This window comes from Rhodopila globiformis, assembly GCF_002937115.1.
In the GTDB taxonomy this organism is placed as follows: domain Bacteria; phylum Pseudomonadota; class Alphaproteobacteria; order Acetobacterales; family Acetobacteraceae; genus Rhodopila; species Rhodopila globiformis.
Genome location: NZ_NHRY01000036.1, coordinates 1 through 45242, shown reverse-complemented (window position 1 = coordinate 45242; position 45242 = coordinate 1). Strand labels below are relative to the sequence as shown.

The 45242-nt window shown below is 67.5% G+C and carries 36 protein-coding genes, 1 tRNA gene and 1 pseudogene; 22 read left to right on the top strand and 16 right to left on the bottom strand.

What is annotated here, in order from left to right; genetic code table 11:
- From CCS01_RS01840 to CCS01_RS01820, 5 genes are all read left to right on the top strand, one after another.
- Positions 1-176: transposase (locus CCS01_RS01840; protein WP_146101497.1), on the top strand; the 176-nt coding region annotated here is incomplete at its 5' end.
- Between the two features lie 409 nt (positions 177-585).
- On the top strand, positions 586-1602 hold the full coding sequence (locus tag CCS01_RS01835; protein WP_158258188.1) for an alpha/beta fold hydrolase: 1017 nt from the start codon (positions 586-588) through the stop codon (positions 1600-1602).
- 540 nt (positions 1603-2142) lie between these two features.
- The gene (locus tag CCS01_RS01830) at positions 2143-3285 is read left to right on the top strand and encodes an LLM class flavin-dependent oxidoreductase (RefSeq protein ID WP_158258187.1); all 1143 of its coding nucleotides are present in this window, start codon (positions 2143-2145) and stop codon (positions 3283-3285) included.
- 59 nt (positions 3286-3344) lie between these two features.
- Positions 3345-4082: a CoA transferase subunit A gene (locus tag CCS01_RS01825; protein WP_104517125.1), complete on the top strand. Its 738-nt coding sequence runs from the start codon at positions 3345-3347 to the stop codon at positions 4080-4082.
- Positions 4079-4750: a 3-oxoacid CoA-transferase subunit B gene (locus tag CCS01_RS01820; protein WP_104517124.1), complete on the top strand. Its 672-nt coding sequence runs from the start codon at positions 4079-4081 to the stop codon at positions 4748-4750. Before CCS01_RS01825 ends, CCS01_RS01820 begins: the two co-directional genes overlap by 4 nt.
- A 166-nt stretch (positions 4751-4916) precedes the next feature.
- Here the strand turns inward: CCS01_RS01820 and CCS01_RS01815 are convergent, their stop codons facing one another.
- Complete coding sequence (locus CCS01_RS01815; RefSeq protein WP_104517123.1) at positions 4917-6269, bottom strand: ABC transporter substrate-binding protein; 1353 nt, start codon at positions 6267-6269, stop codon at positions 4917-4919.
- Between the two features lie 160 nt (positions 6270-6429).
- Here CCS01_RS01815 and glpD point away from each other — a divergent pair, with 160 nt between their 5' ends.
- The 4 genes from glpD to CCS01_RS01795 all read left to right on the top strand — a co-directional run bounded on the left by glpD (position 6430) and on the right by CCS01_RS01795 (position 11805).
- The gene (gene glpD / locus CCS01_RS01810) at positions 6430-7944 is read left to right on the top strand and encodes a glycerol-3-phosphate dehydrogenase (protein WP_104517122.1); all 1515 of its coding nucleotides are present in this window, start codon (positions 6430-6432) and stop codon (positions 7942-7944) included.
- 32 nt (positions 7945-7976) lie between these two features.
- Complete coding sequence (gene glpK / locus CCS01_RS01805) at positions 7977-9491, top strand: glycerol kinase GlpK (RefSeq protein ID WP_104517121.1); 1515 nt, start codon at positions 7977-7979, stop codon at positions 9489-9491.
- Positions 9492-10072: 581 nt separating this feature from the next.
- Positions 10073-10828 (top strand): PEP-CTERM sorting domain-containing protein, encoded by a 756-nt coding sequence (locus CCS01_RS01800; RefSeq protein ID WP_104517120.1) that lies wholly within the window; start codon positions 10073-10075, stop codon positions 10826-10828.
- Between the two features lie 227 nt (positions 10829-11055).
- The gene (locus tag CCS01_RS01795; protein ID WP_104517119.1) at positions 11056-11805 is read left to right on the top strand and encodes a PEP-CTERM sorting domain-containing protein; all 750 of its coding nucleotides are present in this window, start codon (positions 11056-11058) and stop codon (positions 11803-11805) included.
- A 193-nt stretch (positions 11806-11998) separates the two neighbouring features.
- Here CCS01_RS01795 and cysN read toward each other — a convergent pair whose 3' ends face one another.
- From cysN to CCS01_RS01780, 3 genes are read right to left on the bottom strand one after another with little or no spacing between them, the layout of a single operon-like run.
- The gene (gene cysN, locus CCS01_RS01790; protein ID WP_104517118.1) at positions 11999-13555 is read right to left on the bottom strand and encodes a sulfate adenylyltransferase subunit CysN; all 1557 of its coding nucleotides are present in this window, start codon (positions 13553-13555) and stop codon (positions 11999-12001) included.
- On the bottom strand, positions 13555-14457 hold the full coding sequence (gene cysD, locus CCS01_RS01785; RefSeq protein ID WP_104517117.1) for a sulfate adenylyltransferase subunit CysD: 903 nt from the start codon (positions 14455-14457) through the stop codon (positions 13555-13557). Before cysD ends, cysN begins: the two co-directional genes overlap by 1 nt.
- A complete protein-coding gene (locus CCS01_RS01780) occupies positions 14454-15257 on the bottom strand; it encodes a phosphoadenylyl-sulfate reductase (protein ID WP_204848102.1) in 804 nt (267 codons plus the stop codon). Before CCS01_RS01780 ends, cysD begins: the two co-directional genes overlap by 4 nt.
- A gap of 421 nt (positions 15258-15678) precedes the next feature.
- Between CCS01_RS01780 and ndk the strand changes: the two genes are divergently transcribed.
- Both ndk and CCS01_RS01770 read left to right on the top strand, forming a co-directional pair.
- The gene (gene ndk / locus CCS01_RS01775; protein ID WP_104517115.1) at positions 15679-16101 is read left to right on the top strand and encodes a nucleoside-diphosphate kinase; all 423 of its coding nucleotides are present in this window, start codon (positions 15679-15681) and stop codon (positions 16099-16101) included.
- Positions 16098-16484: a DoxX family protein gene (locus tag CCS01_RS01770; RefSeq protein WP_104517114.1), complete on the top strand. Its 387-nt coding sequence runs from the start codon at positions 16098-16100 to the stop codon at positions 16482-16484. The genes ndk and CCS01_RS01770 overlap by 4 nt, the downstream gene beginning before the upstream one ends.
- Positions 16485-16932: 448 nt before the next feature.
- On the opposite strand, the gene CCS01_RS01765 is transcribed toward CCS01_RS01770, so the two are convergent.
- Positions 16933-18726, bottom strand: coding sequence for an alpha/beta hydrolase domain-containing protein (locus tag CCS01_RS01765; RefSeq protein WP_104517113.1), 1794 nt, complete (start codon positions 18724-18726; stop codon positions 16933-16935).
- 523 nt (positions 18727-19249) lie between these two features.
- Between CCS01_RS01765 and CCS01_RS01760 the strand changes: the two genes are divergently transcribed.
- Positions 19250-22627 carry an AAA family ATPase gene (locus CCS01_RS01760; protein ID WP_104517112.1) on the top strand — a complete coding sequence of 1126 codons (3378 nt, stop codon included), beginning with the start codon at positions 19250-19252 and terminating at the stop codon, positions 22625-22627.
- Positions 22628-22734: 107 nt separating this feature from the next.
- Here CCS01_RS01760 and CCS01_RS01755 read toward each other — a convergent pair whose 3' ends face one another.
- The 6 genes from CCS01_RS01755 to CCS01_RS01730 all read right to left on the bottom strand — a co-directional run bounded on the left by CCS01_RS01755 (position 22735) and on the right by CCS01_RS01730 (position 29116).
- Positions 22735-23727 carry a branched-chain amino acid ABC transporter permease gene (locus CCS01_RS01755; protein ID WP_104517111.1) on the bottom strand — a complete coding sequence of 331 codons (993 nt, stop codon included), beginning with the start codon at positions 23725-23727 and terminating at the stop codon, positions 22735-22737.
- Positions 23728-23737: 10 nt separating this feature from the next.
- A complete protein-coding gene (locus CCS01_RS01750) occupies positions 23738-24604 on the bottom strand; it encodes a branched-chain amino acid ABC transporter permease (RefSeq protein WP_104517110.1) in 867 nt (288 codons plus the stop codon).
- Positions 24605-24610: 6 nt separating this feature from the next.
- Positions 24611-25312 (bottom strand): ABC transporter ATP-binding protein, encoded by a 702-nt coding sequence (locus CCS01_RS01745; protein ID WP_104517109.1) that lies wholly within the window; start codon positions 25310-25312, stop codon positions 24611-24613.
- A complete protein-coding gene (locus CCS01_RS01740) occupies positions 25313-26032 on the bottom strand; it encodes an ABC transporter ATP-binding protein (RefSeq protein ID WP_104517108.1) in 720 nt (239 codons plus the stop codon).
- 4 nt (positions 26033-26036) lie between these two features.
- Positions 26037-27317 carry an ABC transporter substrate-binding protein gene (locus CCS01_RS01735; protein WP_104517107.1) on the bottom strand — a complete coding sequence of 427 codons (1281 nt, stop codon included), beginning with the start codon at positions 27315-27317 and terminating at the stop codon, positions 26037-26039.
- A 593-nt stretch (positions 27318-27910) separates the two neighbouring features.
- Positions 27911-29116: an acyl-CoA dehydrogenase family protein gene (locus CCS01_RS01730; RefSeq protein ID WP_104517106.1), complete on the bottom strand. Its 1206-nt coding sequence runs from the start codon at positions 29114-29116 to the stop codon at positions 27911-27913.
- Positions 29117-29545: 429 nt separating this feature from the next.
- Here CCS01_RS01730 and tpiA point away from each other — a divergent pair, with 429 nt between their 5' ends.
- From tpiA to CCS01_RS01710, 4 genes are all read left to right on the top strand, one after another.
- Complete coding sequence (gene tpiA, locus CCS01_RS01725) at positions 29546-30283, top strand: triose-phosphate isomerase (RefSeq protein ID WP_104517105.1); 738 nt, start codon at positions 29546-29548, stop codon at positions 30281-30283.
- Between the two features lie 67 nt (positions 30284-30350).
- Positions 30351-30689: a preprotein translocase subunit SecG gene (gene secG, locus CCS01_RS01720; RefSeq protein WP_104517104.1), complete on the top strand. Its 339-nt coding sequence runs from the start codon at positions 30351-30353 to the stop codon at positions 30687-30689.
- A 217-nt stretch (positions 30690-30906) separates the two neighbouring features.
- Positions 30907-32538 (top strand): CTP synthase, encoded by a 1632-nt coding sequence (locus CCS01_RS01715; RefSeq protein ID WP_104517103.1) that lies wholly within the window; start codon positions 30907-30909, stop codon positions 32536-32538.
- Between the two features lie 134 nt (positions 32539-32672).
- Entirely contained in the window at positions 32673-33011 is a 339-nt protein-coding gene (locus CCS01_RS01710; protein WP_104517102.1) for a hypothetical protein, read from the top strand.
- A 78-nt stretch (positions 33012-33089) separates the two neighbouring features.
- On the opposite strand, the gene CCS01_RS01705 is transcribed toward CCS01_RS01710, so the two are convergent.
- A complete protein-coding gene (locus CCS01_RS01705; RefSeq protein ID WP_104517101.1) occupies positions 33090-34298 on the bottom strand; it encodes a CAP domain-containing protein in 1209 nt (402 codons plus the stop codon).
- Between the two features lie 798 nt (positions 34299-35096).
- On the opposite strand from CCS01_RS01705, the gene CCS01_RS01700 reads away from it, so the two are divergent.
- From CCS01_RS01700 to CCS01_RS01685, 3 genes are all read left to right on the top strand, one after another.
- Entirely contained in the window at positions 35097-39101 is a 4005-nt protein-coding gene (locus CCS01_RS01700; RefSeq protein WP_158258186.1) for a PAS domain S-box protein, read from the top strand.
- A gap of 134 nt (positions 39102-39235) precedes the next feature.
- The gene (locus tag CCS01_RS01695) at positions 39236-39688 is read left to right on the top strand and encodes a DUF29 domain-containing protein (protein ID WP_104517099.1); all 453 of its coding nucleotides are present in this window, start codon (positions 39236-39238) and stop codon (positions 39686-39688) included.
- An 86-nt stretch (positions 39689-39774) separates the two neighbouring features.
- Positions 39775-40443: a DUF29 domain-containing protein gene (locus CCS01_RS01685; protein WP_193540094.1), complete on the top strand. Its 669-nt coding sequence runs from the start codon at positions 39775-39777 to the stop codon at positions 40441-40443.
- 51 nt (positions 40444-40494) lie between these two features.
- On the opposite strand, the gene CCS01_RS01680 is transcribed toward CCS01_RS01685, so the two are convergent.
- Positions 40495-42255, bottom strand: coding sequence for a chloride channel protein (locus tag CCS01_RS01680; protein ID WP_104517096.1), 1761 nt, complete (start codon positions 42253-42255; stop codon positions 40495-40497).
- A 154-nt stretch (positions 42256-42409) separates the two neighbouring features.
- Between CCS01_RS01680 and CCS01_RS01675 the strand changes: the two genes are divergently transcribed.
- Positions 42410-42823 carry a MarR family winged helix-turn-helix transcriptional regulator gene (locus CCS01_RS01675; RefSeq protein WP_104517095.1) on the top strand — a complete coding sequence of 138 codons (414 nt, stop codon included), beginning with the start codon at positions 42410-42412 and terminating at the stop codon, positions 42821-42823.
- Positions 42824-43007: 184 nt separating this feature from the next.
- Positions 43008-43082: transfer RNA gene (locus CCS01_RS01670), tRNA-Met, on the top strand.
- Positions 43083-43184: 102 nt separating this feature from the next.
- Here CCS01_RS01670 and CCS01_RS01665 read toward each other — a convergent pair.
- From CCS01_RS01665 to CCS01_RS33450, 3 genes are all read right to left on the bottom strand, one after another.
- On the bottom strand, positions 43185-43391 hold the full coding sequence (locus CCS01_RS01665; RefSeq protein ID WP_104517094.1) for a DUF2795 domain-containing protein: 207 nt from the start codon (positions 43389-43391) through the stop codon (positions 43185-43187).
- Between the two features lie 183 nt (positions 43392-43574).
- A complete protein-coding gene (locus tag CCS01_RS01660) occupies positions 43575-44402 on the bottom strand; it encodes an FkbM family methyltransferase (RefSeq protein ID WP_104517093.1) in 828 nt (275 codons plus the stop codon).
- Between the two features lie 346 nt (positions 44403-44748).
- Positions 44749-44895: a hypothetical protein gene (locus CCS01_RS33450; protein WP_158258185.1), complete on the bottom strand. Its 147-nt coding sequence runs from the start codon at positions 44893-44895 to the stop codon at positions 44749-44751.
- 251 nt (positions 44896-45146) lie between these two features.
- On the opposite strand from CCS01_RS33450, the pseudogene CCS01_RS34935 reads away from it, so the two are divergent.
- Positions 45147-45242: pseudogene (locus CCS01_RS34935) on the top strand (IS5/IS1182 family transposase); the annotation flags it as partial.

Below are 45242 nucleotides of genomic sequence, written 5' to 3'. Positions count from 1 at the left end.
CCAATCGCCGCTCGCCGCGGACCTACGACCGCGACCTCTACAAGGCGCGCCATCTGATCGAAAATTTCTTCGCCAGGCTCAAGCAGTTCCGTGCCATCGCAACCCGCTATGACAAGACTGCCCGCAACTTCCTCGCCGCGGTCCACCTCGCCGCCGCCGTCGTTTGGCTTAATTGACGACACGCCCTAATGGGCATTCTCCCGGTTCGCCCAGAATGGCGCTGGCATGCAGAACCCGCCGAAGTGGATGGCTTGTTCACGCTCGGGTCCTCAGTTAGCGGCTATGCGGCGGCTTCGGGCGAAGCGCCAGGGCCGCATCCGGTTGGCTCGCAAAGCCAGGCTGGCGGTGCCGATGGCGGGGATTGCGGAGACGGCTGGCAGGAACGGTAGCGGTGCACGCTGTGTTCCGGCCTGCACCTGCTGCATCGGCCGCGGCGCGACAAGGCATTGACCCGCCGGCACTGCAACAGCGGAAATGCCGGACCGGACAGCTCGCTTGCTGCGCCGGGCGGCCGGGTGCGACAATGCGGATGTGGCCAACGACGCACGATCCACGCCTGCGCGATGCCACCAGGGAGGAACAACAATGAGCGAAACACAGCCGAAGTCGTACCGCGATCTCTACGGCGGGAAGTGGGAGCAGTTGCGCACCCGGAAGGACGACACCCTTTATGGGCGCACGCTGCTGCGGCCCGAGGATTTCAGGCACCAGACGGTCACCACGCACGATCCGCGCGGCTATGAGGTGAAGATCCACTACGTGCGCGAGGGCAGCGGCGAGCCCCTCTTCCTGTTCCACGGCTGGCCGGGCTTCTGGTACGACTACTGGATGAACATCAAGGAACTGGCGAAGCAGTTCGACGTCATTGCGGTCGATCTGCGCGGCTACGGCGACACCGACAAGCCGGGCTACGACCCGAAGACCAACCGCATCATGCTCGACCCTGTGCAGCATTACGATCTCGACACCACGGTCGACGATGCGATGCGCCTGGCGAAGGCGCTCGGGATCGAGCAGGCTTACTGGGTCGGGCACGACTGGAGCTCGCTGGTGATGCACAAGTTCGTCCGGCGCTATCCGGAGATGGTGAAGAAGCTCGTGCTGGTGAATCCGTTCCTGCCGGGCGCCGAGACCCGCTACCTGAGCCCGGCGTTTCACGAGCATTCCTACTACGCCTCGTTCCACGGCACGCCGCTGGCGGTTGAGCTGGTCGAGTCCAGCCGGGAAGCGACGAAGATCTACTTCCGCTGGTTCTTCCAGTGGTGGTCCGCCAACAAGAACCTGTGGACCCCGGAGGAGATCGAGATCCTGACCGACAACTTCGTCAAGCCCGGCAACGTCGAAGGCGGGTTCCACTGGTATCGGGCGAACCTGAGCCCGGTGGCCAAGGGTTGGGAGCCGCGCGACTATACCCCGACGCACATCCCCACCCTGGTGCTGTGGGGCGAGGGCGACACCTGCGTCGTGATCAACTGGTCGGACCTCGCGCCGCAGTTCTACCTCGACATGAAGTACATGCCGGTGCGCAATGCGGGCCATTTCCTCATGCGCGAGGCCCCCGACCTGTTCAACCGGGAAGTCGCGGCGTTCCTGCGGACCTGACGCACGCGCGGCGCCAGTGGAGGCGCGACGCACAAGGGTGCCGCGTTGCAGTGTCGCAATGGAGCAGGAAACGGCCGAGGGTGGGCCGGGCCGCGGCGCCGTGGCGTGAGCCTCGCATCGGGCGTGGGGTGTGGTGCCGACCGGGAGAGGGGGCGGGGTTGCCTCCCCAATCAAGCGGACACGGAGTTCCACGGGGTTTGCACGGAGTTTCACAGAGTTGTCCGGGGCGCCCGCGACATGGTCGCCCCTCTGTGGCAACGTCGGATGATTTCATGCGCGTCGCGCGAAGCGCAATATTCACTTCCTCCATGCAACTCCGTGCAAACACCGTGGAACTCCGTGTTCGCTTGATTGCTGCCGGTGAAACCGGCACCGGCCGTAACAGGATGAGGCACGACTGCAGCGGACCACTTCCGAAATCTGTGTATCCCGCGGGCCTTCGCCCGGCACGACGGGACGGACATGGCCGTGCCGCCAATTGACGCCTACGCTTTGGTACGTTCTCCTACCTTCAAGTATAGTCCCGGGAGGAGGACCGCCATGAAAGTTGGTGTCGCACTCAACATGCTGTCGCAGACCGGACGCCCCGATGCCGCGGTCGTCGCCGAGCACATGGCGCTGGGCGACCTGGCCGAACCGCTGGGCTTCGACTCGCTGTTCGCGCTGGAACATCACTTCACCGGCTACGCGATGTCGCCCTCGCCCTGCCAGTTGCTGTCCTACTATGCCGGGCGGACGCAGCGGATCACCCTCGGCACCGCGGTGATCGTTCTACCCTGGCACGACCCGATCCGCGTGGCCGAGGAAATCGCGCTGCTGGACGTCATCTCCGGCGGGCGCACGGTATTCGGCTTCGGCCGCGGCGCCGCCAGCGTCGAATACGAAGGCTTCCGCATCGACCAGGGCGAGGCGCGGCCGCGCTTCATCGAGGCGGCGAAGATCATCCGCATGGCACTGAGCCAGGACAGCTTCAGCTTCGACGGCGACTACTACCGGATTCCACGCACCTCGATCCGGCCGCGGCCCATATCGCATCCGGAACGGCGCTTCTTCGGCTCCGCCGTCAGCCCGGAATCGGTCGAGGTCATGGCGCAGCTTGGTCTTTCCATGCTGGTAATCATGCAGAACGAGTGGCCCAAAGCCGCTGCCGACGTCCACCGCTTCAACGCCCTCGCCGCCGCGCAGGGCTACCAGCCGCGGCCGCCGATGATCCTGACCAACGTTTCTGTCGCGGAAAGCCGGGCCGAGGCGCAGGAACGGGCGATCGAATACCTCGGCAGGAAGTGGGATTCGATCGACGCCCACTATCATTTCTCCGACGGACACCTGAACGCGGTGAAAGGTTACGAGTCGTACGAAAAGGTTGGCTCCACGTATGCCAAATTGCATGATCCGGCGAAGCGCGCAAAGGCGACGGATTTCTACGTCAGCATCCAGCTTGCCGGCACGCCCGACGACTGCATCCAGAAGCTGGAGGAACTGCAGGCGCTGACCGGGCTCGACCACCTGATCACGGAATTTTCCTTCGGCGGCCTGCCGCATCACGAGGCCGAAACGAACATGCGGCTGTTCGCCGGCACGGTGATGCCGGTGCTGCAGCACGACGCCCGCTTCGCCCGGCCGCCTGCCGTGCTGAGAACCGCCGGCGGCACGCAGCGGGACAACGTGTTCGCGCCGGCCTGACGACCTTGACACCGCGCCCCGCCTGAACCTTGATCGACCCGACACAAGGCGGGGAAGCGATGCAGACCAACAAGCTGCGCGGCAGTTTCCAGGACGCGGTGGCCGACATTCCGGACGGCAGCACCATCGCCTTCGGCGGCTTCGCCATGCCGGGGACGCCGTTCAACCTGATCCGGGCGCTGCTGCGGCAGGGCGCGAAGCGGCTTACTTTGGTTGCCAACACAACCGGCGGCGCGCGGCAGCCGCGCATGCCGGACATCGGCATGCTGGTGGAGAACGGCCAGGTCGCCAAGGTGATCTGCGCCTTCACCGCCGCGACGCGGCCGACCGACGTGCTGCCGTTCACGAAACATTACGAAGCCGGCGACGTCGCGGCCGAGCTGGTGCCGCAGGGAACGCTGGCGGAACGGCTGCGTGCCGCCGGCGCCGGCATCCCGGCGTTCTACACGCCCACCGGCGTCGGCACCGAACTCGCCGAGGGACGGGAAACCCGGATGATCAACGGCCGCGAGTACCTGCTGGAATACGCGTTGCCGCTGGACTACGCCTTCATCCGCGCCCGCACCGCCGATGCCGCGGGCAACCTGCGCTACCACCGCTCGCAGCGCAATTTCAATCCGGTGATGGCCACCGCCGCGCGCATCACCATCGCCGAGATCGACGAGCCGGTGCTGCCCCCGGGCGGCATCGATCCGGACGATGTCCATACACCCGGTATCTACGTGCACCGGCTGGTGCAGGTGCCGCCGGAGCCCGACGGACTCTGGCCCGCAAGACGGCAGGAGAAGCGGCGATGAGCGGCGCGAAGGGACTGACCCGGCAGCAGATGGCGGACCGGGTGGCGCGGGAATTCCAGGACGGCTGGATCGTCAACCTGGGTGTCGGCATCCCGACCATGTGCTCCAACACCGACATCGGCGGCCGCGACATCACCTATCATTCCGAGAACGGCGTCATCGGCTACGGCGGCATCGCCCCCGAGGGGCAGGAGGACATGAACCTGGTGAACGCCGGCGGCCAGAACGTGACGCTGAAGCCGGGCGCGGCGGTGGTGCATCACGCCGACAGCTTCGGCGTCATCCGCGGCGGCCGCATCGATGCGACGGTGATGGGCGCCTACCAGGTCTCGATGACCGGAGATTTCGCCAACTGGAAGCTGAAGGGGCAGAAGGGCGGCGGCATCGGCGGCGCCATGGACCTCGCGGCGTGCGCCAAGCGGGTGTTCATCATCCTGGAGCACGTCACCCGCGACGGCCTGCCGCGCCTGGTCACCGAATGCGACCTGCCGGTGACGGCGCGCGCGGTGGTGACGCTGGCGATGACGAATTACGGCCTGTTCGAGCCGACGGGCAGCGGCTTCCGTCTGCGCGAGATCGCCCCGGGCCTGACGGTGGCGGAGATCCGCGCCCGCACGGGCGGCACGTTGGTCGTCGCCGACGGACTGAATGAGATCGCCACCACCTGACAACGAGCGGACGGGCAGTTCCACCGGGCTTCCTGCGGGCAGCGGCCTGCCCGGCTCGTTGATGATTTCATACGGTTCGGGCGAAGCGTGGTCCGTGCCCTCACCTATGAAAATGCGGACCCACAGGCGCCAATGGGCAGGGCGAAGCCAGGTCGTCGCCCCATCGTCAGGGCCGGGTGTAGCCCTCGATCTCATCCGCCGCCCAGTCGGTGACCTGCTTGATGCTCTGGCCCTCGCGCAGCCGCGCCAGCATCTGGTTGTGCACCCCGCGGCTGTAAATCTGCACCGCAATGTCCGGCGGCGCTTCCGAGGCGGTCAGCGACGGCTTCTGCCCGCTGGACGGGCGCAGCGGGTAGTTGAACACCGTGCCCTTCGGCGGTCCGACTTCCTCCCAGATCTTGAAGTCGGTCAGCTTCGCATAGGGGGGCAGGTCGAAGCCGTCGCAGGCGTTGTCGCGCGCCTCGACCTTGTCGCGCTGCATCAGGTATTCCAGCAGTTCCTTGGCGGCGCTCTGGTTCTTGCTGAAATTGTAGATGCCCCAGAAGAAGCTCAGCGTCGGCACGAAGCGGCCCTTGGGACCCGCCGGCGCCGGAAAGGTCCAGCAATCGGCGGCGATCGCCGGCGCGTCCCGCTTCGCCACCGCCCAGGCCGACGGCGGGTTGAAGATCAGCGCCGTCTTGCCGGAAATCAGCGCCCGGTTGTTGGAGGCGTCGTCATAGCTGACCGCATCCGCCGGGTAGAACTTCACCAGCCGCTGGGCGAATTCCAGCACCTGGCGCATGGCATCCGAGTCGAGCTGCATCTTGCTCTCGGCATTGATCAGCGTCGCGCCATAGGCGGCGAACAGCGCGCCGTGCATGTCGGTGGCGTCGGTGTTCAGGCCGCCCGCGCCCAGGCCGCAGGCGAAGGTCATGTTGTCCTTCGCGGCCAGCTCGGCATATTTCAGCAGTTCCTCCCAGGTCCAGGCGTCCTGCAGCGCATTCTTCTCCGCGTGCGGCGGATACATCGCCTGCAGGTCCAGGCCGTGCTTCTTGAACCAGCTGATGCGGGCGCAGGGCGGCTTGGTCTGGGTGCCGCTGCTGGTGGGCACCGCGACCCAGTTGCCGTTCAACTTCCCCAGGTAGGTGACGATGCTGTTCGGCGTGCCGTTGGCGGCCGTCAGGCGCTGCATCACGTCGTCCACCGGCTGCAGGCTGTCACCGAAATTCTGCACGTCCCAGGACGCGAACGTCATCACGTCGTGGCCGGCCTTCGCCTGGGTCTCGGCGGCGGCCGTCAGCTGCAGCTTGCCGCCGTTGCTGGTGATGAAGTCGAGCGTGACGTCCACCTTGTTCTTCTCCGCCCAGGCGTTCACCTGCTGCCGCATCACGTTGTTGGCGCCCGGGACCCAGTGGTCCCAGAAGCCGACGAGCAGCTTGCCGGCGGCGGCGGCCGTGCGGATGTGCACCAGCGGCAGCGCCGCGGCGGCGGCTCCCAGCGTGGCGGCGCGGCGGCGGGTCAGGATCGGCGGTTTCGACATGGGCGGCTCCCTGGTTCGGTTCCCTCTGCGGCCAAATGGCCTTGTTCGCTTGGTTCACCCTTATGGACGGGCGTGGCCCCATTTTACGGCAGGTTGGGCGGCCCGGCGACCCCCCGGACCTTGATTTGCCTGCGCGCGGCAGGCGGGCCACCGTAACGGCATGGACCCGTTCGACCTGGCGATCATCGGTGGCGGCATCAACGGCAGCGGCATCGCCCGCGACGCCGCCGGGCGCGGCTGGCGCGTCTTCCTGTGCGACCGCGGCGACCTGGGCGGCGGCACGTCCTCGGCCTCGACCAAGCTGATCCACGGCGGGCTGCGCTACCTGGAGCACCACGAGTTCCGCCTGGTGCGCGCGGCGCTGACCGAGCGGGAGGTGCTGTGGCGCATCGCCCCGCACATCATCCGGCCGCTGCGCTTCGTGCTGCCGCATCACCAGCAGTTGCGTCCCGCGTGGCTGCTGCGGCTGGGCCTGTTCCTGTACGACCACCTGGGCGGCCGCGACCGCCTGCCGCCGACCCGGACGCTGCGGCTGGCGGACGACCCCGCCGGGGCGGCGCTGAAGCCGGCGTTCACCCGCGGCTTCGCCTATTCCGACTGCTGGGTGGACGATTCCCGCCTGGTGGTGCTGAACGCCCGCGACGCGGCCGATCGCGGGGCGACGGTGGCGCCGTGCAGCGAATGCGTGTCGGCAGACCGTGCGGATGGACTGTGGCATCTCACGCTGCGCGATGCGGAAACCGGCCGGACCTGGACAGTCCGCGCCCGCGCCCTGGTCAACGCCGCCGGCCCCTGGGTGGCCGAGGTCGCCGCCTCGGTCATCCGCGCCGCGGTGCCTGCCGTCCGCCTCGTCCAGGGCAGCCACATCGTCGTGCCCCGGCTGTACGGGCACGACTCCGCTTACATCTTCCAGAACGCCGACGGCCGCGTCCTCTTCCTCATCCCCTGCGAGCGCGACTTCACCCTGATCGGCACGACCGACCGGGACTACTGCGGCGACCCGTCCGAGGCGCGCATCAGCGCGGCCGAGATCGACTACCTGTGCCGCTCGGCCAGCGGCTACCTGCGCCGGCCGGTGACGCCGGACGCGGTGGTGTGGTCCTACGCCGGGGTGCGGCCACTGGCCGACGACGGGTCCCCGGCGCCGGCGCAGGCGACGCGGGACTACGTGCTGCACCTGGACGGGGCGCCGCCGCTGCTGTCGGTGCTGGGCGGCAAGATCACCACCTATCGCCGCCTCGCCGAGGCCGCGCTGTCGCTGCTGCGGCCGCATCTGCCGGCGGCGTCCGGCGAGGCGGCGGGCTGGACCGGGCGCGCGCCGCTGCCGGGCGGCGACTTCCCGGTGGACGGGTTCGAGGCGCTGCTCGCCGCCACCGCCGCGCGGTTTCCGTTCGTGCCGCCAACGACGCTACGGCGCCTGCTGCGCGCCTATGGCACCAGGACTGTTCAACTGGTCGGTACCGCGACATGTTACGCCGACATGGGCCCCGTTCACGGCGCCGATTTGACCGAGGCGGAACTGCGCTACCTGATGCAGGTGGAGTGGGCCCGCACCGCGGCGGACGTCGTCTGGCGGCGCAGCAAGCTGGGCCTGCGCCTGACGGACGCCGAGGTTGCCGGCATCGACGCGGCGATGCGGCGTATGGCCCGGGACGGCGTGGCGGCCGCCGTCTGATGCGGGCCGCCTGAGCAGGGGAAACGAGAACCATGGCGCGGCATACGCTCGTCATTGATCAGGGCACGACGTCGACCCGCAGCATCGTCTTCGACGGCGCGGTCTCGCCCGTCGCCACGGCGCAGCAGGAGTTCCCGCAGATCTATCCGCGGCCGGGCTGGGTGGAGCACGATCCCGAGGCGATCTGGGACAGCGTCGTCGCCACCGACCGCGAGGCGCTGGCGCAGGCCGGGCTGGCGGCGCGCGACATCGCCGCTCTGGGCATCGCCAACCAGCGGGAGACGGTGGTGATCTGGGACCGCCGCACCGGGCGGGCGATCCACAATGCCATCGTCTGGCAGGACCGCCGCACCGCGGGGGCGTGCGAGCGGCTGGAACAGCTTGGCTACGGCGGGCTGATCGCGGCGCGCACCGGGCTGCTGATCGACCCGTATTTCTCCGCCACCAAGATCGCCTGGCTGCTGGAGACCGTCGATGGCGCGCGCGCCGCGGCCGAGGCCGGGCACCTGGCGTTCGGCACGATCGACAGCTACCTGCTGTGGCGGCTGACCGAGGGCGCGGTGCATGCCACCGACGCCACCAATGCCTCCCGCACGCTGCTGTTCGACATCCGTCGCGGCGCCTGGGACGAGGAGTTGCTGGCGCTGTTCGGCATCCCCGCCGCGCTGCTGCCCGAGGTGCGCGACACCGCCGGGATGTTCGGCGACACCGCGGCGGGGCTGTTCGGCGGGCCGATCGGCATCCGCGGCATCGCCGGCGACCAGCAGGCGGCGCTGGTGGGGCAGGCCTGCTTCCGGCCCGGCATGGTGAAGTCGACCTACGGCACCGGATGCTTCGCGCTGCTGAACACCGGCCGCCAGGCGATCGCCAGCCGGCATCGGCTGGTGACGACGATCGCCTACCAGTTGGACGGGGCGCGCACCTATGCGCTGGAGGGCTCGATCTTCGTCGCCGGCGCGGCGGTGCAGTGGCTGCGCGACGGGTTGGGCCTGATCGCCTCGGCCGCGGAAGCCGGCGCGCTGGCGGCGGAGTCCGATCCCGGCCAGCCGGTCTATATGGTGCCGGCGTTCGTCGGCCTGGGCGCGCCGCACTGGGACAGCGCGGCGCGGGCGCTGCTGACCGGCCTGACCCGCGGCACCACGCGCAAGGAACTGGCCCGTGCCGCGTTGGAGTGCGCCGCCTACCAGACCCGCGACCTGCTGGACGCCATGCAGGCCGACACCGGCTCCGGCTGGGCGGGGGCACCGACCGTGGTGCGGGTCGATGGCGGCATGAGCGCGAGCGACTGGACCATGCAGTTCCTGGCGGACATCCTGGCCGCGCCGGTTGATCGTCCGGCCTGCCTGGAGACGACGGCGCTGGGCGCGGCGTACCTGGCGGGGATGGCGGCGGGGGTTTATCCGGACCCGGAGACGTTCGCCGCGGCCTGGACGGCGGAACGGCGGTTCGCGCCGTCGATGCGGGCGGCGGAGCGGGCGGAAAAGTATCGCGGCTGGCAGGATGCGGTGGCGCGGACGCTGCTGCGGCCGGGCGGCGCGGGAGGCTGATGGGGCGCGGCCTGTGGCGGGTCGTCGCGGCGGCGACCTGCCCGGCGTCGGAACACAGGTTCGCGAGACGCCTGTTTGTTGCTTATAACAAATAATTGCTTATTCACTTTGCCGTGCGGGGACATGCGTCTGGTATCGCTGGGGGTGCGGGCATTGATCGAAGCGGCATTGGTTACCGCTGCTGTATTTCATGAGTAACAAGACCGTGAAGCTCGTCGTCTTACATAAGTCTATTATCGAATTTTTCTGCCTTAGGTTGGCATGCAATCCAGGATTGCCATTTTAGCGTGTAAAAAAAGCGTGAATGCAATCTGGAGCGGGCCGGCAACAGTTCCTCAAGCCTATATGTTGCTATATCAGATCTATTGCGGCTACATCACATAATAGTCATGTAGCGGTTACTATAATGTCAACGGAATATGATTGCGACCGCGCGCTATTAATATTGATACAATCCGAGTGATTTTATATGAGTCACCAGCGCCGCGGTCTGGATGGCATGCGAAAATTTGGTCCGCGTGATCTAAAGTGTGTCTAGGTCTCAAAATTGCCACCCCTCGGTCCTAAGGAAGGCCCATAGCATGATGCAAGAAACACGACCTGCCTCAGCCGCCGCGCTGACCGCGCGAACTGAAGCGCCACAAAACCAGAAGACCACGATCCGGAAAATCGCCCTGGCCAGTGTCTGCGCGGTCGCCGCGTTCACCGTTGCCGCCGCGAACGCCAACGCCACGCCACTCACGCAATATGCCTGGACATCCACCTTTGTTGATGGCGGACCCGGACCCGGCTCGCACGGCAACAACATTGCCTTCACCGGCACGTTCAGCAACAATAACGGCGGGAACGGTGTGAACAGCGGCGTTTCTACTCAGTACACTGCCTCGCTCAATACGGCCAGCGCTCCCGATATCATCAGCCAGTATCTGACGATCTGCGAGACGGGCAATTCATGGGGTACCGGGACGGAGAATGTTTCGGTGACGTTCGCCTTCACCGAGCCCGGACAGGCGAACGGCTCCATCAACGGCACCGTCAAGGTCACTGGTTGGATGGACCCGACCGGGACAATCACTTGGGCAAATCCCGACCTTATCTCGTTTGCTGACGGTGCGCAGATCCAGGTATCACTGGGGAAAGTTTCAGGCTGGGACGTCGGAAATTACAATGGATGCCTCGGTAACTGTGCCACAGTCAATGCGACCTTCACAGTGCTGAGTGACCCGACCAGCGTCCTCGAACCGGCCTCAATGGCGCTGCTTGGCGTCGGCATGATCGGCACGGGCGTCGTGGCCCGCCGCCGTCATCGGTTGTCCTCACCGATGCTGGCCGCCTGATCGTAAAGCGCGACCTCTTGCGGCACAGTGTCCCTGTGCCGCAAGTGCAATGGCAACGCCTGACTGGCAAGGCCACGCAGTACCAAAACGGCGCTGCGTGCCTGCGTCCAGATAGCCAAACGCGCCAACTGCGGCGCTGCGTGCCAAGACCGCATCGACGGGACACATAAAGTGTCCGGGTCTCAAAATGAGCCACATCCTCTCACTCCTAACGAAGGCTCCCAGATATGATTCAAGAAACAAGACTTGCCTCAGCCGCCGTGCTGACACGGCGGGCTGAAGCGCCGCAAGCCTTAAAAATCACGATCAGGAAGCTCGCCTTGGCCAGTGTCTGCGCGCTCGCCGCGTTCGCCGCCGCCTCGAATGCCAATGCAGACCCTGTCCTTCAGATGCAACTGCAGTCAGGCGGCACGACCTACAGCGATTCACCCGGTGCCAGCCCGTTGACTTTGACCGAAAGCATCGGCAACTTTACGACAACGGTGAACACTGGGACCGCGACAACCGTTCCTTCGCTCGATCTGTCTTCGGTTGATATCAATTCCAGTGCCGGCGGCACGCTGGTCGTCACCCTGTCTGCGAGTGGCTTCACGTCCCCGGTCGGAGCAGCCAACTGGCTGTCGCAGTTCAGCGGCAATTTCGTCATTGGCTCGGGAACCGTCGAGTTACAGACCTATCTCAATAATAATGACACGCTGTTGAGTTTGAACGGCGCAACACTGCTCAACACACTGACCGACACGGCCACGCCCTTCGGCCTCAGCGACGTGACGTCCGCCTTAGCCGACGGCAGCTTTGCACTGACCGAGGTGCTGACGATCACCACGACAGGTGCTGCGCATGTAAGCCTGGACGGCTCGATTACGGAGGTTCCCGAACCCGCCTCCATGGCACTGCTTGGCATTGGCATGATCGGCACGGGCGTCATGGCTCGCCGCCGCCGACCGTCCATGCCGACCGTTGCTGCCCGCGTGTAGACAACTGCGTCTTCCGGCCCGTCTTGACACCACCGGAAGCGCGGTCACCGGCCGTGTCATGAAGACGCGGTCGATGAACGGAACTGCGCAGTGCCAGAATGGCACCGCGCAGCCGGCCGGCGGGATACGCCGTCGCGGAGAGACCTGCGCCGGCCGGTCACGCCGCCACACGTTGTTTGTACATCGTTACTATTCAGGACAACACCGCGTTGCCGCGACCGCCCAGCAGCATCGCCACCCGCCCCGCCATCGGCCGCAGCACCGCATCCACCGCCGCCACCGCCAGCGCCAGGTAACCACTCCCCGACAGCAGCCAGACGATCAGCGCCAGCATCACCGCCTCGGCGATCCGGCATCCCACCAGCGCCCGGAACCGTGCCCGTTGTCGCCCGGCCACTGCGCCCACCGCACGCGGCACCACCTGCGCCCGGCTGTTGTCATTCGCCTGCCGCTGCGCCGCGGCCTCGACCGTGCCCAGCGCCACCGTCTGGTTCGTCATCCGCTCGATCAGGATGAACGAGCCCAGCGTGCGGTCCCGCCCATAGATCGTGGCCGAAAGCGGCTTGTCGAAGCGCAGATCGACCACACCAATACCGTTCATCGCCAGGCTGTCGGCCGGCTGGTTCTGGAAGCTGTGGATATCGACCGCATGGCGCAGTTTCGCCACCGTGGCGTTCGCCTCCATGGTGCCGAGTTTGACGATGAAGCTCTGCCCAGGCCGCATCGGCGCCTCGCCCATCCACAGAAGCCGGGCGGTGATCGCCGTGTGCGCCTGCATCACCGAACTGCGGTGCACGATGACGTCGCCGCGCGAGATATCCACCTCGTCCGCCAGCGTCAGCGTCACCGCCTGGCCAACCGAGGCGGCTTCCAGGTCGCCCTCGGCGGTGACGATACGGGCGATGCTGCTGTGGCGCAGGCTCGGCAGCACCGTCACGGGATCGCCGACATGCGCCGTGCCGGCCGACACGGTGCCGGCATAGCCGCGGAAATCCAGGTTCGGCCGGTTCACCCACTGCACCGGGAGGTGCAGCCGCTTCGCCTTGTCCGGCGCCTCCCCCACATCGACGCTTTCCAGGTAGTCCAGCAGCGGCGTGCCCTGGTACCACGGCGTCCGCTCCGATCGTTCCGCAACGTTATCCCCCTCGCGGGCGCACATCGGGATCGGCACGATCGTTTCGAATCCAAGCGAGACGACCGCGCTCGTGTAGTCGGCGACGATGCGGTCATACACAGCCTGGTCGAAGCCCATCAGGTCCATCTTGTTGACCGCCAGAACGACATGGCGGACCCCGACCATCGATACGATAAAGGAATGGCGTCGCGTCTGCGGCAGGATGCCCTTGCGCGCGTCCACCAGGATGATCGCCAGCTCTGCCGTGGACGCGCCCGTCGCCATGTTGCGCGTGTACTGCTCGTGGCCCGGCGTGTCGGCAACGATGAACGACCGCTTCGGTGTCGAGAAGTAACGGTAGGCGACGTCGATGGTGATGCCCTGCTCGCGCTCGGCCGACAGCCCGTCGACCAGCAGCGCGAAATCGCGGTGTCCCTCGTGCGTGCTGAATTTCCGCGAATCCCGGTCCAGCGCCGCCAACTGGTCGTCCAGCACCGCGTGCGAATCGAACAGCAGGCGGCCCAGCAGCGTGGACTTGCCGTCATCCACCGAGCCGCAGGTCAGGAAGCGCAGCAGGGACGCCTCCCGCACGGCCACCTCGGCCAGCGGGGCCGTATCGGCCAGGGCGACGCTCATCAGAAATATCCTTCCTGCTTCTTCTGTTCCATCGAGGCGCCGCCGTCATGGTCGATCAGCCGCCCCTGCCGCTCGGACGAACGGGAACCGCGCATCTCGGCGATGATTTCGGCCAGAGTTGCAGCCTCGCTTTCCACCGCGCCAGTCAGCGGATAGCAGCCCAGCGTGCGGAACCGCACCGAGCGCATCTGCACCGTCTCACCAGGGCGCAGCACCATGCGGTTGTCGTCGCGCATGATCAGCATGCCGTCGCGCTCGACCACCGGGCGCGGTTTCGCGAAATACAGCGACACCACTGGGATGTCTTCCTGCGCGATGTAGTCCCAGACATCCGCCTCGGTCCAGTTCGACAATGGGAACACCCGGAACGATTCGCCCTGCCGCTTGCGGGTGTTGAACAGCGCCCACGGCTCCGGCCGCTGGTTCTTCGGGTCCCAGCGGTGCTCGGTTGAGCGGACGGAGAACACGCGCTCCTTGGCACGGGATTTCTCCTCATCGCGCCGCGCGCCGCCGAAGGCCGCATCGAATTTGTAACGGTCCAGCGCCTGCTTCAGCGCCTGCGTCTTCATGACATCCGTATGCAGGCGCGAGCCCGCGGTGAACGGATTGATCCCGGCTTTCAGCCCGTCCTCGTTGGTGTGCACGATCAGCTTGCAGCCAAGCTCGCGGGCGCGGCGGTCGCGGAAGGCGATCATCTCGCGGAACTTCCACGTCGTGTCGACATGCAGCAACGGGAACGGCAGGGGGCCGGGATAGAACGCCTTCAGCGCCAGGTGCAGCAGCACCGCGCTGTCCTTGCCGATGGAATACAGCAGCACGGGGTTCTCGCAGGTCGCGGCGACCTCGCGGAAGATATGGATGCTTTCCGCTTCCAGGCGCTGCAGATGGGTCAGGGACTTCATGCTGTTTTCCTTGCGCGCGCCAGGCGTCCGTCGGGGCCGACATGCAGGCCGCACTCGCGCGCCTGGTCCTGTTCCCACCACCAGCGGCCGGCGCGTTCCGGCTCGCCGGGGGCGACGGCGCGGGTGCAGGGGGCGCAGCCGATGGACAGGAAGCCGCGGTCGTGCAGCGCGTTGTACGGCACCCGCGCGTCGCGCACGAGCGCGGCCACCTGCTCACGCGACCAGTCAAGCAGCGGGTTCACCTTCAGCAGCCGGCGGGCCGGGTCCCAGGCGATGAAATCGGCATTCCGGCGGGTGTCCGACTGGTCCGCCCGCAGCCCGGTCAACCAGGCGGCGGCGCCGGCCAGCGCGCGGTCCAGCGGCTCCAGCTTGCGCACCGCGCAGCAGGCGCGGCGGGCTTGCTGCGAGTCATAGAAGCCGTTGATGCCCTGTTCGCGCACCAGCGTCGCCAGCGCGGCGGCGCGCGGATGGAAGGCTGCGACGCGGATGCCGTAGCGCTGCTCGGTTTCCGCCCAGACGGCGTGGGTTTCGGGGAACAGCCGGCCGGTGTCCAGCGTGGCGAAGCGGCAGGCGATGCCGGAGCCGGCGATCAGGTGCGTCAGCGCCTGGTCCTCCAGCCCGAAGCTGGTGGTGAAGACCAACGGCCCCGGCACGTTCTGCGCCAGCACCGCCAGCCGCCCGGCCGGGCTCAGGCGGGCGAAGGTATCATTCGAAAGGGCGCCGGACGTTTCTGTGCCAGTCCCGTCCGGCGAAACAACGATATCATCGTCACGTACACGCTCATCCAGAAAATCTGCCACGGTTTCCGGCTCCTTTGGTTCAGCAGCCGGGTCGAGCATGCGTCGGCTGAATTCCGCATATACAAGGCTTGTCCGCGGGTTCAATTGGCTTGCAGGACCGCGGCAACGCCCCGGCGCGAACGCCGGCGGCGGGCGGTTCCCGGGCGTCCCGGGCCGCCGCGCGAAGCTCTGCTCCCGAAGCCCGACACGCCGATTGGGTTCACCTCCGGCACTGCGCCGCGATAGAAGCCTCTTGCGATTGTTTCAGAGCCATGACCGCCCTCCGCCGTGGCCGCGGCGGGCTGCCCCGTGATATATTCATGGCGGGTATGATCAAATTGCCACACCTGGCGAGGACCCGCCGGCCGGGCGCCGCCGGCCTTGCCCTCCGGCGCGTTACCCCCTACTCAGCCGCCGAGTTTCACATCGTCAGGAGGCCGCCATGGCAACCGAGCGCACATTTTCGATCATCAAGCCGGATGCCACGCGCCGGAACCTGACCGGCAAGATCAACGCCGTGCTGGAGGCCGCCGACCTGCGCATCATCGCCCAGAAGCGCCTGCACATGACCCAGGCGCAGGCGGAAACCTTCTACGCCGTGCACGCGGCGCGGCCGTTCTACCGCGACCTGGTCACCTTCATGACCTCCGGCCCGGTGGTGGTGCAGGTGCTGGAAGGCGACAACGCCGTGGCCCGCAACCGCGAGGTGATGGGCGCGACCGACCCGAAGAAGGCCGATCCCGGCACCATCCGCGCCCAGTTCGCCGAGAACATCGAGGCGAACTCGGTGCATGGCTCTGACAGCGCGGAGAACGCGGCGGTCGAGATCGCCTACTTCTTCGCCGGCATCGAGCTCGTCGGATGAGAACCGTCGCCATGGACTGGATCGCGCTCCTGGGACGCATTCTCATGAGCGCGATCTTTTTCCACGGCGGCTATATCAAGGCGACGACGCCGACGGCGACGATGGCCTACCTCGCCGCCCAACACCTGCCGTTGGTCGGCGGCGCCTACGCCCTGTCGCTGCTGGTCGAGATCGGCGGCGGCCTGTTGTTCCTTGTCGGCTACCGCGCCCGCCTGACCGCCCTGGCGCTGGCGGCGTGGTGCCTCGCCACCGCGTGGGTCGCGCACTACCATCCCGAGAGCCGCGAGGCGATGTTCCACTTCCTGAAGAACGTCTGCATGGCCGGCGGCTTCCTTCAGGTGGTGGCCTATGGCGCCGGACGGATCAGCGTGGACCGGGGGTGAGAAGAGATCCAGGGGATGACTGGTCGCGCGGATTGGGCTGCTGCGCCCCCCTGGACGGGCCACGGGCATGTTTGCCTCCGCATTTTCAACACGGAGGATACGGAGGTTCTACGGAGGGCCACGAAGATTTCCCGGGGATGGCAGCCGATCGGCCCATTGGCCCCGCCGGGCAATTTCAGGCGCTTCGCGCGAAGCGCAATATATTGCTTTTCTCCTTAGCGCTCCGTGGATTCTTCGCCTTCCTCCGGGTTGAGAATCGGCCGGTGACGCAGGCACCGCCGGCAAATGCGACGCACCGCTATCGATCCCGCCCGTGCCTCCATCAGGCCCATCCTGATCAAGGCCGCAGGAACCGGATTACAGCACCATCCTCGATCCCCTGCCGTGCCCACAGCCGCCACCGTTCCCCGGCCTTCGGCACAAGCGGCGACACGCGCGACTGCGGCGATTAGACCCCGTACAACCCGATGTCCTCCGCCAGCAGCAACCGCTCCCGCAGCAGCGCCACCACCGCCGCCCGCCGCGCCGCCGCCCGGGCGTCCTGCGGATAGCGGGCCGCCACTGACGGCCGCGGATCACCCGCCCGCTCCGCCTCGGTCGCGGCAAACGCCAGGAATGTCCCGTCGCGATCGGCCAGCTCGCCCTCGGGGTATGGCGGCGCATACAGGTTCCAGCCGGCGAAGGTGCCCAGTGGCACGGCGATGTCCGGCAGGCGGATGCCGGCCCGCTCGTTGCCGTCAGGGTCCACCTGCGGCACCAGCGGGACATAGGCGCGCTCCGGCGGCCTCGGGTCGGTCCAGTCCGGCAGCGGCGCCGCGTCATTGGCGGCATGCGGCCAGGCCACGCCGGGGATGGCCGGGAACGCCACCCTCTCCGCCGCCACCAGCGTGCCGTCGGCGATCCGCGGCAGGCGGCTGTCCGGTGGCGGCCGATCGGCGGCGACCCACTCGTCCAGCGCCACCAGCAGGGCCCGCACCGCCGGCATCGGGTCGTGCCAGTTGCGCGGATAGCGGCACGGGCCGGTATCGCGCGGCATCCCCGCCTTGCCGCCGTGCTGCGTGCCGGCGATCAGGTAGCCGCGCACGGTCCGCGGCAGGTCCGCGTCGCGCGTGCCCAGCGGGTCGGTGTGCAGCAGCGAGGCGCCCTTCTGCCAGTACTCGGTCGAGGTATTCGTCTCGATCAGCTTCGGATCGCTGCCGTCGCCGCGCAGCAGGCCACCGGACCCGCCGGTGACCGGGTCGTCCATCGCGGCAGCCGCGTGCGGGAATTCCACTTCCGGGAAGTCGTGGTCCTCGTGCCAGGTGCGGGTGCGGAACGGCTGGCTGAACGGCGCGTTGTGGAACACCCGGCCGATGCCGGCGACATGGGTGAACACGCCGTCGAACACGCGCCGCCCGTCCTCGTCGGCGTTGAAGCCGTCGGCGACGTGGCTACGCAAATAGCGGCCGGACTGCGAGATCCCGAACGCTAGCGTATGCGTCACCGGCCGCCCCGGCAGGTCCGCGCCGCGTCGCCGCAGGTGGCTGACGATGTCCCGCGTCGCCGCGAAGCCGATGCCGGCGACGCGCGGCTGCGTCGCCTGGTAGCGGACCTCGTAGATCGATCCCGGCTCAATCGGCGGCTCGGGCCGCACCGAGCGGCTGTCGGGCATCGTCGCCGCCACCGCCACGCGCGGCGCGGCCTGCGTCCGCCGCACTGTCACAGAGGCCGGGCCAACCGCTTCGTACGCCAGCCTGAACACCTCGTGCACGCCCAGCCGTGTGCCGGAGACGAACTCCTCCCGAATCGGCTGGGTGACGCCCTCGATTACCGGCACCTCCAGCGACAGCCCGGTGGGTTTCGGCGCGGCGGGGTCCCAGCCGGTCCACAGCAGCAGGAACCCCATCCGCAGCGGCAGGGCGTTGCCAAGCTCCGCCGCGGTCTGCGGCTGGTTGCCCATGGCGCCGGCGCACAGGTTGGCGAACAGCATGATGCGGCCGCGGTTGTTTACCTCGTAGAGCAGCCGCCCGTTGCCCTTCGCCGCGTCCGCCGGCCGCAGCAGCACGAAATCCGAGCGGTACTCCACACGCCCGTCCGCGTTGCGCGGCGCCCGGTCGAGCAGCGCTATGTCACGGTTGCGCGGATGGGCCGGGTCCAGCGCGCCGCTGGCGACGCCCTCGATCCGCTCATAGGCGCCGGTGCCGCCGAACGCGGCGCCGCCGGCGAACGGCGAGCGGTTCCGGATTTCGATGCTGGTGATCATGGGGCTGTCGGCTCCGCTTCGATTCTGCAACCGCTGCCGGTCGCGCCGGGGATCATGTCGATGACAACAAAACCATCAGGCGCTGCACCCGCGACGCACCGGCCGGGCTGTTGGCGTGGTGCAGAAACTATCCTCCGGCGCGTAGCGTAATCGGCTGCGTGCCGGCATCCAGCCGGTAAATGGTCACCTTGTCGGGATCGGGCGCCCTTCCCGGAACGGAAGATCACCGCCCGTTCCGGCGGCCGGTGAGCGGTGACGTCGGCGGTGCGGTCGGGGCGGACGAAACGGCAAACCGGCGTCGTCAACCGGCCCGGCGGGCGGCACGCTCCTCACCCGGCTATGCGACGGTCAAGGGTCTGTGCGCCTGTTTCCCGGGTCTCACCGGTGCAGTCCCGCCGGTTCCAGGTCCTGCCGGGACGTCCTCAAAAAATGCGAGGCCCACACAGAGACTCTTTGCCTCGACAGAAGCGGTTCCCGCGCGCGATAGTCCACCGCAAGCATCACCAGGCCGGAGGAGACGCCGGTGGATGTCGGGGAATGGCTGAATGGCCTGGGCCTTGGCCAGTACGAGGCGGCATTTCGCGAGAATGACGTCAGCGCGGCGTTGCTGCCGAACCTGACGGCCGATGACCTGAAAGATCTTGGCGTCGCCTCTGTCGGCCATCGCCGCCAGTTGCTGGTCGCCATCGCCAGGCTGCAGGGCACCGACGCGTCCGCGCCGCCGGCCGGCTCATCCGGCGATCACCCGGCGCCGGTACCGGCAGACGTCGCCGTTCCGCCCGCCGGCGAACGCCGCCAACTGACAGTGATGTTCTGCGACCTCGTCGGCTCGACCGCACTGGGCGAAAAGCTCGATCCGGAAGAACTGCGCGACCTGTTGCATGCCTATCGCACCCTGTGCGGCGACGTCATCGCCCGCTACGACGGCTTCGTCGCCCGCTATGTCGGCGACGGCATTCTGACCTACTTCGGCTGGCCGGCCGCGCACGAGGACGATGCCGAGCGCGCCGTGCGGGCCGCGCTGGAGATCGTCGAGACGGTCAAGCGGTCCTCCACCACGGAGGCCCTGTCCGTCCACGTCGGCATCGCGACCGGCCCTGTCGTGGTTGGGGAACCGGCCGGCGCGGGCGAGCAGGCCAGGCTGGCCATTGGCAGCACGCCCAACCTGGCGGCGCGGCTGCAAGGGATAGCCGCCGCTGACCAGGTCGTCATCGCCGCCTCGACCCGCCGCCTGATCGGCAACGCGTTCGACCTGAGCGGTCTCGGCGGACACAACCAGAAGGGGATCGCCGAACCCGTCCATGCCTGGCGTGTGGAGGGTCTCGCGGTCACCGAAAGCCGCTTCGATGCGCATCACGGCCCGGCCGGGCTGACGCCGCTGGTTGGCCGCGCGGAGGAAGTCGATCTGCTGCTGCGCCGCTGGGCGCAGGCGCAGGACGGCGAAGGCCAGGTGGTGCTGCTGGGCGGGGAACCCGGCATCGGCAAGAGCCGTATCGTGAGCGTGCTGCACGAGCGTCTCGGGGCCCAAGGCGCGCAGGCGCTGCGTTTCCAGTGCTCGCCCTATGCCGTGAACAGCGCCTTCTGGCCGATCACCGACAACTTCGAGCGGGCTTTGCGGTTCGCGCCGGACGAGACCGCGGAGGCAAAGCTCGACAAGCTCGAGGCCCTGGTCGTCGGGCACTATGGCCGCCCACTGGGCGACGTCCGGTTCGTCGCATCGATCCTGTCCATCCCGTGCGAGGACCGTTATGGGGCCTTACCCATGACGCCGCAGCGGCACAAGGACGAGACGCTGCGGGCCCTGGTCGATATCACCGAAGCGGCCGCTCGCAGGCAGCCCAGTGTCATGTTGTTCGAGGACGCGCACTGGGCTGATCCCACCACCCTGGAGGCGCTGGACCTGCTGGTCGACCGGGTGAAGGCGATCCCGCTGCTGGTCGTGCTGACCCACCGGCCGGAGTTTTCCTCGCGCTGGTCCGGGCATGGCCATGTCGGCGCCCTGAACCTGTCCAAGCTGACCCGAACACAAAGCCAGGCAATGGTGTCCGCGCTGGCGGGCGGCAAGGCGCTGCCCGGGCCGCTGTTGGAGCAGATCCTGACCCGAACCGACGGCGTGCCGCTGTTTGTCGAGGAACTGACCAAGGCCGTTCTGGAATCAGGCGCGCTGAAAGAGGCCGGCGATCATTACGAGTATGCTGGCTCCATGCGCACTGTCACCATTCCGGCGACATTGCGGGACTCGCTGATGGCGCGGCTGGACCGTTTTCTGCCGGTGCGGGAGATTGCCCAGATCGGCGCCGTGATCGGCCGCGAATTCAGCTACGTGATGATCGCGGCGGTGGCGCCGATGCCGCAGGCCCAGCTTGACGGGGCCGTGGCGCAGCTATGCGAGGCGGGGTTGGTCTTCCGACGTGGCACGCCGCCGGATGCCATCTACACCTTCAAGCATGCGCTGGTGCAGGATGCAGCCTATGACTCGCTGCTCAAGCGCCGCCGCCAGGAGCTGCACGGCAAGATCGCGCGCGTCATCGAACAGCGCTTCCCAAGCATCAGCACCACCGAACCCGAGGTGCTGGCACACCACCTCACCGCCGCGGGCCGTGCCGAAGCTGCCATTCCGCTGTGGCAGAAAGCGGGCGAGTTGGCATTGCAGCGCACGGCGCTGACCGAGGCGATCGCACACCTCAACCAGGGACTTGAACTGATCGCCACGCTGCCTTCGTCATCGGAGCGGGATGCTGGTGAACTGGAACTGCGCACGCACCTCGGCACCGCGTGGCTGGCGCTTCAAGGCTGGGCTGCGCCGGAGGTCTGGAGCAGCCTGCATCCGGCCCAGGCCCTGGCAAAATCGCTTGGACGCCACGATGCGTTGGTGCCGATCCTGTGGGGGTTGTTCCTCAACATCCTGACGCAGGGGCATGCCGCGGAATCACTGACATGGGTGCAGGAGATGCTGGATGTTGCGGCGGAGACCGGTGACGCTGATCTGCGCGTCGCCGGACACACCGCTGCCTGCATTTGCTACACCTGGCTAGGCAAGTTCACCAAGTCGGCTGAGCATGCCAGCAAAGTCCTGGAACTGTACGATCTCGAAAGGCATCGCCATCTTGCGGACATCCTTAACCACGATCCCAAGACCATAGCTGGTATCTACGCTTCGATCAGCGCCTGGATGCTGGGCTACCTGGACCGGGCGTTGCGGCTGAGCGAGGAAAAGGATGTGCATGCCCGTTGCCGCGCCCACCCGTTTGATCTCGGATTTGCACTGACTATGGGTGTGCATGAATTCGACCGCCGCTACAACCACGAGGACCTGCGCCAACGTGCCGAGGAATGTGAGCGCCTCGGTCGGGAGAACAGCCTGCCCGTGTTCGGGGCGATACTGGCACCCTTTGCATATGGCCAGGCGCTGATCCGGGAAGGAAAGATCGCGGAAGGCATCGCCCCGCTCAAAGCCGGCATCGCGGTCTGGAACGCGTGCGGTGGCAAGGTCAGGGGTCCAACCCTGAACGCTTTCCTGGGTGAAGGCATGGCGCTCATGGGCGATCTCGACAATGCCTTGCGGCTGATCGACGAGCAGATCATCCAGATCGAACGGCCGGGGTGGGAGGAGCGCATGTCCTATGCCGAGATCCTGCGCCTCAAGGGCTGGATACTCTCGCTCAAGGGCGATCCGGCAGGTGCCGAGCGGAACTTTCTCGCCTCGCTTGACTGGGCGCGCCGCCAGCAGGCGAAATCCTGGGAATTGCGCACGGCGATGAGCCTTGCGCGGCTGTGGCAGAGCCAGGGCAGGCGTGCGGAGGCCTATGCGCTGCTGGCGCCGGTTTATGCCTGGTTCACCGAAGGCTTCGACACCAGCGATCTGCAGGAGGCGAAGTCCCTTCTCATCGAACTTGGGTAGCGGCAGCCACAGTCACGATCGGCACAGCGGTCTGCGCGGCCAGTTTCACTGTCCCGGACGCATGCAGACTCTCAATCGGCGACTTTGGCCAAGAGCCGTTACACCTGCTACAGTCGCGACCCATGATGAGAAACCGGAACGAGATCCCGCGCCAGGCGCCGGCGGATCAGGCCCCAAAGGCCGCGCGGCTCGATCAGGATCACGGCGATGGACAGAGCGCCCAGCAGCATCAGGTGCCAGGTGCCAAAGTCCGACAGGTACTCCCGCAGGACAAAGAACAGGATCGTTCCCAGCACAGGTCCCTCCAGGCTGCCGACGCCACCGATCACGACATTGAAGATGACAAACACCGTGTAGTCGATGATGCTGAATGAAGCCGCCGGAGAGATACGCAGCTTTTGCAGCGTGGCGATGGCTCCGGCGAGACCGAGGAACGGCGCCGTCCACAGGAAGCACAACATGCGCGCCCGCACCAGGTCGACGCCGACGGCGCCTGCCCCTTCCTCGTTGTCACGCATCGCCATCAGTCCGATGCCAACCCGGCTCCGCAACAGCAGCCACGTGCTGAAAAATGCGGTCGCCGCCAGGACAAGGGCCAGCCAGTAGACAACGATGAAGCGCTCGGCCGGGCGTGCGCCCAGGGCGCGCAGGACCGGCAGCGGCAGGCTGACGCCGGAGCCGCCGCCAAAGGCCGAGAGCTTGCCGGCCACCAGCATGAACAACTCCGCCACCACCCAGGTGCCGATGGCCAGGTACATGGCGCGCAACCGGAACACGATCGCCATGGCCGGCAGCGCCAGCGCCAGGGCAACGAGGCCGGCAAGCAGGATGGCCGCCGGCGGCCTGATCTGGGCCAACGCCGCGAAGCCGTAGAACGCATAGGCGCCGATACCGACAAATGCATGCTGACCGACCGTCACCACGTCCGCATAACCGGCCAGCAGGTTCCACATCAGCGCCAGCACCAGCATGGTCAGGAATTCCGTCAGGACCGAGATGGTTCCGAGCCCGAACACCCAGGGCGCCACCGCGAGCATGAGCATCCCCGCAACGAGCACCGCCCGTCCGGCAACCACGCGAGGCGATTGTGACCGCAGCATCGGATGGCCTTCAGTATTTCGGGAAGAATCCCTGTGGTCTCAGAAGAAAAATCAGCAGGAAGGCGGCGTGCCCGGCAATTGCCTGCCACGCCGCATCGAATTCGCCGCCAATGCTTTGCGCCACGCCCAGGACGATGCCGCCGGCCAGGGTGCCCCACAGGCTGCCCAGCCCGCCCAGCACCACGGCCTCGAAGGCGATCAGCAGGCGGCTCGGCCCGCTCGCGGGATCGAAGTTCATCTGCAATCCCATGAAGCAGGCGGCAACCGCTGCCGTTGCGCCGACGACAGCCATCGCGGCGGCGAAAATCCGCGGCGTCGGCAAGCCGATCAGGTTGGCGGCCGCGACATCGTCGGATGCCGCGCGGATGCGGGCGCCAAGGCGCGAGCGATACAGCAGCAGGTCCAGCAGCCACACCATGACAATGGCCGTGAGCAGTGTCAGCAGCGGCAGGATGCCCACGTAAAGGCCGGGCGCGACCTGCCACGTCGCCGTTTCCAGCGCGCCGCCGGGGAGCTTGCGCGTATCCGCGCCAAAACCCTGCAACAACCCGTTCTGGATGATGATCGCGATGCCAAAGGTGATCAGCAGCACCAGCAACGGATTCTGCCCGGTCACGCGCTGCAGCAGCAAGCGTTGCAGCGCATAAAACAGCGCGCAGGACAGCGGCACGACCAGGACCAGGCTCAGCAACGGATGGATGCCAAGCCCCGTGCACACCGCCAGGGTCAGGAACGAGAGCAGCACGATCAGGTCGCCATGCGCGATATTGACGAAGCGCAGCACGCCAACCGTCAGCGACAGCCCGAGCGCGAACATGCAGTACAGTCCACCTAGCAGCACGCCCTGGATGGCCTGGTCTGCGATCGCTGCGGCCATGGCGCCTCAGGCTCCGAAATAGTGCTGCATGATACTGTCCCGATCGGTCTCGGCCGGTCGGCCGGACAGCACAACCCGGCCTTCGAGCAGGCAGTAAAAGCGATCGCATACGGCCAGAGAGCGGCTGATATCCTGCTCGACCAGCACGACCGTAATGCCGCGCCGGCGGATCTCCGGCATCAGCGCATAGATCCGGTCAACGATCCGCGGCGCCAGCCCGAGACTCAGCTCGTCGCACAACAGCAGCCGCGGATCAGCCAGCAGGGCGCGTCCAAGCGCGGCCATCTGCTGCTCGCCGCCGGACAACTGGCCGGCGCGTTGGTGGCGCCGCGCCAGCAGGACCGGGAACATCGCGTAGATCTCGGCCACGCGCAGTCCGCCGCGCCGCCCCAGGTCCCAGCCGATGGCAAGGTTCTCCTCCACCGTCAGCGACGGAAACAATCGCCGGCCTTCCGGCACCAGGGCAATGCCGGCTGCCACGATCGCCGGCGTCGGCAGCGCGGCAATATCGCGCCCGGCAAAGCGGATGGCGCCGCTCACCCGACCGGCCTGGCCCATAATGGCGTTGAGCAGCGAGGACTTTCCGGCCCCGTTGGCACCGATGATCGCAACGACTTCACCGCGCCCGACCGCCAGGCTGATCTCGTGCAGCGCCTGGAACCGACCGTATGACACCGACAGCCCGTGGACGGAAAGCAGCGGTTCCACTCACCGGCCTTCCGTGCCGAGATAGACGTCCTGCACGCGGGAATTGGCCAGCACGGCGTCGGGCGCGCCTTCGGCCAGCACGCCGCCGTCGTGCAGCACCGCCAGCCGGGTCGCAATCCGCCGCAGGGTCTGCACGACGTGCTCGATCCAGACCACCGCCATGTCCGGCGTCTGGGCCCGGCGGACGATACCAATCAGGGTCGCGCATTCCGGTTCGGTCAGTCCGCCGGCGATCTCGTCCAGCAGCAGCAGTTTCGGCGCGACCGCCAGCGCCTTGCACAGTTCGAGGCGCTTCAGGTCGAGCAAGGTCAGCGCTCCCGCCGTCCGCGCTTGCTGGGCGGCGAGACCGGCAAGCGCCAGCACCGCCTCGGCACGGCGGCGGCCCTGCCGCAAGCTGGCACGACTGCCATGCACGGCGGCGACGAGAACGTTTTCAAACACGCTCATATGCGCGAAGGGACGTGGAACCTGATAGGTGCGACCGATGCCAAGCCGGCACCGGTCCCAGGGCGGCAGTCCGGTGATGTCGCGCCCACTCAGGCGGATCGTACCAGCGGTGGGCGGCAGCACGCCGGCGATCAGGTTGAACAGCGTGCTCTTTCCGGCGCCGTTCGGCCCGATGATGCCGAGCACCTCGCCGGGTTGGACGGAGAGCGAGAGATCCTCGATCACCCGGAGCCTGCCAAAGCTCCGGCTGAGCCCCGCGACTTCCAGCAGCACGTGGCTAGCTGCCGTAGGTCATCGGCTCGGGATGGCCGCCGAGCGGGACTTCGGGCACGTCCTTGTTGTCCACGATCACCAGTTCCAGCGGCCATTTCTTTCCCTTGCGCCATTGGCCGGCGACGACCAGGGTCTCTGCTGTATTCGGGAACGGTCCCTTGCTGAAGTTGATCGGCCCGACGATCGACTTGCAGTCCGTCGTGCGCAGCGCATCCCGGATCGATTCGGGTTTGTCGAGATCCTGCGTGCGTTTCAGCACGTCGAAGCAGACCTCGAGCAGTGAATGCCGGAACCCCAGCGCCATTGACGCCTGCCGGTTGCTGGCCTTTTCGTATTCATCGGCAAGTTCCGCGCAGCTCTGGCCGGTCATGGTCGAGCTGTACGGATGGAAGCGCGACCACCACACCTCGACGGCGAAATTGATGGCCCGATCCCCATAGGGATAAACGCCAGGCGGAAACTCGCCGACTTTGCCCGGTGTCACAACCCGTGGCCGATAGGCCTGACGCGCCGCTTCATTCCAGAATGTGGTGAAATCCGGCGATGGCAGCACTGCCAGGGCCGCGTCGGCGTTGGCCGACTTGAAGGCGGCAATCTGGGCATTGAAGTTGCTGGCTGGAAGGTCGAAACGGCCAGGATCGACCACTGTGAAGCCGGCCTTCTGGAAAATCGGCGGCATGACCTGCGCGAACGCATTGCCATCGGTATCGTTGGCCCACAGGACACCCAGATGCTTTGTGACACTGAGCCTGTCCCAGACGGATATAAAAGTGCCAACCACCTGGCCTGCGGAGAAGAAGAAATTATAGGTCCAGTCGAACCCTTTTTTTGGATCGCCATGGCGGCCGAAGAAATACGGTTCGAGCGGCGCATCGTTGGTCAGGCACGGCACGCCGTTCGCCTCGCACTGATCCGATACCGGATTGACCGTCTCCGGCGTGGCGAAGGCGCACATGATATCGACCTTGTCCTTGAGGATAAGGTCGAGCGCGACTTCCGACGCCCGGTTCGGATTGGACTGGCTGTCCTTCGCCAGGATCTGGAAGGGATGATTGGCGCCGTTGATCGGCAGCATGCCGCCATAGGTGCGCCTGACCTGGTCCAGCACGAACGGCACGTGCTCGGTGAACAGGGCGAGCGACCCGGTCATCGGCATGATCAGGCCGATCCTTAGGGTGCGTGGCGCGGCGATGGCGGGGCGTGCGAGCGGCAGGCCGGTTGCCGCCGCAACAGCGAGGCTCTTCAGTATGGGGCGCCGCCCCAATTGCCTGCAGTGGGTGTTCATGGGACGCCTCCTGCAATTACTGTTTTATGTTCAGTAAATCACGGCAGAGGAACCGCCGTAAATAATTTCCCGCGAAATTGATACTCTGGATTGTCTCCTATGAAAATGCGATCTCCTATGAAAACGCGGTCTGGCAGGGGCCGCGGCGCAAGGTCGTCTCCCTATGGTCATGGCCGGGCGTGTCCCTACGGGATGCACACATCTCGGAAACGGTTCGCCGCTGCGTTTCCCTTTCGTCATGGCCCGGCTTGTCCGGGCCACCTGTCGCGGCACACGTGCTGGAATAGGTGGCCCGGACAAGCCGGGCCATGACGATGGGGGAACGCTCTTGGCGCCCAGGCAAGCACTTGATTTTACGGTCATTTCCGACTCGTTTCCAGGATGTGTGCATTGCGTAGGGCGTGTCCCCATGCGTATCAGGATAGGGCGGCGGCTGGAGAAGGATTTGGTGCCCGGTCCGTTGCCTCACCATCATGGTCTGGCGTGTCCGGATCATGACGATTAAGCAATAATCGTGCCGCCGCTCGGCTATGCTGGCGCTCCATGCCGGTCAGCCCTACTGGACCGGGTCGCGAGATCCAGCCTGTGACCAATCAGAACAGCCACCGCAGTGGCTCCAGCCCGAACAGCAGGCGCCCGGCCATCTCATAGGTGCGCAGCGATCCTGCGACGTGCTGGTTCATGGTCAGGATGTCACGCAGGCACCGGTCCAACGGTCCTTTCGCATAAACCGCAGTCCCGCCCGCCGCTTTGTAGACAAGCTGCACGGCCTCCACGCACGCGCCGATGATGTGGGCATGGGCGGTGGTGAACCGGGCCAGTTGCAGCGCCGACGGTGGCCGGCCCGCGACCAGCGTCTGCCACAGCGCGCCCATCTCATCGAAATAGTACGCGCGAACCGAGGCCAGCAGCGTATCGGCCCGCCCCACCGCTTCCTGAACGAAGACCTCCTCACGCAGCATCCTGGGCGCCTCAGGACGATCGCCGAGGGTGTATCGGCGGGCAGGTCTTGTCGCTGCGTTCTCGATCAGCGCATCGACCGCATGGCGGGCAATGCCGAGCGCCGCAGCCCCTCCCTTGGCAATGAACAGGAACGGGAAGGCATGCAGCGGGCCGGGCCGCCTGACCACCGCCGGATCCTGGAAGCTGAAGGTCTGCTCCGCCGGAACAAAGACGTCGCGCACCAGGATATCGTTGCTGCCCGTGCCGCGCAGCCCCGTCGTGTGCCAGGTGTCGAGGATTTCGCACTGGGAAACCCGGAGGAAGCATTGCCGGGTTTCCGGCACACCCTGCGCATCCGTCCGCGGCGCGCCATCCTGGTGAACGATGCAGCCGAGCCACGCCCACTCGCTGTGGTGGCATCCGCTGACGAACGGGAACCGTCCCTCGACACGATAGCCGCCTGCCACGCGGGTGGCCTTGCCGGTCGGCGTGGCGGCGGCGCCGGTGGCGACCCGGATGTCGGGATACATCGCGCGCGCCACGTCCTGGTCGAGAAATCCGCTGACATAGCCGCTGTCGCAGCCGATCATGGCGCACCAGCCGACGGATCCGTCGGCCATGGCCAGCGTCTCGATAATGCGGAACTGCGTCAGCGGGTCCAGTTCCGGACCGCCCCAGGCGCGCGGCATCACCATGCCGAAGATACCGGCATCCTTCATGGCTTTGGCGACGGGCGGCGGGATGCGGCGTGCCTGCTCGATCTCGTCGCCTGCGGCTGCGATCTGCGGCGCCAGGGCGATGGCGGCGTGAAGGATTGGCGAGTCATCCGCTGACGCCGTACCGGCGGTCCATGTCATGGCGCTTCTCCCCGTTTGTTGCTATAGCGTTCGAATTTGGTCGGCCTAAGCCCGGGCGTGGAAACCTGGCGGTGATGACCGGCCTGATTGCACGCGCCGCACCGGTCTTTCGCCTGCACAGGTGCGGCCTGTCGGCCTGAGATCAGCCGCTGTCCGGTTTGTGGTTGTTGAGCCTCGATGCCTGATCGACAAGCACAAGTTAGAAGACAAACGCATGAGGCTCTCCGGCTCAAGGGCGATCTTGCACGGGCCGGGCAAAATTTTCACACCGCGCTCACCTGGGCCCGCCGCCAGCGGGCGAAAATTTCTGCAACCGCGTCCATCGATCAGCCTCGCGCGGCTTTGGCCGGTCCGGGGGCGGCGCCGCTCCCCACTTGACGCGGGAAAAACTTCCGCTAGCAGCACTCCCACGAAAGACGGAGGACGCCCGTGCCACAGCTTATCGCCGGCAACTGGAAGATGCATTGCCTGACTGCCGACGCCATCGCCCTTGCCGAGGCGGTCGCCGCCGGCGCCGCCGGCATCACCGCCGAGCTGCTGGTCTGCCCGACCGCCCTGCATGTCGCCGCCGTGGCGAAAGCCCTTGCCGGTTCCCCCGTCGCCGTCGGCGGCCAGGACTGCCACCAGACGCCGCAGGGCGCGCACACCGGCGACATCGCCGCGCCGATGCTGCGCGACGCCGGCGCCAGCTACGTTATCCTCGGCCACTCCGAGCGCCGGCAGAACCACGACGAAACCGACGAACTGATCCGCGAGAAGACCATCGCGGCCGTGGAGGCCGGCCTGACCCCCATCGTCTGCGTCGGCGAGACGCTCGACCAGCGCACCGGCGGGCAGGAGACCGAGGTCGTCGGCTGGCAGATCGCCGGCAGCCTGCCGAAGCCGTTCGCGGGCGTCGTCGCCTATGAACCCGTCTGGGCCATCGGCACCGGCAAGACCGCGACCGAGCAGGACGTCGCCACCATGCACGCCTTCATCCGCGAGGAACTGGTGCGCCAGTTCGGCGAGGACGGGCACGGCATCCGGATTCTCTACGGCGGCTCGGTCAAGGCGTCCAACGCCGCCGCGCTGCTGGCGGTGCCGCATGTCGGCGGCGCACTCGTGGGTGGCGCCAGCCTCAAGGCGGATGAATTTCTAACGATTGCCCGCGCCGCCCGGTCCGGGTAAGAGGGCGCGCGGCGATGCCCGTGCCCCGGGCTCCATCGCCCCCTTGCTGTTGGGAAAGTCTTGGCCGTTGAATACCGTCCTGCTGATCATCCACCTGTTCGTCACCATCGCCCTGATCGGCGTCGTGCTGATCCAGCGCAGTGAAGGCGGAGGCCTGGGGATCGGCACCTCCCAGGGCATGGGCTCGTTCATGGGCGGGCGCGGCACCGCCAACCTGCTGACGCGCACGACGGCGATCCTGGCGACCATCTTCATGGGCCTGTCGTTGACGCTGGCGCTGCTGAACCGCGGCGCCGGCAGCGCCAACCACTCGATTCTCGAGACCGTGCCGGCGCAGACGACCCCGGCGCCAGCCCCCGCAAAGCCGCCGCCGCCGCCGGCCGGACCGTCCGCGCCGACGAACTAGGACCGGGCGGCTTCAACGTTGCCAGGTGGGCGCCGGCCTCTCGTCGCCCTGCCGGGCGCAGGCCTGTCGCCTGTGCCTGGGTAGCCGCCGTGACGGGGGGCAGCGCCCGCGCCAACCGGCAACCGCTGTGACGAAATCAGCGGGACTTTTCTGAATTTCTTGATTTTTCACCATCGGGCTTCCATTGGCCCGATTCGGCTTGTTATGAAGGTCGCCCATGACGCGATACGTGTTCGTTACCGGCGGCGTGGTCTCCTCCCTCGGCAAAGGCATCGCAGCGGCAGCACTCGGCGCGCTGCTGCAGGCCCGCGGCTACCGGGTGAAGCTGCGCAAGCTCGACCCCTACCTGAACGTCGATCCGGGCACCATGAGTCCATACCAGCACGGCGAAGTGTTCGTCACCGACGACGGCGCCGAGACCGACCTGGACCTCGGCCACTACGAACGCTTCACCGGGGTGCACGCCACGAAGCTGGACAACGCCACAACCGGCCGCATCTACAGCGAGGTGATCGCCCGCGAGCGGCACGGCGACTACCTGGGCGCCACGGTACAGGTGATTCCGCACATCACCGACGCCATCAAGGAAGTGGTGCTGCGCGGCACCGAGGACTTCGACTTCGTCCTGGTGGAAATCGGCGGCACCGTCGGCGACATCGAGAGCCTGCCGTTCCTGGAGGCGATCCGCCAGATGGGCAACGAGCTAGGGCCGGAGCAGGCGATGTTCGTGCACCTGACGCTGGTGCCGTACATCCCCTCGGCCGGGGAACTGAAGACCAAGCCGACGCAGCACTCGGTGAAAGAGCTGCTGAACGTCGGCATCCAGCCGCAGATGCTGCTGTGCCGCTGCGACCGGCCGATCCCGGCGAACGAGCGGCGCAAGATCGCGCTGTTCTGCAACGTCCGGACCGAGGCGGTGATCCCGGCGCTGGACGTCGATACCATCTACCAGGTGCCGATCGCCTACCATGCCGAGGGGATGGACAAGGAGCTGCTGCGGCATTTCGGCCTGCCGTGCGACTCCGAGCCCGACCTGACGCGCTGGCGGCGGATCGTCGAAACCGTGCAGACCCCGGAAGGCGAGGTCCGCATCGCCGTGGTGGGCAAGTACACCAACCTGCTGGACAGCTACAAGTCGCTGGCCGAGGCGCTGGCGCATGGCGGCATCGCCAACCGGGTGAAGGTCCACCTGGACTGGGTGGACAGCGAGATCTTCGAGCACCCCGGCGCGATCCACCGGCTGGAGGACGTGCACGGCATCCTGGTCCCCGGCGGCTTCGGCGAGCGCGGCACGTCCGGCAAGATCGAGGCGGTGCGCTTCGCCCGCGAGCACAAGGTGCCGTTCCTGGGCATCTGCTTCGGCATGCAGATGGCGGTGATCGAGGCGGCACGGAACCTGGCCGGGCTGCAAGAGGCGTCGTCGACCGAGTTCGGCCCGTGCGACACCCCGGTTGTCGGTCTGCTGACCGAATGGGCGCGCGGCAACCAGATCGAGCGGCGGTCGGAGGCCGACGACAAGGGCGGCACGATGCGGCTGGGGGCCTATCCCGCGCTGCTGCGGGACGGCAGCCTGGTGCGGGCGATCTACGGCGGCGCGCCGGAGGTGTTTGAACGGCACCGCCACCGGTACGAGGTGAACGTCAACTTCCGCGACTGCCTGGAGGAGACCGGCCTGCTGTTCTCCGGCATGTCCCCCGACGGCGTGCTGCCGGAGATCGTCGAGCTGCCGGGGCATCCGTGGTTCGTCGGCGTGCAGTACCATCCGGAGCTGAAGTCCAAGCCGTTCGACCCGCATCCGCTGTTCGCGGGGTTCATCGCCGCGGCGGTGCGGCAGGCGCGGCTGGTGTAGACGTTGCGGCCGATCGGCGTGGCGGGAGGGGCTGGCAGGCCACGTTGACCGCGCACGACCGGAACAATAGGGTGGCGTTACAGCCGGGCCTGTTAGCATGACGCTTCGCCGCCCCGCCAATAAGGATACCACCAATGTTGGTCATGTGGGTCGCGATCGGTCTTCTGGTGTTCCACGCCTTCCTGATACCGGCGGCGCTGTCGTTCTCGTCCTTCGGCACGATGGGCCGACCGGCCGGACGGCAGGAGGGGCAGAGCGGCTGGGGACGCCGCAGCACCAAGCCGGCTGTCTATACGGTGGTTGAAACCATCCTGAGCCTGGTTACATTCAGCGCCGGGCTTGCCGGCGGCTATTGGAAACTCCAACTGCTGCCTTCTGCCGCCCTGTCGGCAACGCTTGTGCTGGCATGGCTGCTGTTCTGGTTCATCGTCCGCCCGCGTTCGGCCCGAGGATCAGCGGCGAGCCGGCCATAGCGCGGCAGGCAGTAGGCAGGCGGTAACCACAGGATTCGCCGGGAAGACCCCCCTGCCAGGACATCCCCGTTCCCGCAGTCACCCGAACGGATGGCTGGAAGACAGCGCGCCCACCGCCGGGACCGGGTGATCCGCCAGCACGCCGAGGCCGCCATGCCACGCCCGCTCACTGGCTGATGGCGCCTGGCCGGCCGCACCGTCGTGCCGATCCCACAGGGTTGACGGCGCGGCCGCCCCCGCCAGCAGGCGGCTGAGTGCGCCGCTACCCGTGGCCTGCGGCACGGCATCACCCGCCGAGCCGGACGCCGCGTCAGCCTGGGCAAGGCCGGCGCCGGTCGTCGCGGTCTGGACGCCGCCGATTTGCTGGCCGTCCACGTTGACGGTGAACTGCGCGTTGCCCTGCCAGGCGTCCTCGCTGACCGACAGGGCCAGCGTGTCCTGGCCGGCCCCCAGCACGGTCGCGGCGGCGGGCGCCGGCGTCGGTGCCGGGACGGCGGGCTCGTCCACCCGGGTGTTGAGGTCCACCTCGACATTGGCGGCGCCGATGGAGACGCTCCTGGTCACCGGCGTGGCCAGGCCGCCGCCCGAGAAAGTGACGGTATAGCTGCCGGCGCCAAGCGCCATCTGGTAGCCACCCGAGGCCCAGGTCGTGGTCTGCCAGGTCTGCCCGCTGGCCGACTTCACCACCACCGAGATGCCGCCGAGGCCCTCGCCTGGCTCGTAGAAGTTGTCGCCGTTCCCGTCGTTGTAGGCGACGACGGTCAGGAACGTGCCGCTGCTGCCCGACAGCGCGAAATCCTGGGTCGCGTCCACGGCGGCGCTGCCCTGGAAGGTGCCGCCGGCGACGCCCATCCCGGCTTCCTTGTACGCCGGGTTGAGCAGGTTCTCGCGATGACCGGCCGACTTGAAGAGCATGGTTTCCAGCGACTGGACGGTCGCGGCGGACAGGGAGACGCCCGTGCCAAAGAGGACGGCGATGTTCTCGCCCCAGACCCACGAACCGGAGAAGCTGTAGCCGGCCGCCACCATGCTGTCGCCGGGCGAACTGCCGCCCGCGCCGGTGTGGGAGAACGTGTTGGCAGCCAGCATCCAGGCGCTGTGCTGCTGCGCGGCGCTGATCAGGGCGGGGTTGAAGGCGAGCGGCGCCTCGGGCGCGCCGGAGATCGTTCCGGCGGGAAGACCATCGTTCAGCCCGATGCCGAGGCTGGCCGCGGTTGCCGTGGGATTGGCGCGAGCGGCGTTCACCAGTTCTAGAAGGTACTGTTCATAGGCTGACGGCTGGGCCATCCGTCATCCCCCGCATCTCTTGTTGCGGCACGTTACCGTTTTTTGTCCGGAAGCTGGGCGCAAGGCAACCACACATCGCGGTGAGGTCCTGCCCGGCGCGGCGAAAGATGCAGATGATAAGGAATCGTCACGAAGAAAACAAATATATTATATCGAAACATAATGCCCGGGATTCCTCACACCATCGCCCGGACCGGCTCTGGCTTGGACAGGCGGCGCCTGCGTTCCCGCTGATTGAGCGTCGCTGGCGGCGGACGTGCAGCCATCACGATCGGTGAAAATGGGCGAGGTCGGTGCCTCCCCGTCATGGTGGGCGCAGGCCCCATTGGCGTTAAAATAGGGCTGGCTGTTGCCTCCTCGTCATGGCCCGGCTTGTCCGGGCCACCTATTCCAGCACTGTGCCGCGACAGGTGGCCCGGACAAGCCGGGCCATGACGGAATGGCAAGCATCGTGCCGCCGCCACGCTATGTCCCCCTGATCCCCTGTGGCCCTCCGTCACCCTCGGCTTACTTCTCTGTGCAAACAAAAATACGCCATCAGCCACGCTGCCGCCGCCAGGGACGCACCGCCCGTATCAAACCGCAGCCAACGCCAGCTACGAAAGCCCCCCTGTTCCTCCACCACCCCGTCTCGCCCGTTGGTTGAATTGTGTGGCACTCACCGCAAGAGCAACGGTATAACCCCAGAAATCGCAATAATACGTTTCGAATAATGATACTTCATGACGAGATATGCAGGCGGCCGCCGCGCATGGGGCGCTGCGAAGCGTTGAACGACCAAATCCACGGGTTGCCGCGATGAACGCCATCCCTCCCGGACTGCCGGCCTCCTGTGAGGAACGCGCCGGCGCGCCGGGTGCCCTTCAGCATCCGCCAATCGGCGCGTGCCTGCTCGACCGCGACCTGCGCTGCCTGAGTCTGAGCGGGAACCTGGCGGCGATGCCCGGCCTGCCGCTTGCGGCGCAGCTCGGCGGCAGCGTCGCCGAGGCGTTGCCGGCGCTGTTCCCCGGCGTCGAGCAGGCCCTGCGGAACGCGCTGGCCGGCGAGACCGTGGACGGGATCGAAATCCGGGGCGAGGCACTCAGCCCGGCGGCGACGGGCCGCGTCTTCGTCATGTCGCTGCAGCCGATGCAGGGCCGGGACGAAGACAGTGCCGGCGTGTTGCTCTCGTTCCTGGACGTCACCGCGCAGCGGCAGACCGAAGCGGCGCTGGAGGCCCGCACCCGCGACCTGGAGGAAGTGGAACGGATCGCCACGCTGGGCTCCTGGACCTGGCTGGTGGGCACGCAGGAATTCACCTGGTCCGACCAGCTCTACCGGATCTTCGGCCGTGATCCCGCCAGCTTCCAGCCGACGCTCGACGGCACCCTCGCGAGCATGCACCCTGACGACCGCAAGCCCACCATGGAGCGCCTGCAGGCGGCGGTGCGCGACAAGGTGAACCACGGCCGCGAGTTCCGGGTCGTGTGGCCCGACGGCACGATCCGCCATTGCTGGGCCGAGGTCCGCCTGGATACCGACAGCGCCGGCACCGTCGTCCAGGTCCACGGCGTCTGCCAGGACATCACCGCCCGCAAGCTGACCGAGGAGGCGCTGCGGGAGAAGGAGGAACACTACCGCCACCTGGTCGAGCTTGGCGCGCAGATCCCCTGGACCGCCGCGCCGGACGGCACCGTCCTCGAGGTCGGCCGGCGCCTGCAGGCCCTCTCGGGCGTGACCCCGGACGAAACCATCGGCACCGCGTGGGCAAGGCTGGTGCATCCGGATGACCACACCCGGACCATGGAGGCCTGGTCACGCTCGCTGCGCTCCGGCGCGCCGCTGGATATCGAGTACCGCGTCTGCCTTCCCAATGGGGCCGTGGAATGGCTGCGGATTCGCGCCGCGCCGCGCTTCGACGACGACGGACGCATCCTGCGCTGGTACGGGACAGCCGAGAACGTGAACGAACGCCGGGCTACGCAGGAGGCCCTGCGCGAGAGCGAGGCCCGCTTCCGCGCCATGTTCGAGCAAGCCGCGGTCGGCATTGCCGAGGGCAGCCTCGACGGCCGGTGGCTGCGGGTCAATCCCCGGCTGTGTGAACTGATCGGCTACACCGAGCGGGAACTGCTGGAACGCACCTTCCAGGATATCACCCATCCCGACGACGTTGACCGTAACGTTGCCGAGATGCGGGCGCTGCTCGCGGACGAGGTCGATCATCTCCGGATCGAGAAGCGCTACCTGACCAGGGACGGCGGCATCGTCTGGGCCTTGCTGACCGTCTCGCTCATCCGCGGCCAGGACGGCGCGCCCGTTCGCTTCATTGCCATCATCCAGGACATCTCGCAGCGCAAGCAGATCGAGGCGGCGCTGCGGGAGAGCGAGGAACACTACCGCTACGCGGTCGAGCTCAGCCCGCAGATGCCGTGGATCGCGGCACCGGACGGCGCCATTCTGGACGTCGGGCCGCGCTGGCTCGCCCTCACCGGGCTGACGCTCGAGGAGACCTGCGGCAGGGGTTGGATCCAGACGGTGCATCCCGACGACCGGCCGGCGGTGCTGGCGCAGTGGGCGCGCTGCCTGGCCAGCGGCGAGCCGTTCGATACCGAATACCGCGTCCGGGTTCCCGCCGACGGCATGTGGCACTGGCTGCGGGTACGCGCGGCGCCACGGTGTGACGGCGACGGGCGCGTCCTGCGCTGGTATGGGATGGCCGAGGACGTGCATGACCGCAAGGTTGCGCAGGACGCCCTGCGTGACAGCGAGGCGTTCGCCCGCAGCGTGCTCGACAGCAGTCCGGACTGCATGAAGGTCATCGGCCTCGACGGGCGCCTGCAGTTCATCAGCGGCCCCGGCCTGCGCGCGATGGAGATCGACGACTTCGCCACGCGGCGCGGCCAGGCCTGGGAAACGCTGTGGCCCGCCGGTTACGCGGCCCAGGCACGCGAGGCGGTGCGGCAGGCCAGGTCGGGCGCCGTTGCGCGCTTCACCGCCTTCCGCCCGACCGTCAAGGGCACGCCAAGGTGGTGGGATGTCTCGGTCAGCGCCATTCCCGGCTCCGACGGACGCCCGGTGCGCCTGCTGATCGTCTCGCGCGACGTGACCCGGGCCAAGCAGGCGCAGGACGAGATCGAGCGCATCCGCGCCGAGGTGCAGGCCGCGGCCGAGCGTCTCTCGGCCGTGCTTGAAAGCACGACGGATGGCGTCATCCTGCTCGGCCACGACTGGCGCGTGACCTACGTGAACCGGCAGGCCGCCGCCCTGCTCGCCCCGCGCGGGCTGCACCTCGGCGCCAGTGCCCGGGACGCCTTCCCCGAGGAGGCCTGGCAAGGCTTCCACCAGCACTGCCGGGAGGCGCGGGACGAGCAGGCGGCCACGGCGTTCGAGGCGCACCAGGCGTTGCTCGACCTGTGGCTGGAGGTGCACGCCTATCCGACCGCCGACGACGGCCTGTCGCTGTTCTTCCGCGACATCACCCAGCAGCGCCGGGCGGAGCGCGAGCGGCTGCTCGCCCAGGAACGCCTGGCGCACCTGGCCTGCCATGACGCCCTGACCGGCCTGCCGAACCGCGCGCAGTTCCGCGAGCAACTCGACGGCGCGCTGGGCGGGCTGAACCACGGCAGCCAGATCGCGGTGCTCTACCTCGACCTCGATGGCTTCAAGGCGGTGAACGACAGCTTCGGCCACCCTGCCGGCGACGCCCTGCTGTGCCAGGTCGCCGATCGGCTGCGGCGGTGCATGCGCCAGGCGGATAGGGTGGCGCGGCTCGGCGGCGACGAGTTCGCGGTGATCCAGACCGAGGTCAGCCAGCCCGAGAGCGCGGCCGCCCTGGCTCAGCGTCTCGTCGGCGTGCTCGGCGAGCCCTACGACCTCGGCAGCCACCAAGTGGTCATCGGCACCAGCATCGGCATTGCGCTGGCGCCCGAGAACGGCGTCGGGGCCGACGACCTGATCATGCGCGCCGATGTGGCGCTGTACGCGGCCAAGGCGGCTGGCCGCGGCACGCACTGCTTCTTCGAGCCGCATATGGACGAGGGCCTGCGCGACCGGCAGACGCTCAAGACCGACCTGCGGCTGGCGCTCGACCGCGGCGAGCTTGAACTGTACTACCAGCCCGTGCTGGACATCCACACCGGCCGGATCGCCTGTTTCGAGGCGCTGCTGCGCTGGCGCCATCCGCTGCGCGGGCTGGTTTCCCCCGGCGATTTCGTTCCGGTGGCGGAGGAGACCGGCCTGATCGCCCCGATTGGCAAGTGGGTGCTGCGCCAGGCCTGCCGCGAGGCGGCGCGCTGGCCTGGCGAAACCGGTGTCGCCGTCAACCTCTCGTCCTTGCAGTTCCGCAGCCGCGACCTGGTGCAGGTCGTCGCCAGGGCGTTGGCCGAAAGCGGCCTGGCGGCGCACCGGCTTGAGCTCGAGATCACGGAATCCGTGCTGCTGCGCGATACCGAGGCCAATATCGCCACGCTGTGCGCGCTGAAGGCGCTGGGCCTGCGCATCGCCATGGACGACTTCGGCACCGGCTACTCGTCGCTCAGCTACCTGCGCCGCTTCCCGTTCGACAAGATCAAGATCGACCGCAGCTTCGTCTCCGACCTGCCGGACGGCGGCGGGTCCGGCGCCATCGTGCGCGCGGTGGTTGGCCTCGGCGCGAGCCTGGGCGTCACCATCACGTCGGAGGGCGTCGAGACACCGCAGCAACTGGACTATCTGCGCGCCGAAGGCTGCGACCAGGCGCAGGGGTATCTGTTCAGCCGGCCGGTGCCCGGCGGGGAGGTGGCGGCGCTGGTCACGCGGCTGAATGGAGACGCTGACGCGGCGTGACGGCGGCGACCCGGCCGGGGTGGGTCACGCAGAGGCTGCGGCGCGGATACGGATACCGCCGACGCCGCAGGCGGTGTGGGCGACCCTGCATGACCATTGCTGGCATGAGGCCGGTTTTCGTATAAGCTGGCCGTATGCCGGATGGTCTCTACGAGCGTGACATCCTCGCCTGGTCGGAGCACCAGGCTGATCTGCTTCGCCGCCTTGCGCAGGGGGAGCGGGTGAATGACGTCGATTGGGTCCATGTTGCCGAGGAGATCGAGGACGTGGGCCTGTCGGAGTTGCACTCGGTCGAAAGCTTCCTGAATCTGATCATGCTTCATCTGCTGAAGCTTCATGCCTGGCCCGAAAGCCAGGCGTGTGGCCATTGGCGCAGTGAGATCGTCGGTTTCCAAAGAACCCTGAAGCGACGCTTCTCGCCTTCGATGCGGCGCAGGATTGACGTTGGCGGGCTCTATAACGATGCAATCGACCAGTTGCGCGCGGGTGACCCCGGCGTCCGGTTGCCGCCGGAGAATCCGTTCATCCTGGATCATCTGCTGAATGACGATTTGAGCAGCCTTCTCAGCCGCTTCCCGCCGGACTGAACGGAAACCAGGTCCGGCACCGGCGGGTAGTCGCGCAGGTCGTCGTCTTCGAGCGAGGGTTCCGGGATCTCACCCACATAGACGCGGTGGATGTTGGTCAGGAGCAGGTTGCCGGTCGGACGGACGAAGCGCACGCCATCCTGGATATGCAGCGCGATCTGGAAATCCTCGCGCCAGTTGCGCCCGGCGTGGCCGTTTGTATTCTCCGAGCCAGGATGCCAGGCAAGCCGCCGTCGCTCCACGGCCGCGGCACGCGCTTGCTGACATGTGCCTTTTCCCCTGTTAAACGTCCTCTCATGCCGGACGGTCTCTACGAGCGTGACATCCTGGCCTGGTCGGAGAATCAGGCCGATCGGCTCCGCCGCCTTGCGCGGGGGGAGCAGGTGAACGACATCGACTGGGCCCATGTTGCCGAGGAGATCGAGGACGTGGGCCTGTCGGAATTGCGCTCGGTGGAAAGCTTCCTGACCCTTGTCCTGGTGCATCTCCTGAAGCTTCACACATGGCCCGGCAATGAGGCTTGCGCGCATTGGCGCGGTGAGGTCGTTGGTTTCCAGGACGAAGCAGAGCGCCGGTTTTCGCCGTCCATGCGGCAAAGGATCGATCTCGGGAAACTCTATGCTGGCGCGGTCAGGCGATTGCAGGCGATCGACCCCAACAGCCACTTCCCGGCCGAAAACCCGTTCTTCCTCGACCAGCTTCTGACCGGGGACCTGGATGAGTTGCTGGCCCGGCTTCCGCGCGACGGGACATAGCCTCCCGTCACGCGCCGGGCAGCTTCATCGCCGCGCGCCCACCCCCCGGCATCACGCCCCGCGGACGCGTAACCGCCGCGGCCACAGCCCCTCCCGCTGCTGCTCCTCCATCGCGACAATCTGACGCACCCGCAGCAGGTCCTTCCGCGCCAGCAGGCCGACAAGGCGTTGCCCGTCGCGCGTGATCACCGGCACGCGCCCCGCCTCCGCCGCCACCATGCGATCGGCGATGTCGCCGACCGGCTCGTCCGGGTAGCAGACGATCAAGGTCGGGTCGCCGACGGCATCGCCGAGCGTGCCCTCGGGCGGGCGCCGAACCCAGTCGAGCACGTCGGCGCGCGACACCATGCCAAGCACCCGGTCTTCGGAGTCGATGACGGGATAGGACTTATGGCGCAGCCCGCCTTCGGTGAAAAAGCGGACAACGTCACGGATCGGCATGGCGGCGCGCAAGGTGTCGACCGGCGTCGCCATCACCTCCCCGACCGCCGTCAGGGCGAACGGATCGGCATGATATTCGCGCACGATGTGATGGCTGCGGCGGGCCACCTTCTCGGTCAGGATCGAGCGCTTCAGCAGCAGCGCGGTCACCGCGTAGCTGGCGGCGCAGGCGGCGAACAGCGGCACGATGGCGGCGAAGTCGCCGGTCAGTTCCACCGCGAACAGCGATGCGGTCAGCGGCGCGCGCATCGTGCCGCCCATCATCGCCGCCATCCCCAGCAGCGCCCAGAAGCCCGGTGGCGCGGCGGGCAGCACATGCCCGGCGAGCGCCCCCAGCGCGCCGCCCATGATCAGCAGCGGCGCCAGCACGCCGCCCGAGGTGCCGGACCCCAGCGACACCGCCCAGATCACCGCCTTCACCGCCAGCAGCACCGCCACCGCCGTCAGCGTCGGGTGCCCGTCCAGCAGGTGGGCGATGTTGGCATAGCCGACGCCCAGCGCCGCCGGTTCGATCAGGCCGCCGACGCCGACGACGATGCCGCCCAGCGCCGGCCACCACATCCAGTGCAGCGGCAGGTGCCCGAAGGCGTCCTCGCTGCCGTAGACCATCGCCGTCAGCACGCCGGAGCCGAGGCCGCTCAGCACGCCGATGGCCAGCCAGGCGCCGACGAATTCCGGCTGCATCGGCGTCGCGCCGGCACAGGGGAACAGCGGCGCCGCCGCCAGGACTCCGGCGCGCTCGACCGCCGCGGTGACGCAGGCGACCACCACGGGAATGAAGCTGCGCGGCTTCCACTCGAACAGCAGCAACTCGACCGCCAGCAGCACGGCGGCGATCGGCGTGCCGAACACCGCCGTCATGCCGGCCGCGGCGCCGGCCACCAGCAGCGTCTTCCGCTCGGCTGCCGTGATGTTGAACAACTGCGCGAACAGCGACCCGATGGCGCCGCCGGTCATGATGATCGGCCCCTCGGCGCCGAACGGGCCGCCGGTGCCGATGGAGATCGCCGAGGACAGCGGCTTCAGCAGCGCCACCTTCAGGCCGATGCGGCTGCGGCCGATCAGGATCGCCTCCAGCGCCTCGGGGATGCCGTGGCCGCGAATCTTCTCCGATCCGTAGCGCGCCATCAGCCCGACGATGATCGCGCCGGCGACGGGGATTGGGATGGACACGGGACCGAGATGCGCCGTCGTCAGGTCGTGCGGCGCCAGGGAAAAGTCATGGAAATAGGCCAGGTTGGTGCACAGGGTGATCAGCCGCAGCAGCACCCAGGCGGAGGCAACGCCGCCGCTGCCGATCACCAGGGCCATCGCCGCCAGCAGCAGCACGCGCCAGTCCACCGTGAAATCCGCCCCGTTCCGGGTGCTCATCAAATGCTCCGCCACTATGTCGGGATACGACATAGATGCTCGCGGCTCGCGGGAAAAGCCCTGGTTGGAAAATGGTTGTGCCGCCGCGGGCGCGGGATGATGAACGCGGCCTGGGCGACGCAGGCAGGCCACGGCCGGGACGGACAGGCGACCGATGCAGACCGAGGACATCACCGACGCGGACTACGCCACGCTGGCTGCCTTCCGCCTCGCCTTGCGGCAGTTCGCCGCCTTCAGCGAGGCCGCGGCCAAGGCGGTCGGCCTGACGCCGCGGCAGCACCAGGCGTTGCTGGCGATCAAGGGCGCCGCGCGGACCAGCCCCGGCGGGCTTGGCGTCGGGGAGATCGCCAGGGCGCTGCTGATCCGGCACAATTCCGCCGTGGAGCTGGTGGATCGCCTGGCCGATGCCGGCCTGGTGCGGCGCCAGCCGGACCCGTCGGACGGCCGCCGCAGCCTGGTGGCGGTAACCGACCAGGCGGAGCGTCTGCTGCGCGGGCTGTCGGCTGCGCATATGCAGGAACTGCGGGCGCTGCGACCGCGCCTGCTGGCGCTGCTGGATGTGCTGTGAGCGCACACCCGGGTGCGGTGGCGGAACGGCGTCCGGCGGGCGTCCGCTGCGCCGCCTGGCCGGCTCCGCCCGTCCCGGGCGGCGGTTCGTCGCAGGCGACGGTTCCGTGGCGGCCCGGGGCCGGGCGACGCAATCCGGTTGACGAACGCCGTCCGGATGCGTATTTCGCAGCCTCTCGCTGGATGGCGGCGTAGCTCAGCGGTAGAGCAGGGGAATCATAATCCCTTGGTCGGTGGTTCAAATCCGCCCGCCGCTACCATTTCCCCACCTCTCCGTTGACATGGTTGGTTTGACCGGCCCTGTTCGGTGCGGCTGCATGCCGGTGCGCCGGAACAGCCCGGACCGCCTGCCGGAGACAGCCTCAATGTTCCTTTCCGTATGCCTTCATGACGTCGGCCATGGTTTCGAACTTGCCGTCCGGCATGCCGTGGATTGTCTCCAGCACCTCCTTTTCGGCACCGTTATCCTTGGCGCACTGCTCCAGGTCCTGCCTGCTGGCCGGGAAATCCATGCCCTTCAGGTAATGGGTGATGTTCGCGGGCGCGTGCCCGCCGAGGCCACGAGTCATGTTGCTCCCCCAGTCTCGAGGACATAATCAGAAAGCATCACGCATGGCCGGCGTCGCATGCCCGCGCTCAAGTGGTGGCGACAGGCATTCCTGGGACATCGTCGCGCCGCACGGCAATTCTTCCGGGATGACCAGGCCGCACTCCGGGCAGCGGGCGAATGCCTCGGATCACCCCTGCCCCCGTCACCCCCCGCGCCGGTACAGCCGGTTCCGCCCGGAGCCGGCGCCGCGCACCGTCATCACCTCCCGCAGCCCGGAGGCGGCCAGCGGCGCCTCGATCCGCGTCGCCGCCTCGGCGGCGTTGAGTCCCTCGACCTCGATCATCAGGCTGGCCACCAGCGGCAGCGTCTCCGGCGCGCCGCGCAGGATCAGCGCCTCGGCCCCGTCGACGTCGATCTTGATATGCGTCGGCGCCGGCATCGCGAAGTCGCGGCGGAAATCGTCGATCCGGTAGGCCAGCGTCGCCTGGGAGAATATCGAATGGCTGTGCCCGAACTGGTCCGGCACCCCGGCGACGGAATTGCCGCCCGAACCGGGCGCCAGGGTCGCCAGCTCCAGCCGCGTCAGGCCGGACCGGTCGGAGAACGCCACCGGCAGCGGCAGCACGCGGTCGCCCATGCCGTTCAGCGCCAGGTGCTCGACCAGGACGGCCAGGCTGGTGGCCTTCGGCTCGAACGCGCAGACCTGCACGCCGGGAGTCAGCGCCGCATACATGGAGAACATGCCAACGGCGGCGCCGATGTCCCAGAACACGTCGCCGCCCTGGAAACTGTCGATCCAGGCCAGCATCTCCGGCTCTTCCGCGCGGAACTGCGCCGCGGCGGCGGCGAAATGCGGGCCGCGCGAGGCCAGCAGCCGCAATTCCTGGCCCTTCGCCTGGATCGTGACGGTGCCGTCCTGCTGCAGCAGGTCGATCAGCCGCGCCCGCGTCATGGCGGCACGCGGCGCGCTTTGCGGCGCCGTTGCCAGTTGCACGATGGCCCGCAACTGCCGCGCCAAGGTTCGGCTCATGTCGATCCAGTCCTGTCCTGCCCGCAATGCCCCCGCCGGGCCCTGATGACAGAAGCCCCCCGGCGCCGCCTTGTTGCCACCGTGGATCGGCTTGCGCCAGGGGGAGCGGGGGAGAAATGCGTCGTCGGCCGGCCATCCCCGCAACCGGCCGGATCGGGCGCGGCTTCATGGCGCCCCCAACAGCGTTTCCTGGTCACAGAAACCCCGCCTCCAGGGAGGCGGGGCCTGTCGGACAATGATCCTGCAATTACGCTTCCCGGGGAAGCGCATACGGTTCGTGTCCCGCGAGCGGGGCGCGGCGCGCAGCCGCCGCACGGGACAGGCAGTTAATTATCTCCCTGTCGTGTCAGGTCTTGTCCCCGCCGCCCTGGCCCATACCGGTCTTCTGTGCCACCGCGTCACTGACCCGCTTGGGGACAGCATCGCTGATCTTGTCGAACGTCAGAGCATAGGCGAGGAAAACGACGCAAAGGATCGCAATAACGACCAACATCCTGTGTCCCCTTGTCTCGTTAAGGTTACCGTTTATGTCCGACTTCCAATTTAACGCGGCGCAAACCCCGCCGCTGCATGCAGAACTGGATTGTCCGGTCGCGATGTCCTAGGGCGTGTCGTCAATTGGAGCCAGCCGAGTGAGTCTGGGCTGCAACAGTGCGGCGGAATCGTTGATCAACAAGCGGCTTCCCGATTCCAGCAGCCCCGGTTCTTCGATGCATAGGCAGTCAGCTTTGGAGAGGCTGACCGATGCATCGACATGCCTTGCGCGACGACCAGTGGGAGCGGATCAAGGACCATTTGCCGGGCCGTCCGGGGTCCGTTGGCGCGACCGCTGCGAACAAC

Excerpts from the sequence above, each read along its gene's own strand:
- CCS01_RS01835 (WP_158258188.1), top strand. The coding sequence starts at position 586 with ATGAGCGAAACACAGCCGAAGTCGTACCGCGATCTCTACGGCGGGAAG.
- CCS01_RS01830 (WP_158258187.1), top strand. The coding sequence starts at position 2,143 with ATGAAAGTTGGTGTCGCACTCAACATGCTGTCGCAGACCGGACGCCCC.
- CCS01_RS01825 (WP_104517125.1), top strand. The coding sequence starts at position 3,345 with ATGCAGACCAACAAGCTGCGCGGCAGTTTCCAGGACGCGGTGGCCGAC.
- CCS01_RS01820 (WP_104517124.1), top strand. The coding sequence starts at position 4,079 with ATGAGCGGCGCGAAGGGACTGACCCGGCAGCAGATGGCGGACCGGGTG.
- CCS01_RS01815 (WP_104517123.1), bottom strand. The coding sequence starts at position 6,269 with ATGTCGAAACCGCCGATCCTGACCCGCCGCCGCGCCGCCACGCTGGGA.
- glpD (WP_104517122.1), top strand. The coding sequence starts at position 6,430 with ATGGACCCGTTCGACCTGGCGATCATCGGTGGCGGCATCAACGGCAGC.
- glpK (WP_104517121.1), top strand. The coding sequence starts at position 7,977 with ATGGCGCGGCATACGCTCGTCATTGATCAGGGCACGACGTCGACCCGC.
- CCS01_RS01800 (WP_104517120.1), top strand. The coding sequence starts at position 10,073 with ATGATGCAAGAAACACGACCTGCCTCAGCCGCCGCGCTGACCGCGCGA.
- CCS01_RS01795 (WP_104517119.1), top strand. The coding sequence starts at position 11,056 with ATGATTCAAGAAACAAGACTTGCCTCAGCCGCCGTGCTGACACGGCGG.
- cysN (WP_104517118.1), bottom strand. The coding sequence starts at position 13,555 with ATGAGCGTCGCCCTGGCCGATACGGCCCCGCTGGCCGAGGTGGCCGTG.
- cysD (WP_104517117.1), bottom strand. The coding sequence starts at position 14,457 with ATGAAGTCCCTGACCCATCTGCAGCGCCTGGAAGCGGAAAGCATCCAT.
- ndk (WP_104517115.1), top strand. The coding sequence starts at position 15,679 with ATGGCAACCGAGCGCACATTTTCGATCATCAAGCCGGATGCCACGCGC.
- CCS01_RS01770 (WP_104517114.1), top strand. The coding sequence starts at position 16,098 with ATGAGAACCGTCGCCATGGACTGGATCGCGCTCCTGGGACGCATTCTC.
- CCS01_RS01765 (WP_104517113.1), bottom strand. The coding sequence starts at position 18,726 with ATGATCACCAGCATCGAAATCCGGAACCGCTCGCCGTTCGCCGGCGGC.
- CCS01_RS01755 (WP_104517111.1), bottom strand. The coding sequence starts at position 23,727 with ATGCTGCGGTCACAATCGCCTCGCGTGGTTGCCGGACGGGCGGTGCTC.
- CCS01_RS01750 (WP_104517110.1), bottom strand. The coding sequence starts at position 24,604 with ATGGCCGCAGCGATCGCAGACCAGGCCATCCAGGGCGTGCTGCTAGGT.
- CCS01_RS01735 (WP_104517107.1), bottom strand. The coding sequence starts at position 27,317 with ATGAACACCCACTGCAGGCAATTGGGGCGGCGCCCCATACTGAAGAGC.
- CCS01_RS01730 (WP_104517106.1), bottom strand. The coding sequence starts at position 29,116 with ATGACATGGACCGCCGGTACGGCGTCAGCGGATGACTCGCCAATCCTT.
- CCS01_RS01715 (WP_104517103.1), top strand. The coding sequence starts at position 30,907 with ATGACGCGATACGTGTTCGTTACCGGCGGCGTGGTCTCCTCCCTCGGC.
- CCS01_RS01710 (WP_104517102.1), top strand. The coding sequence starts at position 32,673 with ATGTTGGTCATGTGGGTCGCGATCGGTCTTCTGGTGTTCCACGCCTTC.
- CCS01_RS01705 (WP_104517101.1), bottom strand. The coding sequence starts at position 34,298 with ATGGCCCAGCCGTCAGCCTATGAACAGTACCTTCTAGAACTGGTGAAC.
- CCS01_RS01700 (WP_158258186.1), top strand. The coding sequence starts at position 35,097 with ATGAACGCCATCCCTCCCGGACTGCCGGCCTCCTGTGAGGAACGCGCC.
- CCS01_RS01695 (WP_104517099.1), top strand. The coding sequence starts at position 39,236 with ATGCCGGATGGTCTCTACGAGCGTGACATCCTCGCCTGGTCGGAGCAC.
- CCS01_RS01680 (WP_104517096.1), bottom strand. The coding sequence starts at position 42,255 with ATGAGCACCCGGAACGGGGCGGATTTCACGGTGGACTGGCGCGTGCTG.
- CCS01_RS01675 (WP_104517095.1), top strand. The coding sequence starts at position 42,410 with ATGCAGACCGAGGACATCACCGACGCGGACTACGCCACGCTGGCTGCC.
- CCS01_RS01665 (WP_104517094.1), bottom strand. The coding sequence starts at position 43,391 with ATGACTCGTGGCCTCGGCGGGCACGCGCCCGCGAACATCACCCATTAC.
- CCS01_RS01660 (WP_104517093.1), bottom strand. The coding sequence starts at position 44,402 with ATGAGCCGAACCTTGGCGCGGCAGTTGCGGGCCATCGTGCAACTGGCA.
- CCS01_RS33450 (WP_158258185.1), bottom strand. The coding sequence starts at position 44,895 with ATGTTGGTCGTTATTGCGATCCTTTGCGTCGTTTTCCTCGCCTATGCT.